Annotated in this window: 55 protein-coding genes and 1 tRNA gene (1 of these 56 running past the window's edge); 9 read left to right on the forward strand and 47 right to left on the reverse strand. The window is 42.2% G+C overall.

What is annotated here, in order from left to right:
- Positions 1 to 326: 326 nt before the first annotated feature.
- From ACYQ3Q_RS17645 to ACYQ3Q_RS17685, 9 genes are all read right to left on the reverse strand, one after another.
- Positions 327 to 4,559, reverse strand: coding sequence for an NACHT domain-containing protein (locus ACYQ3Q_RS17645; RefSeq protein ID WP_459929840.1), 4,233 nt, complete (start codon positions 4,557 to 4,559; stop codon positions 327 to 329).
- Positions 4,560 to 4,779: 220 nt separating this feature from the next.
- On the reverse strand, positions 4,780 to 5,430 hold the full coding sequence (locus ACYQ3Q_RS17650; protein ID WP_459929841.1) for a DUF2971 domain-containing protein: 651 nt from the start codon (positions 5,428 to 5,430) through the stop codon (positions 4,780 to 4,782).
- A 945-nt stretch (positions 5,431 to 6,375) separates the two neighbouring features.
- Positions 6,376 to 6,606: a DNA-directed RNA polymerase subunit alpha C-terminal domain-containing protein gene (locus ACYQ3Q_RS17655; RefSeq protein WP_459929842.1), complete on the reverse strand. Its 231-nt coding sequence runs from the start codon at positions 6,604 to 6,606 to the stop codon at positions 6,376 to 6,378.
- 1,251 nt (positions 6,607 to 7,857) lie between these two features.
- Complete coding sequence (locus ACYQ3Q_RS17660) at positions 7,858 to 8,085, reverse strand: hypothetical protein (protein WP_459929843.1); 228 nt, start codon at positions 8,083 to 8,085, stop codon at positions 7,858 to 7,860.
- A 778-nt stretch (positions 8,086 to 8,863) separates the two neighbouring features.
- Complete coding sequence (locus ACYQ3Q_RS17665; RefSeq protein ID WP_459929844.1) at positions 8,864 to 8,998, reverse strand: hypothetical protein; 135 nt, start codon at positions 8,996 to 8,998, stop codon at positions 8,864 to 8,866.
- Positions 8,999 to 9,017: 19 nt separating this feature from the next.
- Positions 9,018 to 9,758: a hypothetical protein gene (locus ACYQ3Q_RS17670; RefSeq protein ID WP_459929845.1), complete on the reverse strand. Its 741-nt coding sequence runs from the start codon at positions 9,756 to 9,758 to the stop codon at positions 9,018 to 9,020.
- A gap of 18 nt (positions 9,759 to 9,776) precedes the next feature.
- Positions 9,777 to 10,589 (reverse strand): hypothetical protein, encoded by an 813-nt coding sequence (locus tag ACYQ3Q_RS17675; RefSeq protein ID WP_459929846.1) that lies wholly within the window; start codon positions 10,587 to 10,589, stop codon positions 9,777 to 9,779.
- Positions 10,590 to 11,102: 513 nt separating this feature from the next.
- Positions 11,103 to 11,285: a hypothetical protein gene (locus ACYQ3Q_RS17680; protein WP_459929847.1), complete on the reverse strand. Its 183-nt coding sequence runs from the start codon at positions 11,283 to 11,285 to the stop codon at positions 11,103 to 11,105.
- An 87-nt stretch (positions 11,286 to 11,372) separates the two neighbouring features.
- Positions 11,373 to 11,561 (reverse strand): hypothetical protein, encoded by a 189-nt coding sequence (locus tag ACYQ3Q_RS17685; RefSeq protein WP_459929848.1) that lies wholly within the window; start codon positions 11,559 to 11,561, stop codon positions 11,373 to 11,375.
- Between the two features lie 458 nt (positions 11,562 to 12,019).
- On the opposite strand from ACYQ3Q_RS17685, the gene ACYQ3Q_RS17690 reads away from it, so the two are divergent.
- Positions 12,020 to 12,397 carry a hypothetical protein gene (locus tag ACYQ3Q_RS17690; protein ID WP_459929849.1) on the forward strand — a complete coding sequence of 126 codons (378 nt, stop codon included), beginning with the start codon at positions 12,020 to 12,022 and terminating at the stop codon, positions 12,395 to 12,397.
- A gap of 604 nt (positions 12,398 to 13,001) precedes the next feature.
- Here the strand turns inward: ACYQ3Q_RS17690 and ACYQ3Q_RS17695 are convergent.
- The 4 genes from ACYQ3Q_RS17695 to ACYQ3Q_RS17710 all read right to left on the reverse strand — a co-directional run bounded on the left by ACYQ3Q_RS17695 (position 13,002) and on the right by ACYQ3Q_RS17710 (position 14,620).
- Positions 13,002 to 13,670 (reverse strand): N-acetylmuramoyl-L-alanine amidase family protein, encoded by a 669-nt coding sequence (locus ACYQ3Q_RS17695; RefSeq protein WP_459929850.1) that lies wholly within the window; start codon positions 13,668 to 13,670, stop codon positions 13,002 to 13,004.
- Between the two features lie 118 nt (positions 13,671 to 13,788).
- A complete protein-coding gene (locus tag ACYQ3Q_RS17700) occupies positions 13,789 to 13,935 on the reverse strand; it encodes a YvrJ family protein (protein ID WP_459929851.1) in 147 nt (48 codons plus the stop codon).
- Between the two features lie 172 nt (positions 13,936 to 14,107).
- Positions 14,108 to 14,353 (reverse strand): DUF2922 domain-containing protein, encoded by a 246-nt coding sequence (locus ACYQ3Q_RS17705; RefSeq protein ID WP_459929852.1) that lies wholly within the window; start codon positions 14,351 to 14,353, stop codon positions 14,108 to 14,110.
- A gap of 48 nt (positions 14,354 to 14,401) precedes the next feature.
- Entirely contained in the window at positions 14,402 to 14,620 is a 219-nt protein-coding gene (locus ACYQ3Q_RS17710) for a DUF1659 domain-containing protein (RefSeq protein WP_459929853.1), read from the reverse strand.
- A gap of 663 nt (positions 14,621 to 15,283) precedes the next feature.
- Here ACYQ3Q_RS17710 and ACYQ3Q_RS17715 point away from each other — a divergent pair.
- Complete coding sequence (locus ACYQ3Q_RS17715) at positions 15,284 to 16,120, forward strand: ATP-dependent DNA ligase (RefSeq protein WP_459929854.1); 837 nt, start codon at positions 15,284 to 15,286, stop codon at positions 16,118 to 16,120.
- Between the two features lie 144 nt (positions 16,121 to 16,264).
- Here the strand turns inward: ACYQ3Q_RS17715 and lexA are convergent, their stop codons facing one another.
- Together lexA and ACYQ3Q_RS17725 are read right to left on the reverse strand one after the other, a co-directional pair.
- Positions 16,265 to 16,882: a transcriptional repressor LexA gene (lexA, locus tag ACYQ3Q_RS17720; protein WP_459929855.1), complete on the reverse strand. Its 618-nt coding sequence runs from the start codon at positions 16,880 to 16,882 to the stop codon at positions 16,265 to 16,267.
- 435 nt (positions 16,883 to 17,317) lie between these two features.
- Complete coding sequence (locus tag ACYQ3Q_RS17725; RefSeq protein ID WP_459929856.1) at positions 17,318 to 17,566, reverse strand: hypothetical protein; 249 nt, start codon at positions 17,564 to 17,566, stop codon at positions 17,318 to 17,320.
- 48 nt (positions 17,567 to 17,614) lie between these two features.
- Between ACYQ3Q_RS17725 and tnpA (ACYQ3Q_RS17730) the strand changes: the two genes are divergently transcribed.
- From tnpA (ACYQ3Q_RS17730) to ACYQ3Q_RS17745, 4 genes are all read left to right on the forward strand, one after another.
- Positions 17,615 to 17,950 carry an IS66 family insertion sequence element accessory protein TnpA gene (gene tnpA / locus ACYQ3Q_RS17730; protein ID WP_459929857.1) on the forward strand — a complete coding sequence of 112 codons (336 nt, stop codon included), beginning with the start codon at positions 17,615 to 17,617 and terminating at the stop codon, positions 17,948 to 17,950.
- Positions 17,947 to 18,318: an IS66 family insertion sequence element accessory protein TnpB gene (gene tnpB, locus ACYQ3Q_RS17735; protein WP_459929858.1), complete on the forward strand. Its 372-nt coding sequence runs from the start codon at positions 17,947 to 17,949 to the stop codon at positions 18,316 to 18,318. The genes tnpA (ACYQ3Q_RS17730) and tnpB (ACYQ3Q_RS17735) overlap by 4 nt, the downstream gene beginning before the upstream one ends.
- 77 nt (positions 18,319 to 18,395) lie before the next feature.
- Positions 18,396 to 20,018 (forward strand): IS66 family transposase, encoded by a 1,623-nt coding sequence (gene tnpC / locus ACYQ3Q_RS17740; protein WP_459929859.1) that lies wholly within the window; start codon positions 18,396 to 18,398, stop codon positions 20,016 to 20,018.
- A complete protein-coding gene (locus ACYQ3Q_RS17745) occupies positions 20,005 to 20,283 on the forward strand; it encodes a hypothetical protein (protein ID WP_459929860.1) in 279 nt (92 codons plus the stop codon). The genes tnpC (ACYQ3Q_RS17740) and ACYQ3Q_RS17745 overlap by 14 nt, the downstream gene beginning before the upstream one ends.
- 1,393 nt (positions 20,284 to 21,676) lie before the next feature.
- Here ACYQ3Q_RS17745 and ACYQ3Q_RS17750 read toward each other — a convergent pair.
- The 6 genes from ACYQ3Q_RS17750 to ACYQ3Q_RS17775 form a co-directional block, all read right to left on the reverse strand.
- Entirely contained in the window at positions 21,677 to 22,084 is a 408-nt protein-coding gene (locus tag ACYQ3Q_RS17750; protein ID WP_459929861.1) for a hypothetical protein, read from the reverse strand.
- Between the two features lie 246 nt (positions 22,085 to 22,330).
- Complete coding sequence (locus ACYQ3Q_RS17755) at positions 22,331 to 26,098, reverse strand: hypothetical protein (RefSeq protein ID WP_459929862.1); 3,768 nt, start codon at positions 26,096 to 26,098, stop codon at positions 22,331 to 22,333.
- 74 nt (positions 26,099 to 26,172) lie between these two features.
- Complete coding sequence (locus tag ACYQ3Q_RS17760) at positions 26,173 to 26,433, reverse strand: hypothetical protein (RefSeq protein ID WP_459929863.1); 261 nt, start codon at positions 26,431 to 26,433, stop codon at positions 26,173 to 26,175.
- A gap of 99 nt (positions 26,434 to 26,532) precedes the next feature.
- The gene (locus ACYQ3Q_RS17765) at positions 26,533 to 28,020 is read right to left on the reverse strand and encodes a hypothetical protein (protein WP_459929864.1); all 1,488 of its coding nucleotides are present in this window, start codon (positions 28,018 to 28,020) and stop codon (positions 26,533 to 26,535) included.
- Positions 28,021 to 28,923: 903 nt separating this feature from the next.
- Positions 28,924 to 29,811, reverse strand: coding sequence for an IS3 family transposase (locus ACYQ3Q_RS17770; RefSeq protein WP_459927319.1), 888 nt, complete (start codon positions 29,809 to 29,811; stop codon positions 28,924 to 28,926).
- Positions 29,765 to 30,103: a transposase gene (locus ACYQ3Q_RS17775; RefSeq protein WP_459927575.1), complete on the reverse strand. Its 339-nt coding sequence runs from the start codon at positions 30,101 to 30,103 to the stop codon at positions 29,765 to 29,767. Before ACYQ3Q_RS17775 ends, ACYQ3Q_RS17770 begins: the two co-directional genes overlap by 47 nt.
- Positions 30,104 to 30,359: 256 nt before the next feature.
- Here ACYQ3Q_RS17775 and ACYQ3Q_RS17780 point away from each other — a divergent pair, with 256 nt between their 5' ends.
- Positions 30,360 to 30,674 carry a hypothetical protein gene (locus tag ACYQ3Q_RS17780; RefSeq protein ID WP_459929865.1) on the forward strand — a complete coding sequence of 105 codons (315 nt, stop codon included), beginning with the start codon at positions 30,360 to 30,362 and terminating at the stop codon, positions 30,672 to 30,674.
- 193 nt (positions 30,675 to 30,867) lie between these two features.
- Here ACYQ3Q_RS17780 and ACYQ3Q_RS17785 read toward each other — a convergent pair whose 3' ends face one another.
- The 18 genes from ACYQ3Q_RS17785 to ACYQ3Q_RS17870 form a co-directional block, all read right to left on the reverse strand.
- A complete protein-coding gene (locus tag ACYQ3Q_RS17785) occupies positions 30,868 to 31,809 on the reverse strand; it encodes a Kiwa anti-phage protein KwaB-like domain-containing protein (protein WP_459929866.1) in 942 nt (313 codons plus the stop codon).
- Between the two features lie 12 nt (positions 31,810 to 31,821).
- The gene (locus ACYQ3Q_RS17790) at positions 31,822 to 32,445 is read right to left on the reverse strand and encodes a hypothetical protein (protein WP_459929867.1); all 624 of its coding nucleotides are present in this window, start codon (positions 32,443 to 32,445) and stop codon (positions 31,822 to 31,824) included.
- A gap of 263 nt (positions 32,446 to 32,708) precedes the next feature.
- The gene (locus ACYQ3Q_RS17795; RefSeq protein ID WP_459929868.1) at positions 32,709 to 33,449 is read right to left on the reverse strand and encodes a hypothetical protein; all 741 of its coding nucleotides are present in this window, start codon (positions 33,447 to 33,449) and stop codon (positions 32,709 to 32,711) included.
- Between the two features lie 137 nt (positions 33,450 to 33,586).
- Positions 33,587 to 35,227: an IS66 family transposase gene (gene tnpC, locus ACYQ3Q_RS17800; RefSeq protein ID WP_459929447.1), complete on the reverse strand. Its 1,641-nt coding sequence runs from the start codon at positions 35,225 to 35,227 to the stop codon at positions 33,587 to 33,589.
- A 116-nt stretch (positions 35,228 to 35,343) separates the two neighbouring features.
- Positions 35,344 to 35,700, reverse strand: coding sequence for an IS66 family insertion sequence element accessory protein TnpB (gene tnpB / locus ACYQ3Q_RS17805; protein ID WP_459929448.1), 357 nt, complete (start codon positions 35,698 to 35,700; stop codon positions 35,344 to 35,346).
- Complete coding sequence (tnpA, locus tag ACYQ3Q_RS17810) at positions 35,693 to 36,082, reverse strand: IS66 family insertion sequence element accessory protein TnpA (protein WP_459929449.1); 390 nt, start codon at positions 36,080 to 36,082, stop codon at positions 35,693 to 35,695. The genes tnpB (ACYQ3Q_RS17805) and tnpA (ACYQ3Q_RS17810) overlap by 8 nt, the downstream gene beginning before the upstream one ends.
- Before the next feature lie 119 nt (positions 36,083 to 36,201).
- Positions 36,202 to 42,474: a P-loop NTPase family protein gene (locus ACYQ3Q_RS17815; protein ID WP_459929869.1), complete on the reverse strand. Its 6,273-nt coding sequence runs from the start codon at positions 42,472 to 42,474 to the stop codon at positions 36,202 to 36,204.
- Between the two features lie 509 nt (positions 42,475 to 42,983).
- The gene (locus ACYQ3Q_RS17820) at positions 42,984 to 44,153 is read right to left on the reverse strand and encodes a hypothetical protein (RefSeq protein ID WP_459929870.1); all 1,170 of its coding nucleotides are present in this window, start codon (positions 44,151 to 44,153) and stop codon (positions 42,984 to 42,986) included.
- A 486-nt stretch (positions 44,154 to 44,639) separates the two neighbouring features.
- Positions 44,640 to 45,350 (reverse strand): hypothetical protein, encoded by a 711-nt coding sequence (locus tag ACYQ3Q_RS17825; protein WP_459929871.1) that lies wholly within the window; start codon positions 45,348 to 45,350, stop codon positions 44,640 to 44,642.
- Between the two features lie 96 nt (positions 45,351 to 45,446).
- A complete protein-coding gene (locus tag ACYQ3Q_RS17830) occupies positions 45,447 to 45,755 on the reverse strand; it encodes a BRO-N domain-containing protein (protein ID WP_459929872.1) in 309 nt (102 codons plus the stop codon).
- Positions 45,756 to 45,776: 21 nt separating this feature from the next.
- A complete protein-coding gene (locus ACYQ3Q_RS17835; protein ID WP_459929873.1) occupies positions 45,777 to 46,601 on the reverse strand; it encodes a DUF4373 domain-containing protein in 825 nt (274 codons plus the stop codon).
- A complete protein-coding gene (locus ACYQ3Q_RS17840; protein WP_459929874.1) occupies positions 46,602 to 46,775 on the reverse strand; it encodes a helix-turn-helix transcriptional regulator in 174 nt (57 codons plus the stop codon). It abuts the gene before it with no gap.
- Between the two features lie 240 nt (positions 46,776 to 47,015).
- The gene (locus ACYQ3Q_RS17845) at positions 47,016 to 47,756 is read right to left on the reverse strand and encodes a PD-(D/E)XK nuclease-like domain-containing protein (protein ID WP_459929875.1); all 741 of its coding nucleotides are present in this window, start codon (positions 47,754 to 47,756) and stop codon (positions 47,016 to 47,018) included.
- A 53-nt stretch (positions 47,757 to 47,809) separates the two neighbouring features.
- A complete protein-coding gene (locus ACYQ3Q_RS17850; protein WP_459929876.1) occupies positions 47,810 to 49,459 on the reverse strand; it encodes an AAA family ATPase in 1,650 nt (549 codons plus the stop codon).
- An 84-nt stretch (positions 49,460 to 49,543) separates the two neighbouring features.
- A complete protein-coding gene (locus tag ACYQ3Q_RS17855) occupies positions 49,544 to 49,873 on the reverse strand; it encodes a hypothetical protein (protein WP_459929877.1) in 330 nt (109 codons plus the stop codon).
- Positions 49,874 to 49,919: 46 nt separating this feature from the next.
- Positions 49,920 to 50,126, reverse strand: a complete 207-nt coding sequence (locus ACYQ3Q_RS17860) for a hypothetical protein (RefSeq protein WP_459929878.1) — start codon at positions 50,124 to 50,126, stop codon at positions 49,920 to 49,922.
- A 17-nt stretch (positions 50,127 to 50,143) separates the two neighbouring features.
- Entirely contained in the window at positions 50,144 to 50,296 is a 153-nt protein-coding gene (locus tag ACYQ3Q_RS17865) for a hypothetical protein (RefSeq protein WP_459929879.1), read from the reverse strand.
- A 3-nt stretch (positions 50,297 to 50,299) separates the two neighbouring features.
- On the reverse strand, positions 50,300 to 50,440 hold the full coding sequence (locus ACYQ3Q_RS17870; protein WP_459929880.1) for a hypothetical protein: 141 nt from the start codon (positions 50,438 to 50,440) through the stop codon (positions 50,300 to 50,302).
- Positions 50,441 to 50,484: 44 nt separating this feature from the next.
- Here ACYQ3Q_RS17870 and ACYQ3Q_RS17875 point away from each other — a divergent pair, with 44 nt between their 5' ends.
- Positions 50,485 to 50,601, forward strand: a complete 117-nt coding sequence (locus tag ACYQ3Q_RS17875) for a hypothetical protein (RefSeq protein ID WP_459929881.1) — start codon at positions 50,485 to 50,487, stop codon at positions 50,599 to 50,601.
- A 2-nt stretch (positions 50,602 to 50,603) separates the two neighbouring features.
- Entirely contained in the window at positions 50,604 to 51,743 is a 1,140-nt protein-coding gene (locus ACYQ3Q_RS17880) for a site-specific integrase (RefSeq protein WP_459929882.1), read from the forward strand.
- Positions 51,744 to 51,836: 93 nt separating this feature from the next.
- Here the strand turns inward: ACYQ3Q_RS17880 and ACYQ3Q_RS17885 are convergent.
- The 8 genes from ACYQ3Q_RS17885 to ACYQ3Q_RS17920 all read right to left on the reverse strand — a co-directional run.
- Positions 51,837 to 51,913: transfer RNA gene (locus tag ACYQ3Q_RS17885), tRNA-Pro, on the reverse strand.
- A 60-nt stretch (positions 51,914 to 51,973) separates the two neighbouring features.
- Positions 51,974 to 52,420 carry an ACT domain-containing protein gene (locus ACYQ3Q_RS17890; RefSeq protein WP_459929883.1) on the reverse strand — a complete coding sequence of 149 codons (447 nt, stop codon included), beginning with the start codon at positions 52,418 to 52,420 and terminating at the stop codon, positions 51,974 to 51,976.
- A 550-nt stretch (positions 52,421 to 52,970) separates the two neighbouring features.
- Positions 52,971 to 53,183, reverse strand: coding sequence for a biotin/lipoyl-containing protein (locus tag ACYQ3Q_RS17895; protein ID WP_459929884.1), 213 nt, complete (start codon positions 53,181 to 53,183; stop codon positions 52,971 to 52,973).
- A gap of 184 nt (positions 53,184 to 53,367) precedes the next feature.
- Positions 53,368 to 54,186 (reverse strand): biotin--[acetyl-CoA-carboxylase] ligase, encoded by an 819-nt coding sequence (locus tag ACYQ3Q_RS17900; RefSeq protein ID WP_459929885.1) that lies wholly within the window; start codon positions 54,184 to 54,186, stop codon positions 53,368 to 53,370.
- 228 nt (positions 54,187 to 54,414) lie between these two features.
- Positions 54,415 to 54,879 (reverse strand): hypothetical protein, encoded by a 465-nt coding sequence (locus ACYQ3Q_RS17905; protein ID WP_459929886.1) that lies wholly within the window; start codon positions 54,877 to 54,879, stop codon positions 54,415 to 54,417.
- Positions 54,880 to 55,105: 226 nt separating this feature from the next.
- On the reverse strand, positions 55,106 to 55,318 hold the full coding sequence (locus ACYQ3Q_RS17910; protein WP_459929887.1) for an acyl-CoA carboxylase biotin carboxyl carrier protein subunit: 213 nt from the start codon (positions 55,316 to 55,318) through the stop codon (positions 55,106 to 55,108).
- Between the two features lie 184 nt (positions 55,319 to 55,502).
- Positions 55,503 to 56,615 carry a sodium ion-translocating decarboxylase subunit beta gene (locus ACYQ3Q_RS17915; RefSeq protein ID WP_459929888.1) on the reverse strand — a complete coding sequence of 371 codons (1,113 nt, stop codon included), beginning with the start codon at positions 56,613 to 56,615 and terminating at the stop codon, positions 55,503 to 55,505.
- Positions 56,616 to 56,852: 237 nt separating this feature from the next.
- On the reverse strand, positions 56,853 to 57,671 hold the 3' end of the coding sequence (locus ACYQ3Q_RS17920) for a sigma 54-interacting transcriptional regulator (protein ID WP_459929889.1). It continues 1,278 nt past the right edge of the window; 819 of the gene's 2,097 nt are visible here — the last part of the coding sequence; the start codon falls outside the window, past its right edge — the gene reads right to left on this strand; its stop codon occupies positions 56,853 to 56,855.

The raw sequence follows: 57,671 nt of genomic DNA on the forward strand, positions 1-57,671 counted from the left end.
ATCTCCTTGCTAGTAGTGAATCTGGCTCGCTAATTATTGCCATGAGCACTGTATGATAGACATAACCGCTCTTACTTCCTAATCTTTACTTTTATATTTATCCACCACGTCGAGACGATATTCTACTCTGCGGAAACGTCTTGGGATGTCCGTTTTTTTGAGAAATCTATTTTCCAGGCTGCTCATGTGTCTTTTCTGCATATATCAAAGCCATTCCTTTCGTGATCTAGCAAATTCTATTCTTAAGGTATTTCTACAATTATTAAACTTATCCTTCATTTGTCCGGCCGAATCTCTGATTTGTATTCGATTGTTAAAAAGGAAGATTAAGTTCCTTTAACATCCTGGATAAAGGAATTCGTTTCTCCATATATCTTACCATTACTTAAAATATACACCCCTGAAAGTTCCAACCATTTTAGATATCGTTGTCTGCTAAAAGAAGTTCCATTAATTGTTTTCTCCCCTAAGCGCGTCCAAAATATTATAAGACCATTTTCTGTTAAAAACTTCTGCAATATGTCTTTTCTAATTAATAAACAAGAAGATTTCCCTGTTTTTATTGAATCATCAAAACAGCAAGCATGGCCCTTTTCATCGAGCCATTCACCAATATTTTTCGAATATTGAAGTTTCATGCCAGTATACATATACTCTCGCGGGGCAAGATATGACGGTTGATCTTCATAATCTGTTCCGGACTCCCACCTATGTCCCTCTGTTGTAGGTAAAACATGCGCGATTATTTTCTTTTTTTCTCTATCATGCACTTCTTCCCAACTATGTCCTCCATAGATGGGGTTATTAAAAAAGCGGTAGGCTGGTGACCAGTAGAACTCTCGACTGAACACTTGATATTGATCACGCCCCTCAGGAAACCATCTTCCCATAAAATTTTGATCTTTTAACCAATCTATTAGATAATCTGCTGCTTCTTCTTTTACTAGGTAGCTTCTTATTTGATACCAGAGACGTTTACGTGGGTACTCATGTTTATCCTGCCCAATAGGTACAGGTTCTTCCCATGAAAGGTGGTCTTCTAATACTAACCACTCGTCATTACAAGAATCGGTGACAGCTATAAGACATTCTGGAAGATTTTCATCTTTAACTAACCAAGCTTCATTTGCATCATCCCAATCAGAATAATCGACATGGCTAATCAATTTCTCCTGTTGGAATTGTATCTTTGATTGGTCACGGACTACAGTCGGATCTATATTTCTAACAAATGGTTCCCATGGCCCTTGATAAAAGGCATATAGCACCTCTTTTCCCAAAGAAGATGACTCTTCAGGGATTTTATTATTATCAGAGAGGAGAGCTAACACTTCATATAACGCTATCCATTGATATTTTTTCCCAATTCTTTCTACTATATTTCTTGCTCTATCGCCTCTAGTAGCATTTCTATCAAATTTTCCATGCTTTTCTACATCATATCCATATTTTTCAAAAATCAACTTGCAGGCATAGTTACTCAAATCATTAGGGTCAAAATCTTCCCAATTCTGTATTGCATTTTGAAATGTATATCGGCCAAAATCACCATAGCTAGAAGTTCCTCTTCCATACTCAGTTACCATGGAACTCAGGATTGAATTTTGTCCCCAATAATAATCCTTGAAATCATCTGCGTCGTAATCAAATATATATACATCTATTTCTTCGTTAGTGGGAAATTCAGACGGAAAAGAACTTTTATATGGTGGCCGAACTAAGTCTAAATTCCCAAGATCGAATAGTCCTCTATATAGCGCATACTCCACAATATTCCTAGCATAGTCTCGCACCAATACATTTGGATAAACTTCTTCTTTATTGAATATTCTTTCGATAATATACTGAGATAGATGCTCTAACTCTTCCAGATTATCTGAGCGCAGAACAGCGCCATAGGCAGCCGCAAAGATTCGCTCATACACATAAGGATCGTTTATATCTTCAAATTCTATTAAAAGCTTCATTATTGTCGCTAAGTTATTTTCGAGCAAAACAACTAGTGCATCGGTTGCTGAATCTCTGAATAGAACATTAGTAGTTGTAAAAAGCCATGCGAGTGCCTTGGCTGCTAATATGCGGGATTCTTCTGATAGGTATGCTTTTTCATTATTTGCGTTCGCCCAAGTAATAAGCCTTGTCATAGCAGTCCCTTCATGGTCTTGGTCATGAAGATAGATGGTCCAAAATCCATCCCTCTCCGCTAGGGTGAATTTCATTAAATAGTCATGAAGACTATTCGCATTGTAAATATGATCAGGGTCAGTAGAAACGGAATAAACCATTTGGAAGAATAGATTAAATGAATGTTTATTTCTAAGAATATATTTTTGGACATATTCCTTTGTACATTCTTTGATGGTTTCTGGCTTTCTCCAAATTAAGCTATTGATAAATGATTCTTTAACTGTTGTAAAAGCTTTTTGTTGGTCATCAAGTAGTTGATAGAGTTCTATACCTGTTCTTTCAGGTATCTGAATAGATAACGATTCCAATACACCTTGTGTAACATGTGAATTGTCAATATAACGAGCCAACTTCCCACTGCTTTGGAAGACAGTTTCAGGATTGTCGCTATCAAGATGATTATCTAGCAGATAGGATGTTATTAGGTGATCTTCAAATCGCTCATAAGCTAAGTAAACAGCTTCTTCATATGCTCCCTCCCCAGACCGGAATATGTTTTTAGATAAAACCCCTTCAGAAATAAGTGCATCAATAAAACGACGTTTGTTGCTGAATTTGGATAATATACTATCGGCAATCTCAAAGGCAACCTCATAAGCGACAACGTTAAGATCATTTTTCAGCCTATATTCAATCAGCCCATCAATAACCTTCCTGACAACTTTCCGACCCGATGGATAATCGAAAAAAGAGGGCTTTGATAGTTTGTAATCAATGCTTTCTAAGAAAAAGTCGATGATACTACTAATGCCTCCATAACCTTTAGGTATTTTATTCAACCCTGAGCGATACAATCCCTCACAAAATAATTTAAGAAATAATGGATTACTAAATTCAGGATGAAGCAATGGAACACTCGGTTGTTCGATATCATACTGCGAAAAGAAAAAATTCGACGCAGAATACTCAATGTTCTCGAAACCCGAATGATTAAGTTTAATAACCTTGTTGTCCGAAACAAAATTATCAGGTATTAGCAAGCACTCATATGATGAGCGAATACTGAGTACTAACCCAATCCAAGGATATTTTTTGAAATCATTAACGAAGCCGTTTATGTGTTCAGGCCAAAAATACTTACCTCTTCCTTCATTGATCGCATCAATAATGAATAAAAGTCTTTCCCCTTGTGCTTCTGCTTTTGCATTCAAAACTCCTAAAAATTCACTTTCACTACATTGAACCCTGAGTAAATTACGTAGAATTTGTGTCCACGGGGATTCCTCAGAAGTGAAATGTTGCCCTAAAAGTAAAATGCAGGACTTATTCTCTTTTAATTTAGTTGAGGCTATGTCAGCTAACAAATGTGATTTCCCTATGCCAGCAGGGCCACAAAGTAAAGCATTTGGACAATTTGCTAATTTTAGTGAAGAACTCTGGATGAAATTAGAGAAGTTATACAATGCATTCCATAGCTTGTTTATTTCTTGATCAGAATAATCGTTTATATCTTTACTTTCTTTACTTTCTTTACTTTCTTTCTTGTACTTGTCTATTTTTGTCACGCATTTCGAGAGGGCGCCCTTAATTGACCACATGCTTTTTTCTAATAATGTTACGTCAATCTGAAGTATTTCCTTTTTTTGAGACAATGAGAATTGAAAAACAATATCGTCTTTTGCGGTGCGTATCTCACTAACTTCATCATGGATTGGTAATCCAGACAATCCAGACAATCTACTCAATACCTTATTAAGTCTTAGCAAAAATTCGTGAAATTCTTCTTTTATATATTGGCGGAAAGAATCATTCTTACTAATTGAGTCAAATTCCTTTTCAATTCCTAATTTAACATGAACCTCAGGGGTATACCGTTTACCCAGATTTTCAATACTGGTTTCAACGTGAGATTTAAACCATACATCTAAAAATTCTTCTTGTGAGAACCAGAACAGTGTCCTGCCTGCATGCTTTTCTTGGGATAGCCTGTGGATCAACTCAGAACTCCCCCAGTATTCAAAGCTAATCTCCCTTCCTTGTGCTTGAGCAAATTCGGTCCATTGTTCTACTTTCTTATTCCATCGATCCATAAACCACATTTGTTCCCCATGTCTTGGATCTTGCCTATCTAATGGTATACAAATAAAATATTTTTTAAGATTTGGATGTGTTCTTAATGCGGTCTCAAAAGATTCTTTAATTTGATTCCATTGAGTAGTCCCCATGGAAGAAAAATATTTTGCTTGCCAACCATATTCATCTCCATTATTTAAAACACAATAAGCCTCTACTCCACCATCAGGAGCTGCAATTCGGTAAAACTCAGTTTTATTAACAATCTGTTCTTCTCTTGCAAGTTGGCAAACCAATTCTTCAAAGGCATTATTTTGAGAATTATTAAATGTTCTTAAGTTATCCCAATGAATAGCCATAGTATCTCCTTTAGCTTTTTTGAATTACCTTTAAATTCCGACGCGGGTGGGATTTTGCGTATTCCAACTGCCCCTCATGTCTTATAATTGCTTCGATTCGCAGATAACCCTTTTATAGCCGAAATCCTCCTCGCCGGATTCGTCTAAAGATATTATTTGTGTCGTTTGACAGAAGGTCTATGTACATTTGCAGAACGACAAGGTCGAGAGTAATGTATGCTTACATTAATATTCCTTTAAGCATAGTAATTCCGTGAATAGCGTTAACAATATCATCTGAACAATTCTTTCGAAAGTAGTCTAGACATGCCTTATCGTACAAGACGACATGGGTTAAATCATACCTAAAATTAAAATCTCCTGGCAAACGCCATTCCCTTTCGTGGGTCCAATCAACAATTTTAGAAACTCCAACATGAAGCTCTAAATTTACAATTCTCCAGTACTGATTTTCTGGTAATATTTGTTTTGCCCGCTCTGTTTCTTCATAAATAACTGGTCGACCACAGTTTTCAAATACATTGAATTTATTAAAGCTAAGTCCAACTCCACAATACCTAATCTTACTTGATCCTTTTGACCGCCTTTCCTTTTCAAACTCTACATTCTGGACCAAACCGAAAAAAGGGACTTCTTGAAAACATACCGCTGGGATATCTCCATTAATAAATCCTTTTTCCTTATTACTGCCCTGAATCTTCTTTTCTTTGAGAATTTTAATAAGAGTATCAACTGCACGTAAATTAATTTCGCTCTCATCCATTGATGTTAAACTACCTTCACTGGGTTTCGTCAAATGAGTTACCATTCCGGTAATGTCAATCCTCTTTGAAATCCTATCTTGCCAATCACCGTAATCAAAAGCCTTCACGACCTAACCTCCTTTTTACAATGTTATCTGGAAAAGTCCTTATAAAAAGTTTCTTTTTGTTGAGTACCCAGATCAGTTTCCCCAGATGGAACTGTTGTCTCTTTTCGGAAATAACTCTATTGCCATCAATGGTAACAACATCAATAACTGAACCTGGGCTGATTACGACTTTGCTGCTACATAAAGCCATTTAGCATGCAATATCTAAGTATTCTAGAAGTCCTTTAATCTTCTTTGCTACTTTCATCAACATATCTATTTCTCTGGCAGAAGCATTCATCCTTAATCCACCTCTTTAATATCTGGTCACGCTAGTGCTTCCGCAAGCCGCACCAAATCCTGACACAGGGGAGTTAATATGTTAATTTTGTGTCGAGCTGATTCAGCTACAATTAATAATCTTTTACCTACCATGATATTACTTTTTTTAAAGAGTTTCACTTAATTTTAACAAATGCGTTGGACATAAAAATGTACATCTTGGCTCGAAATCCCCATTATGTTTTCGCGCGTTATCTTAACATTTGCGAACAACTTTCATCATCCATCTTTCTGAAAACGTCGTATTATTGGTCCCCCTCAAGTTTGTCAGCCAGATACGTTGTTTTTCAACCAACAGTGAAAGGAATTCTCATTAGTTACGTCGAGACGGTTTTTATGCTCAAGGTAGTCAGTACCAGAATACTTTCCACAATTTTCATTTAATTCCTCCCAAGATAACAGAAATAATCCAATATAATACATAAATTCCGTCTAAAACAGGATCACTGCTAATATACTTGTAATTGAGTTTGCTCACCTACAGCCATTAATTCTTGCATTAGATTTGATAGAATCATATTAATTATAACGACCCGCTTCAACAAAACACCGCAAGCAGTGATCCTGTTTGCGGTGTTTTATATAGGCAATTATTCTGAGCATTCCCTCTATGATTAATACGAATCATTTTTTAGCTTGATACTCTACTAATTTGTCTCTAATCTCACGTAGGGTCACACGCCCTAATCCATTAAGTTCCGATAGTTCTTTTTCAGAGTGTTGTTCCAGTTCGCTGATCGTCTCACCATAATACAGTGCATTGTAAAGTTTATTAATTCCAGTCGAATCGGCGTGACGATGACATTTTTCCTCCACCTCTCTGCAGTTTCCAGTTCTATGTATTGTCTCTGGCAATACTCACAAGTAAATTAAGTTCAGGCCCGCTCGGGATTGCGCTGCAGGCTGCCGAGGACTAGGCTGCTAATAAACTGCTGCTACTATGAGCGGCATCCTTGTCCTCTCGGTAAACGCTGCTAGCTGCTAAGGAACCCTGTTGTATTTGCTCTATCTCGGGTTATATAATACTGCAGCAAAAACAACAGCGATTTAAAGGGACAGAGCTGCCTGTCATACTGCTTGAATGATGAACGGCAGCACAGCCCTCTTGGGCCTGCGCTGTTGGTCTTGACTCCTCGGGCTTGCGTCACCGGCTGCCGAGAACATGCCTGCTAATAATACTGCCTGAACCATGAGCGGCAGTCTGATCCTTTTGGGCGCTCGATGCAGGCTGCTAAGGTACGCTGTTTTACTTGCTCGATCTCTGGCCGCGTAAAACTTCAGCAACAAAAACTGCGATCTAAAAGGACAGAGCTGCTAGTCATCCTGCGTGAACTATAAGTCGGCAGCACAGTCCTCTCGTGTATGCGTTTCGGGTCCTAGCCGGCTGCCGCTCAGTGGATCTCCCCTCTTAACTTCGGGAAGCTAACTGAGCTCAGCGCGCGGTCATCCTGCACTTGGGAGCTAGGCCCGCGGTTTCGGGTCCTGGCCCTGCCGCTTCGTAGTCACCCCTCGTAGCCTCGGGCTGCCTCCGTAGCTTGGCTCGCCGGCTTGGGTCCAGGCTTATCTCCGAATAAGAGTCACCCCTCGTAGCCTCGGGTTGCCTCTCATCCTTGGCGCGTGGTTTGTGGTCTTACCCCGTTCCCAGCGGTGCGTTCCCTCCTAGAAGGCCCTCCCCCCTACGTCGAGTCCGTGCCTTACTGCGTCGAGAACGCCCCGCTCGGACGAAGCTGCATGAAGGCCTGCGCGCGGCCTACATGCCGATGCTCAGACTCGGTCCCGTGTGTTTGTGTTTGGCCCTCCGCTCATTGTTATGCTCCGTGCTGACCTGATCGGACTTAGTCTCTTATACTGTGCACTTTCTCACACTGCTTGGTATGCTTACTCGACATCAAGGGCATAGTTCTTGACCTGCTCGGGTATCTCCTTGCCCTACATACTCTTGTCATCGGCGTCCTTCCCCTCCGCTTAGCATCCCTGGTAATTCCGCTCAGGATTTCATTATCACCGTCTGCTGCAGCCTTGGCTGTCAGTTAACTGTTATTCATCATTTTTTTCATCTGCTCGGTCTTCAGCTTTTTATCACTTTTGCGAGAACTGAACCTCTATTTATATTACATAGAATCCGTCATGAACCCTATACCCAATGCAGCTCGTCACACTCTCATACTGCCTTTTGACACTTCTTTGAGTCACTGGACGGACCATGCCGCACGCACAGGAAAGTGCGGCCTGCCAGTGGGCTCGGCCTGCTGGCCGTCCGTCCCCGAATTCCCGCTTACGCTGGTCATGCGCGGCCGGGGCCGGGATCCGCGAATTCCCTCCTGTGTCAGTCATGCGCGGTCGAGAGCTGGAACCGTTCAGGCGAAGTTCCCTCCTGCGTCGGTCCGCCGCCTGGGTTACGACGTGGTTGGACGTTGACGAGGTTTTTCGGGGTGGGGGACCCGCCCTTCATGTATGTCTTGGACCGACAGGAATAAGATCGGCACGGTTGTCTCAGAGGAAGACACCCGTGCCGACGAAGAATCAGAGCGCGGTAACGGGTCCAGGCCCGTCGCTGGACGTACCATGCCGCACGCACAGGAAAGCGCGGCCTGCCAGCGAGCTCGGCCTGATGGCCGTCCGTCCCCGATTCCCACTCACGCTGGTCATACGCGGCCGGGGCCGAGGACCGCGAATTCCCTCCTACATCGCTCATGCGCGGACAGGTGGAGACCGGGTCGCTCGGCGCTAGCCAGCAGAACATTCTATGCTGTGGCGAGAATGTCCTGCGGACACCAGCTTTTTGGTTTTGTCATCGTGTCCATGTGGCAGCAACGAGCATATCCTCGAACTTTACACTCCTGCGGTATTCTTCGGACTGCACGGACACTTCCCGTAATTGCAACAAAAACACGAACTGTGATTATACTTACTCGAATTTAAAGCCATCACAACGCTCTGTGTGATCCCATGATAAGAGAAATAATTTTATGCGTTCGAGTGCAACGACATCCTTGGTTGTCCTATTTGATCGCTGCTTTTTTTGCTGAAGTATTGTGCTGTCAGAAATCGAGCAAATAGAACAGGTTACCTTAGCAGCAGACAAAGCATGACCGAGAAGGTCAGGCTACCTTTACCGATCATAACCATCCTGAGGTTTATCCGCTGCAAAACCACATTGTAAAATGAATCGTTTTAGATAATTGATGCTCAAGTCGGCAATGATTTGTTCTCTTGTTCTAATCTTTCTCGAAGCCTTCTCCATCACTGTCTAATCCCTCATTCTATTATTCTTCAGTAATAAATTGCTTAGCAAAATCAAATATCGGCAAAATTAGTCTCAAAAACTCTCCTTCTGGGAACATTTTGTAACTGAATACTGTCCCATCTTTAGTCAGAAGAAGTCTAAAAGGTTCTAGGTCAGGATCGTCATTAGGATAATCAACTCTCATTGCTGATATAAGTCCGTTTGTTTCATAACGATCCCAATCTTCACTTGTAGATACGTCGCTACCACCTATATAAGCGACATTTACATTTAATAGCTGTATACGACTAAACCAGCCGCCTTTTATTTGCGGGCCCTCTGCTTGCTGGTCATATGTAGCCTTCATTCTAAGCAGGTCAATGCCTACAGGCCTTGCTCGTAGTTGACTCTCATTGGCATCTGTCGGCATCCATGCACGTAATCGTTTGAATGCCGAATTGAAAACTTGTTTAGAAGAATATGCACTAATTAGCCATTGCCTCTCATTATCTATAAAAGCTGGAAATAAATTTTCGCTTGCAATATGGATCAGGTCATCAATCCTACCTCGTTCTTCTGAATAGCCAATTCCCTCAAAGTCGCGCCCTGAATCATGTGTGATTTGTAATTTTGCTAAATCCCCATATTCACTCTGTCCTAGTAATTCCACTTTTGTCCTCAAAGGAATATCAGTCTGCGCGTTAGATGTAACAGGCATAGTCTCAATTGGCAAATTGGCTGGATATCGTTCAATGTGAAACAATTTTGCTGATATTGGCAAATTATTACCTTCTTCCCCTTAAATTGACAACTTAAACAGAAGGTTCTTCACACTCATTACTAAATCCTGCCTGTTTAGTGAATAAACATATATTCTCTTTTCACTTGCGTGTATGTTGCACCGTCCAGGCCTTTTTTGTAAATTAAATTGATCAACTTCTCGACTTTCTATCCCTTTGATAAAAAGTTTTTTAAAATAATCGTGATCAAGCTCTCCTGATTTTATCTCAAGTGCAAAATTTCTGTATTGGATATCCTTAAGAGATTCTTCCAAGCTAGCGAAAATACTTGTAATAAACTCGTCTAGTACATCTTTAGTTTTTCTATACCTCACAAGTGTTTTACCATTAACAGTAAGATGCATCGCATTATTATTTTCAAGATCCTCTATACTGTCCCCATATGATTTCACAAACACGATATTCACACCTAAAGGATCATAACTTATGATGCTTTCCATACCTTTTTTACGTGAAAAATACTGTATATCTTGCGTATCTGCTTTGAGGTTCTTATTCTGGCTGATTGCCTTTCCAACTAAATTCCTTAAAAACTGTTCATTAATAATTTTCAGAGAATCCGCTGGCACTATAAAATCGGCAGTATAATTCCAAGAAAATTGGATGTTTGTAAACCAAAAATGTATATATAATAATAATCTTTTTATTGGCTCAGAATTTTGTATTAGTGTCTGAATAATTGCTAGAAAGATGGTTACAGTTGGTAGGTCGAGACCACTAACAGTAACAACAGTAACTAGTCTGTACACAAAAATTATAAGATATAAAAACAACAACGAAGTCCACCAATATTTTTTCATTTGCTTTAACACCAGCCCTGTCACCTCCCCCTGATTTATAAGTTATTTCTTGTATATTCTCCGATTCTAAAAAATTACCTGCTGTTAATCGCTGAAAGAAGAAATTATAATGCAAGTACTAATAAAGCTGACATATAAGTTCTTAATTTGTATTATTGCATTTAACATAGACATTTCTTTGTAAATGCCAGAACCTTCTACACTACTTCTTTGAAGTATCTCTGTATTTCCCTTCGACCAAGGCCCGCTCTGACCTGGCTTGCTGTGAAGCAGAATTAATTTAGTTCCCACTGATCATCAGATAATTAATCCCAACTGTAGAAGCTAAAATCCTTACTACCATAATTGCCTTTAAACTTCTCTGCCCCCTCAATACTGAGACTAGGAGCTATTTCCTCTATATGGAATTCGCGGGTCCCGGCCCCGAACACACATGACCGGCGTGAGCGGGAATTCGTGAGCGGACGGTCCGCTGGACGAACCCGCTAGCAGGCCGCGCTTTTTCGTCCGCGCGGCATGGTCCGTCTAGCGACCCAACGTATGCCTAACCGACATCGAACTTGCCATCGACGACTTCTCCATCGTCAAACCTGCTAACAGCAAACCTGTACATAAATCCTCAACAATCCTATACGACAAGGCCTCTTGACCTCTTCGTCGTTCCTCGTTGGTACGGGTGCCGCCCTCGCGGCAACCGTACCGATCCAACCATCATCGTTCCAAGACATGCATGACGAGGGCGGGACTTCCCCTCCCGTAACTCGTATTCGTTCCAACCTATGTCAGACCCACGATTCATGCCCCCTGCTTCAACTGTGGGATACATGACTGTTCGTCAAGCAAACAAGCCCGAGCGGACAAGACCCTGCGCAGGCACGAGAGGACTGTGCTGCCACTCGTAATTCCGCCAGGATGACTAGCAGCTCTGTCCCATTTGATCGCTGCTTTTTTTGCTGCAGCATTATGCGGCCAGAGATCGAGCAAATAAAGCAGGGCACCTTAGCCGCTTGCAACGAACTCCCGAGAGGACCAGGCTGCCGCTCATAGTTCATGCAGTATTAATTGCAGCCTAGTCCTCGGCAACTGGTTATGCATACCCGAGCGGTCCTCGACCACAAATTGCCCATAAGCTCCCCTAGCTTGGGTGGCGCACCGACGCAGGAGGTAGTGCCAACCGAGCGGCAGCGGACCATGGACTTATAAACGCCATCCCTAACCGGTCCAAGACATGCATGAAAAGGGGTGGGTCCCCCCACCGTTTCCTATAACCAACGCAGACCCGAACGTCCCCCTGGGCTGCAGCTTATCATTCACCAGGATTACCAGCAGCTATTCAGCCAGGATGACTAGCAGCCCAGTCGGTCTCATTCTCCGTCCGCTCCAACCAACAGTTCCCGAAAGGCCACTCAGAAACATACCCCACCATCTCCGCATGGTGGGGTATGCGGTCTCATTCCACGTCCGCACCAACTAACGGTTCCCGAAAAGCCGCTCAGAAACATACCCCACCATCTCCGCATGGTGGGGTATGTGGTCTCATCCCCCGTCCGCGCATGACCGACGCAGGAGGGAATTCGTGGTTCCCGGCCCCGATCGCGCATGACCGGCGTGAGCGGGAATTCGTGAGCGGACGGCCCGTAGGCCGAACCCACTGGCAGGCCGCACTTTTTCGTCCGTGCGGCATGGTCCGTCCAGTGACCCAGAAAGGTGCCAAAATGCAGTATGAGTGTATGACAACCTGCACTATGCCTAGTTTTTATCGTGGATTATTAGATGATTCGTTCTTACCTTCCCCACCGCCACTCACTCCGCAGTATTAATAATCTGAAGATAGAACTTTTGAACGATGGGCTGCATAACAACAAAAACTTGTATTAGTTTGCAGCAGTAGTATTCAACCGGTAATTAACCAAATAATGCAGGGTAGACTCATTTCGGCGCGCATGATCGACACAGGAGGGAATTCCCACGTGGACGACCCACAGTCAGAACCTATGCAGTAGGGAGGGCTGCCGCTTGGATCAATGTAGCTCAGTAAGCGTGGCCGACGCAGGAAAGCGTGCTTGCTGGGCGGTCTAACTAGATCGGCAAGCGCACCGACGCAGGAGGTAGTGGCGGCCGGGCGGTGGGATTGAACGATGTTGCAACACAGGCCCGAGCGGTCAGAACCGATAACGCATACCCGAGAGGACTGTGCTGCCGCTCATCATTCAAGTAGGATGACTAGCAGCTCTGTCCCTTTTATTCGCTGTTTTTTTTGCTGCAATAGTAAGCGGCCAGAGATCAAGCAAATAAAACAGGGTACCTTAGCGTGGCCCATCAGTAGCTGAGAAGAGTGCCAAACAAAGATACAAAAAAACGAGCGCGGTAACTGTGTCACCCTACACGTGCAATAGACTTGGATCCGATACAATTCAATTCAATTCAAGCTAACGGCAACACTTTGCAGGCATACCCCATAGCCTGTATCTGCTTGACTAATCCTTCTGATTTTGACTGCAGAACTCGTACGCTCAGGTATATATCGCTATCATCTACAGGCACAACTACAGGTACCACACCGGCCAATGCACGGTAATCATACCCATAATAATCACAAATTCCAAGGTAAAGTGCCCCTGCTATAACGGATGGACTCTGTATCATCCACTCTGAATCCAAAGCATTGTCATGAAAGCCTACTTCAATCAAGGCCGAGGTAGCGTGGACACTGTTCCCTACCTCCAGCAGCGCGGGGTTGTACTTTACCCCCCGATCAACACCCGGGGAAAGTGGTGCGACCTGCTTGTAAAGCGCTTGCGCTAATTGCTCACTCTTCGTTGCGGGACCAAAGGCGTAGACCTCGGTACCCTCACCACCACCCGCGTTACTATGAATAGCAACATGGATGTCCGCCTTAAACTGATTAGAATCCTCAGCCATTTCACATACATCCATACTTGGGGTATTTCGTCTAACTTCAAAGCGGCCATCCGTTACCAGCAAGGGCATAAGGGCATCGGCAATCTTGTTCATTACTGCTTCTTCTGTCCCAAAGTGCCCTATGCCTAGGTTATGCTCCTGACTACTTGGGCTAATGTAGATCCTCTTCAATTAGATCCCCCCTCGTCTTGATTTTGACTACTAAACAAAAGAGCCCATTATCCGGCGGATACCGGCAGGGCTCGCTGAGTTAGATTTTGAATATTAAAGATTGAGCCCACCACACAACTTATGACTTCATCACGGCAATTGCCTTAGCCAGTTCCGTGATACTTTGAGTGAGTTCTCCTAGCTTCCCTTCGATCCGCACCAACAAATAAGCACTCACGACGATTGGGAAGCCAAAATTAGCGACAAGTTTTAACATCTCATCCATACGTTTCTTCCTCCCTTCCGGCGACATTTCTATTGGTGACCACGGTGCCGGGTCATACAAGTGATTATAGCGAGAAGTGGAGAGGCGAAATCCCCTCGCCACTTCTCGTGCACTCCTCTCTATAGAAGAATTCAAGCGAACGCCACCCCTGCCCAGGGTATCGAACAAACTTCTATACAATAGGCGGATCAAACAAATCCTGAGTCGTTGTATCGACGATTGCTATATCCTTAATAGCCACTAGATCACCACCGGTGGAAGTGAAAAGATTCTTCGCAATCGCCAGATTCATAAAGGTTTGGACCGTCGCCGCAGACAAATCTGCCACAGGATTGACGACGGAGTAACTTACCCCAGCCCCTAAGGCATTTGTAAAGGTCATACGGAGAACTTTTTTAGATACAGTTCCAACTGGCATGGTTATTTCCTCCTTTCCTTCGGCTTAATAGCCTTAATGTTAGGCCTATTACTCGGCCAGATCAAAATGATCTTCACGCACGACAGAGATTAAAGGGTACTCAGAAAGTGCTTGCATAGCGGTTGCCACATCAAATAAGTCTTGGTCCGTAGTTGCAGCTTTAACATTAATACTGCGGCTCGACAAGATGGGACCTCCCGCTGGGGTTGTGCCAGTTTGAACTTCTAGTACCATAACGGATTCTGTCTGAGAACTAATAACAGCCATTCATGTCACCTCCCTCCGGTCTTAGTCTCTTTTAGGAAAACGGTTCACGGAACATATATTCTGACCAAGAACATATGTTCCAACTTTGTTCTAATTATACATGACCTTTAGATTTTTTTCAATACATATTATTTCAATATTGTATTTATTTCGACAATTATTTTGAACAAGTGTACACGGTTGATCGCAATGAAATTATCAAAGCAAGCAACCACTACCACTCGAAACACCGACACTTCGTCAAACAAAGCAGGTCCGAGTGGACTATTCTGCAGCCCAAAATTCATCCAAGAAAACAGCATCTCTATCCTTTCAATCCTTGTCTTGGTCCTACTCCTCCGCTCGCGGGAATCTTTTGTTCGCTTCGTAGCTTCAAATACCCCCTCACTAAGCGTGCTTTTTCCGCCTTGTTTGGGTCAACCGGCCAGAAGTTCCCTTCCATTGGTCGGGAACACCTAACCGGGTTTGCTTAGCCTGCTTAGAGCGAGCCCGTGCTTGGGGTTAATGATACTCCAGCGCAAGGATCATTCCTCGTGCCTCGGTCTGCTGCCCGTGCTAGGAGCGCGGTTATACCTAGGTCATTCCCAGCAGTTCCCACCTGACTGTAAGCTTTTCCCATGTTAGACTTGACTGTAGAGGTGTAAAAATGTTTATTAGTCCAAAATGCTTCTCCACAAAGTGGATAGTCCTTTTGATGACTCAGATTGGCTTAGTGAGCTCAAATTAGATGGGATTCGTTTTAGATATTCGACTATGAATGGATTTAATTTTTATACTCGACATGAGAACAACGTAACAGAACGTTTCCCAGAACTTATGACGGAGCAGATTCCTAAGGGCACAATCCTCGACGGCGAACTAATTATCGCAGATAAATTTGGCAAACCTGATTTTGAGGAATTGATGAGTCGGTTTCGAATCAGTAATTCCAGGCGAATACCTAGTATGTCTAGAATCAAACCAGTAACGTTTTGCGCCTTCGATGTGGTTTATAATAAGGGCAGAAAAGTAAGCCACCTGCCCCTGTCCGATCGAAAGGAACTTCTTGCTGAGATACTGCCCATGGATTTACCGTTGATTACTAAAGTACCTTCTATCATCGGTCATGGTAACGCACTGTTCGATTTAGTTAAACAACAAAACCTTGAGGGGATTGTCCTTAAGAAGAAAAACTCCAAATATGAGCTTGGAAAACGATCTCATAACTGGTTAAAAGTTATTAATTATCAGTATGCAACGGTAGAAATTGCTGGTTTTAGAAAATCTAAGTTCGGTTGGTTGCTACGGTTCCCTGACAGTAAACCAGCAGGCATCATGGAACTCGGGGTTCCCACTGAGGCTCGCAAGGTAGTTTACAAGTTATCTACAATGGTGGGGTCTAACGAAGCAAATGATTTTGTTATCTTTTCAAAGGGTTTACCAAAATGCAAGGTCAAGTATCGTGAGTTAACCAAGGCGGGGTATTTAAGGTTACCTTCGTTTGTTGAGTTTGCCAGTTAAGATAGTTGACGACAAACATAAAAGAGATGGTCCTGGCGTTAAGCCAAGGCCATCTCTGTTATGTTTATTTAACGCAGTACGTTCACCTATGAAAATCCGTCATAGCCTAAAGAAGTGCTTATAAGAGCCCTTTAAGGACTAATTTTATAAGATGGTGCGGAAAACCCCGACAACTCTCCCTAAAATTGTGACATCTTGAGAATAAATTGGTTCCATATATGCGTTCTCAGGCTGAAGTCGAAAAAGAGTTCTTTCCTTATAAACTCGTTGAACCGTCGTTTCATCACCGATTAATGCAACAACAATTTCGCCGTTTCGAGCCTCATTCTGTTGATGTGCAATAACAAAGTCCCCATCTAAGATTCCCGCATCGATCATACTTTCCCCTTGAACTTTCAACATAAAATTATTTTCTTGTCGGAGGAGATTCGCTGGTAATGGGAAGGTACTTTCAAGGTTTTCTGCGGCGAAGACAGGCCGCCCAGCACTAATACGAGCAACAATCGGTATGTGGACAACATCACTTACATTAAGTAAGTCGCTTGAATTATCTATCACCTCGATCGCACGAGGCTTTGAAGGGTCCCGTCGAATATATCCCTTCTCTTCTAACGTTAAAAGATGACCATGCACCGTAGAGCTAGACTGTAGCCCTACAGCTCGACCTATTTCCCGCACGGTAGGAGGATATCCACTTTTACGAAGTTCTTGTTTTATAAATTCTAAGATAGCGGTCTGTCTTCTTGATAAGTCTGGATACATAAATACCCACCTTCCATATATTCATTATTCTACCATTTTCCTAAGTAAAATACAAACAAGTGTTCGTATTTAACTTAGGAACTGAATATAGCAGTGATCAAAAACACATAGGGCAATACTTCTCTTTTTTCATTAAGCTGAGCCGGACTCTTCATCTTGATCATACTAGCCGCCTACTACAGCGGTTGAAGAGCTTGAATTATTTACCTATTTAGGGATAATCGATAATCAGCTAGGAGTATTACGCTACTTTAAGTGTATTCCTAGTACAATTGAATGTCTCATGCTTATGGCTATCTACTAACTTCGGTGCCCGCTCCTTGCAGGAATGGGAGCGGGCTCTCACGCCCTCACCCATCCTGTCGCTCGGGTCCTGCCCGGGCCGGCTCATCCTGTCCGCTCCCGCTCGCGTAGTCTCCCCTAAACGACACGCCCTCACCCATGCTGTCGCTCGGGTCCCTGCCCGGGCCGGCTCATCCTGTCCGCTCCCGCTCGCGTAGTCTCCCCTATACGGGGAGCCTCCCCTCGCTGAGAATTCCTTTGCGGTCCTGGTCTATCCGCTGCGGGTGATCTGGCCTCATCGGCCAGCTTCCCTTCGCTAAGCGCGCGGTTATCCGGCCCGCAGTCACACATTCCCTCATAATTTTCGGTAAGCGGTGGAACAATCACCGTCGTGTAGATCAACCTCCCCTCTGATACACTAAAAAAAGTGATCAGAGGGGAGGTTTTAATGTGACATCCACAGCTGAAGATCTGCAAATTTGGGAGCAGCGGATAAGAGAAAGAGTCCAAAATGGCATGACAATCGGGGAATGGTGTGAAAAAAATGGCGTGAGCAAGCATCGGTACAAATATTGGAATCAACGTGTGCGCAAACGTCAAAAACCAGGCGAAGAAACGACCTTTGCAGATATTACCCCCATCATTTCATCTGTTGATACAGTAAGCCAAAATCCAGCAGTAACTTCTGACTTTCAGATCTTCTTCAAGAGCTTTCATGTGAGCGTTCCTTGTAATTTTAGCCCAAATTCGCTGGCAGGACTGATGAAGGTCCTGCGAGAATTATGATGCAACACATAGCCGATGGGGCGGACCATATCTACCTAGCACTGGGTGCCACGGATTTTCGCAAACAGCAAAATAGTCTGGCTGCGTTGGTAGCGTTAAATTTTAAACTGAATCCCCATGCCGGAGCAAATGTATTCTTATTCTGCAATAAACGACACAATGCCTTGCGGGCCTTACGGTGGGACGGGAATGGATTTATTCTGGTTACCAAAACACTTTCCGATGAGATGAAATTCCAGTGGCCGAAGGACCAGGGTGAAGTGAGGGACATCACAAGACGCCAGATGGTTTGGCTCCTGGAAGGGTTGCAGGTTGAGCAGAAAAAAGCGCACCCAGACATAGTTGACACGACTGGCATTATTTACTGAAAATGCTCTAAAATGCTGAAAAAATGGCCCTTTTTTGGTATAATTGAAGTAAGAAATTCATTGGGGAGAAAGCGGCCATGCATGACGAAAAAGATCTGCGTATAGAACAACTTAAAATGAAAAACCAAAAACTGCAAGAGAAAATTGACAGATTAGAACACAATGTCGAAGCTCTCACGCAGGCCGTTTTGCATGCAGCAAAGCAGCGTTTTGGAGCATCCAGTGAGAAAACGCCGTCAACAGTAGGACAAGCATCCCTGTTCGGTGATGAAGACGCAGATAATATTCCTTTACCTTATGCGCCCGTTATTCAAATCAAGGAACACAAAAGACCTGTACGAAAAAAAGGCGATCGTGAGAAACTCACGTTAGGGCTGGACAGAGAAACCGTGGAATGTGTTCTAAATCCTGATGAATCTGCATGTGGGATCTGTGGCAGTGAACTGCAAGTCATCGGGAAGAAAAAAGTACGTTCTGAGATGGAATATATCCCAGCAAAGCTGGTGATGAAAGACTATGTCCAATTTGTTTATAAATGTGTGGAATGCGGGAAGAACGACGCGAATCCCTACGATGCGATATACAGCGCGCCGGTGCCGGCGCCTGTACTGACGCACTCCATAGCCTCCCCATCCAGCGTGGCTTGGATCCTGTACCAAAAATATGTGCTTTCGGTACCTTTATACCGACAGGAACGGGATTTTCGAAGGATGGGTGCAGCCCTGAAAAGAGATACCATGGCCAACTGGGCTATACGATGCGCCGAAGATTGGCTGAAACCGCTGTATGACCGAATGCACGAACAATTGCTGAAATGCGGCATCATCATGAGCGATGAGACGACTTGGCAGGTCAACCACGAGCCAGGGAAAAAGGCTTCAAGCAAATCGTATATCTGGATCCACCGGAGTGGCAGTTGCGAGGGTCCGCCCATTATTCTCTACGAATACACACGAACCCGCTCGGGAGACCATGCCAAGGAATTTCTCGCAGGATTTAGCGGATTTCACGTCAGCGACGCGTACGCAGGCTATGAAAAGGTGGAAGACATCACACGGTGCCTCTGCTATAGTCACTTGCGGCGATATTACCTGGAAGCCATCCCCTTAGATTCCGGAAGAAAAGAGATCCCTGGTTCCGGCGGGGCGATCGGACGGGCTTACTGTGATAAACTTTTCCGATTGGAACGCAAGTGGAAGGAACTACCCCCGGCAGAGAGGAAAAAGAACCGGCTTATTTATAGCGTCCCTGTGTTGGAGGCCTTTTTCGCCTGGGCAGAAACGACAAGAACCAGGCAGGAGAATCTGAGAAAAGCCTTAAATTATACCTTGAACCACAAGAAATACTTCGCCAACTTCTTGCTGGACGGGAGAATTCCCCTGTCCAATAATTTATCCGAAGTTGCCGTCAAACCCGTAGCTATCACGAGGAAGAACTCCCTGTTTTCAGATTCAGTGGCAGGGGCCAAAGCTTCCGCAATCATCTTTAGCATCGCAGGGACAGCAAATGCCAACAACCTGGATCCCTACAAATATTTGGAGTATATTTTCCGCCGGTTGCCAAATCTGGAGTTTACATCGGATGATCCGATATTGGATGACTATCTGCCATGGTCCGAGAAGGTGCAGCTTGAATGTCGGATGCAAAATGCCAAAACGGAATTTAAAGAGAAGGATGACCTAAGAGATGAAACTGCCTAATATTGATTTCTTAATGAACATGACCAAGGAATATCTAGACGGCAAAATCGACAGCATGACCTACACCCTGGATTTTCCCCATGAGCTTGATCAGCGATACAAAAAAGCACATCGTGAGGATGATGATTACTGTGAACTGATTTATGAGTGTCTTTATGAAGAAGGAATAGGCAGGTATAATGAGCTATCCGATGGAGAATTTAAAAAGCTGATACGGAAACAGTATAACTACATCAAAAAGATTGCCCGAGAAGGATTTTATTGAAAACAGCTCCACTTCAAACAGTGGAGCTGTTTTTATTCCTATTTTATACGGTAGGTGTTCCACCGCTTACTAATTTTCGGGAATCCATGGCCGCGGGTGATACGCCGCGCCTTCCCTCCTCATAGTCGGGAACAAGCGGACGGGAACGACAGCCACGGCATACCACGCCTGTTACCCAACTATGCTAAATCATGCTGGGGTAAAGCGGCGGGTATGCCGTGGCTTTTAGCAGGATCGCGGTTATCCTGCGTTTGGCCGGCTTACCTTTGCTGCTGGGGTTTCACCCCACCAGGCAAAGTCTTGCCGACCGGTTTCGTCCGATCAGAAATTCTCCCCTAGTCGGGGAGCCTTTCCTCACTAGGCTATATTTTGCGGTTCCTGGCTTATCTCGCTTCGGGTGATCTGGCCTAACCGGCCAGCTTCCCTCACTTGGCCCGCGAGAGCGGGTCCACCGACCGCGCATACTACGTATCAGCGGCCGAGTTGCGGGTTAGGACTATCTTCGCTACGTGAGCGACATAGCTATTTATTAAGTCTAATCTTGCCGCTCACCAAGCTAGGTACGCGGTTGCAGGGGGGCTCCCCGGCAACATAATGCGGCACAGCGCGGGTATTACTCCGAGGCCACGAGGAGGAATTTTGCGCGGCAAAGACCATAAACAACGATCTAAGCGCGGTTAGCTCCCCGAGAAATCGAGGGGAGCTAACCGCTCGTGCGCAAGCTCGGACAAAAAATGCCGCCTAGCCGGCAGCGGCCCGAGGAAGCGAGGGACGAAGTCGGCGGGTAAGCCAGGATAAGCAATCAAAGCGAGCGGGTACCGCGACGAAGTACGAGGAGCGGTTCCCGCGAGCGCACGCAGACAGGATGAGCCGGCCCGCAGCCGTGGACCTCGTCTTCTTGGCAGGATAACCGCAGGCATAGCTTGGTTAGCGGGTTAAGCAAATCCAGGGAGAATGACATCGGCCCGCTAACATAGCGGACATAAGTTTGACCTGCACCCCGCCTTCGAGCGCTTTTTTCTGGCGTAGGCTTTGTCCGGTCCGAGGTACGAGGGCCGGCAAACCAAGACAGAAAACAAGTGCTTGGAAGCGGATGTGGACAGGATAAAGCTATTTACGGAGTAGGCTGGCTCGTGAGCGCAACGAGGTACGAGTGAGCATCTTGATCCAGCCGCCCGGAGTAAATGACCTAAGCAAAGACCGGCAACCGCGCGCTAAGCGAGGGCCGGCTTCCCGAGGCTAAGAGGGGAGACTGCCCGAGCGCGGGCTGCCAGGACCACAAATGCCGGCTCAGCGAGCGGGGCAGCGGCAGGATGAGAATGTCCGAGCGGAGCGGGTACCGCGAAGGAGTGAGCGGTTCCCGCGGAGCGGGGCCCAGCTACAATTTTACGTTCTACTGTTTTGCTAATTTATCCAAAAAATTCTTTAGTTCTTTTTGAGTAGTCCAATACACGATATTCCTCCCGTGTTCATCCCAGCGTGAAATATCAAATCTTTTAGCATGGCGACTTATCAAAATCTCCTTGCCATTCATTTGTTTTATAATAATTACGGACTGTGGCGGCTCCCCTGGAACACTATTGTTTTCGCGTACTCCTGAGGCTGAATTAAACCAAGTCACTAAGTTCTTAATTTCCTCCTCGGTTGCCAAATCTTTTCCAGATGCCTCACTCCATAACATAATTTCCGAAACATTTTCGAGCTTTATGTGGCGGTGCAAACTTAAAGGCTTGACTAGATAATCCCAAATAAGCAGAGCTAGAAGTAATAAACAAATAATAAAGATAGCCTTCTTAAACATCTTCTCTCCTCATGGCCTTAATTTTTTTGTCACCCATTACCTTTATCAATATTGACAGTTTAACTAGTCTCTTGTACTAAGTTCAATGACGAATATCTTTACAGCACATAATCTTACATATACGTCATATGAGAAGTTAAAATGAGCTATTGAAAACTCTCTTCGGTACGACATTAAGTGGTATTCAAAAGGTACTTAGAACGGCTGAAGATTGGTACAATCTCAATTGCATCTTTATCAAAATAATCAATAGCGTCCCTTTAATTCATGAGCACGTTCTCTTTCGGATTCATACTGGTAGGAATCACCGATACGGTTAATAATCGTTGCTGTACGAGGATATAAGAGTTGAAGTTTAGTTGCATAACCATAGTATCTCTCAGCAATTTGCGATTCTTCAGTACCACCTGTTACAGAGTGTACTCCCCTTTGGTTTCGCAGACCAGTAATAAAATAATTGACCAATTTATCTGAGTGATTTCTCTCCAAAAAGTCACGAATACATTCGGTTGGCCAAACGCCATCTTCACCAATAGGTGCATAAGACAGTATTGTGCCAAAACAAATTGAGTGTGCCAAAGAGTAATGTCTATTCTCTGCAAGAAGGCTCGCATCCTCCACCCATTTAAAGAAAACTTGCTTATCAGGCTGCTCTGATTGATGACTACTGCCGGGAATCCGTCGTATTCGATCTAAAGCGTCATCGGCGTGACGCGCCATCTTTTGGCGATCATTATCCCATGAATCAGACATATCATCAGATTCATATGCAGCGCTAAGCAGCTCCATATATAATGACGGTTGTGCCAAAACTTGATCCACTAGACATTTAGGCTCAAATTCTATATCGAATGCTAAAAGATAAGCAATTTCAAGTTTTGCAATCTCCGAGGAGTATTTATCTGCCTCAGTATAGAGTTTTTTGAAAATCTCCTCAATGTCATAAGAGGGAACGCTACTTAAAGCTTTCCCATTTGGTTCATCGTTAGGATTCAGCTCAAGGGCTTTTTGCAGAATCGTAATAAGTGTAGGAATATCAGGGTATGAACTATATGCCAGACAATCTATTAAAGTGTATGGGCGATTGAATTCTATCATTTTCAAAATGTACTGCTGGGAAAACGGGAAATTATCTAAGTCTAACCGCCAGGGATTCATTGTCTCCCAATAAATTCTCTGCGTATCATTTGTCAAAGATTTTACTAAGTCAAATAGCTCCTCTGTTAAAGGCAGGCATACTAATAGCCAACCAGCATCTTTAGCTGGAAGCTCTGGCACTGTTGAAATAAATTCCCCAAGTCCATAATGAAAATATACTTTTGAAACTATCGCAGATGCAACATTTCGATTTATTTTCTGAACTTGTTGTATATAATCCCATACAAAGTGATTGCTCAACACTTCTTCCGTCACGATTTCTGCAAAAGTAGAAGTGTTTTCAATTTTAGGCAGCATAATAAATATTGATTCCGCGCCATACTGAGACAGAGCTTCTCGAATTTTCTCTAATTGAAATTGCTTTAATTGTTCACGTTCAGTAGCAAGGCTGTATTCTTTTTCCTTATAGACAAGCGGATGCAATCCATTAAAATGATAATCAAAATAATGAATGTATTTCAATGGTGTTTCAGGCAGGATACTATAATAAAGTTCTTCTATTTTACTTATCGCTTCCTCTGATATGCTCCAATCTGAATGAACAAACTTTCTATGTTTTCCAATGAACTTTGCCAGTTCAGAACATAGTTTAAGCAAATCGTCTGCGCCCATGTCAACAGCTTGTTCTTTGCATTTTTTAATGACTACATCCGTTTGGCTCAAAAATGCATTGAAAGAGCTAAAGACAATACCCCAATCCGCAAAACAGGGGTTAATATTGTTAAGGAATAGTTGGGCTAGAAATGCACAGGCATCTCTATATTCGCCTCTTGTAACCCTTGTTTCTGGTATATCAACATTTCTCCAACTAAATTTTGATATGTCGGTTGTAGTGTGGCGGCCCTGCGGTAATAACGCTTTTACAAGACTACGTGACGTTTCAGGATACTCCTTCAAGATTTTCTCTAACAAAAGATTCCTTTCCGCCTGAGTAAATATGCCTTGAGGATGCCAAAAACAAAAAATATCAGTCAGTGTATTAATAGGCGTATTGGAAAGTTTATATTCATACCCTTTATCCGCAAAACACATTAGTAGTTTGACCGCACGTCCGGCATATCGCGGGAGCCAAACTAGTTTTTCAAGAGCCCACAACAAATGAGTATAAAATGTTCTACCAAACATAACATCTTCCGGATTCTTAAACATCTTCCAGAACTCGCTATCAGGAATATCTGCTTCTTTTTCCATAACAGAAAGGACGGCATTTGGTGTTGCCTCGACAAAAAAAGGTATATAAGGAGCTATAGTATACCAGTCCTGCCACGTTTTTACCTGATTAAATGTTTGAGAGACGAGAGACTCACATTCAGCAGTAATAGATGAAATTCCGAAGCTATTACCTGTGCCATCATCTCGTTCTACAATCATAATCAATGAGATGATTATGCCTTGCAGTAGTTGTTTTGAGTAATCGGATTTCTTACCCAAAACTCCTGCCATATACCATTGTCTCTCAGGGAGTTCATACGCAGGATCCGCAACATCATATACGGATAAAACACAAGATTTGAATCTTTGAAACATATCTGAAGAGAATTGATTCCAAAGGACATCCCACATCTCTGATATCGATATACACATATACGAACCATCTACAACAAACAATGGAGTATCATCACAGGCAATAAAAGGATGCAGCAATCGGACGTATTCGTTATATTCCAATCCAGACAGAGACTTAAGAACTTCCTGGTCGCCTGAACAATTTTCTTCCCAAGCCCCAATTAAGAGCGCCGGTATTAATACCAATACATTAGCTATTTCTGACCATCTCGGGACCTTCAAGTAAGGTATAGTTGTAATTTTACGGAATAATGCAGGAAAGCTTCGTTTTAAATCAGAAGCAATGCTATAAACGGTCTTAGCATCATAGCCGAGCTTTTCAAGCGCTATACGAAATGTATGGGTGCTGTGTGCGTCAATGGCAACACGGTTGCTGGTTTTATTGATTAAGTTAATTGAAGAATATTTGTTGGTTGGCAATATGTAACTACTCCGCCCATGAGAAATCACAGCTTGGGGGCAGAACGTAGGAATAATTACAGCATCTTTAAACTGAGTGCAAACAACATCCCACATCAACGGAGATTGAACGATAATACACCTAGATAATAATTCCATGTATACAGGATCTGCGGAAGAAACTAATTCTGCGGCAAAGACTAAAATCGCTTCTATTTCCGATTCTGCACTCAGGACAATCTGTTTACTTCCGGCATTAAAGAAATTAATAATTTGTGGCACAATGGGCTTCCTGCTGCATGTAAAAAATTCGATATTTAATTTAGGGTCAGTGTGTTCAGTTATGTTTATCCAGTAGTCTTCCAAAGAAAGCAATCCATTCATATCACGACCCATTATCCCCGATAACCAAGCAGACACCGCCGGGCATGCTTCGAGCCACATTACGAGACTAATTGCATCAATTATACGAACATCTTTCCAAATACCTTCTGCTCCTTTTTGAGCAGTTATCTCCACAATCCCTGTTTGATGATTCCATATTCGAGAACTTACAAAACAAAATGTTGTAGAAGATTGCTCTATACCATTAGGGTTCTCGGAACGTTTTTTGTAATCACCATTGAATTTAGATAAGATATTTTGATCTGAGCCAAATTCCCAAACAGATTTTCCGCGAGGAAAAAATACTGACTGGGTATCCGTATCCAAATATCCGTCGTATCCACTATATTGGACTGCCTTAGAATGCGGGAAATGGTGCTCCATCATATTAACGCATGAGGCTAACAAAAGACGCCAAACTAATTCAGGCAAAAGTTCCTGAGCACGTCGAGGTTCTCGACTTGTCCATGCTTCTATTTCACTGGCTGTTATCCAATTAATACCCATAATACGGCACCTCCGATTAAATATTTAAATTCCCTTATTACCCTAATCGGTTTTGGATAACGGAAATTCTTTTTCTACTTCCATTGGACACCCTTAAAATTCTCCGATAATTTGTATTGACCGTTTCCGAGGGAAACAAAGTACTTTATATACGTATGACTATGTTTAGTAGCCGCACTATTTGCTAAACAAACGACGACATATGTTTCCGGAACTTGCCACGACTTTTGTGCAACGAACTCCTTAATATCAGCTACCGAGAAAGGTTCAGGCAAATTGCCCTGGTTAACTCCACCAACAATTTCTCTGTTCAAACCTCGACCGTATTTTGGCACGTTTAATACCCCCATGTTCTTATAGCTTAAACATAGCCTAATTTGTGTAACCATCTGCGAATGTTGATACAGCAAGTTTCAACACAATACCTTAGAGCTTCAGTCAATTGGTCCCTGCATTGGTTCATTTATATGCCTTCTAGGCCATCCTCCTGTTGACCTATCTATATAATCACCATCGAACCCTAATATCTTTAGAAGTATTCGGTGGAAAAGTGTTTGAAAAGCGCGTGTCAAACGAACCATTTTTTCAATTTCTTGGTCACTCATTATGTCACCGTGAGCCATCGAATTTCGTCCCTTAATAGCCTTTCCTTCTATCTCCCCTATAGGTAAAGCGATCTCAGAAAAGAAAAAATCCAACCGTTCGTTCGCACCCATGTTGTACGCATTTTTTATTTTATTTAACATCCTTTGCTGGTAAACGTTTTCTCTGAGTTTGTCCTCTATTAAATTGAATTCAGAAGCCAATAGTTCAACATACTCTTTCTTTGCTAAATAGACCCCTTTGGTTTTTGATTTACTTGTTTTGAACCAACTCTTGGCAATTGTTTCAACGCCAGCCGACAAAATCGGTAGATTCACTCCTAATGGCAAGTCAAGCGACACCCAATAATTCAAAAGAGCTTGCTTTAGATTCAAATCATTACGTAATAACAGGTATTGGGGAATAAGTTGGGTAAGTACCTTTTCTACCAAGCCCCATGTCTGATAATTATCTATATCAACCGGAAACAATGCAGCATCTTGACATTTAGAAACAACATTATCACCCCATGGATTCTTAGCAACTTCTTCTATCGGATAGCCCATACCTGTAAACTTTGTGTATCCAACATTCAATAAGTGTTTGCCGAAAATGAAACCAACTATTTCACTTATCGCTTCTCTTTCTTCCTCGTCAGGAATGCCTCCCCATTCTTCGCGATATTCTATTCCAATGCAATTAGACCACTTAGGTCCAAAATATTTGGGAACTGCTTGAATAATAAAACTTCTATTTTCCAATTCTACAAAAGCAAAATCTCTAGTGTTTTCTTCATTATGCGTGCCAGGATATAATTTTTCCTCATTATCAAACCTTTTTCTAATATAGTCTTCTTTTAACTGTCTTTTAGTAGAACGTGGAAATATAAAGCTTCCACTTGGGCCATTCAGATACCATTCAATCAACAAATCAGATTTCATGTCAGTCAGTTGTTTCTTCTCAACATGGTAAAGCATTAGGTTAGCGACAAAATTGGTCTTTGGGTTGGAGTCTAAGCGTGTTACCTGATTAGAAATACCTCCAATGTAACAATGACTCAATTTGTATGATATAGAACCGTAATGATCGGTACCCTCAATCTCGATACTAGGCATAGTTGTACCGGCAATGCCTTTTTCTTTGTCCATGTTGCCTATACCATGGCCGTCATATTCCCCAAGTATTCTCCCGTTCAGCTTGTAATCATCATCTCGCCAAATTTCGATTGTCTCTGCACCTTTTGGGATTGATTCCGATTCTATTATTTTAATTATTTTAATTTTACTTGTAAAACCTTCCCATTCTATACGTGAAAGTGCCGCTTCTTTATCTTCACTCATTAAATCACCACTTTTATCCGTTATTTACATCCGCATATCACAAAAATAAGTTATGACATTCAGCTAAAGCCAAACGCCTTTTATTAAAAGCCGTAGATTCGGCCTCTCATCGATTAGCAATCGATGCCTTAAAAACTAAACGTAATGGTCCTCCGCTATATCTACTAGCTTCGGTGCCCGCTCCTTGCAGGAATGGGAGCGGGCTCACACGTCCTCACTCTACTGTCGCTTGGGTCCTCCCGCTCGTCAAGTCTCCCCTATACGAGGATCGTCCGCTCGCTGAGATTTCCCTTTTGGTCTTGGTATCCGCTGCGGGTGATCATGCCTCATTCGGCCAGCTTCCCTTCGCTAAGCGCGCGGTTATCCGGCCCTCAGCCACACCGGCCGCGCATACTACGTATCAGCGGCCGAGTTGCGGGTTAGGGCTTATCTCCGCTAAGTGAGCGGCTTAGCTATTTCTTAAGTCTAATCTTGCCGCTCACCAAGCTAGGCACGCGGTTGCAGGGGGGCTCCCTGGGCAGCATAATGCTGCCCAGCGCGGGTATTACTCCGAGGCTACGAGGAGGAATTTCCGCGCTGCAAAGACCTAAACAACGATCTGAGCGCGGTTAGCTCCCCGAGAAATCGAGGGGAGATCCACCGCGCGCGGGCAAGCTCGGACAAAAGATGCAGCCTAGCCGTCAGCGGCCCGAGGAAGCGAGGGACGGTATCGCGGGTAAGCCAGGATAATCGATCAAAGCGAGCGGGTACGGCGACGATGTACGAGGAGCGGTATAGTGGCTCGGATGTAAAGACAAAAATAATCAAAAAGATAATGTACCAGATATTGTATAGTAGTAGTCTTCATTTTGTTAGAGCGCATCATTGAATTTTGTGCTATGTAGTGGCCTACCGAGTGTAGGACTACGCACTCATTTGTAGTAAAGCAGGGTAATATATATCTGCCGGAGTTTCGTAATTCAATGCTGAGTGCAATTTCACAAAGTTATATTTGTGAATAAATCCTCCAATTTGTTTCCTAGCATCCTTGATATGTTCATAATCCTTAAGGTAGACTTCATCATATTTAAGTGTCCTAAACCATCGCTCTATGGGTATGTTGTCAGCCCATCTACCCTTACCATCCATGCTGATTTTACTCTTGTTATTGATAACAAATTCAATATATTCATGGCTTGTAAATTGGCTGCCCTGATCGGAATTTAATATCTCTGGTGTGGCAACAGCATAGGCCATCTTTAGGGCATGGATCACCATTCGTGTGGATAGAGTGTCATCCAGCTCCCAGCCAACGATGCACTTGCTGTGCCAATCAATGATGGCAGTTAAGTAAATGAATCCACGTCTTAACTTGATGTAGGTAATGTCGATTGACCAGGCCTGATTTGCTCGGGTGATGACGGCATTACGTAGTAGATATGGGTAGATCTTATGTCCCTTTGTAGGCTTGGATAGGTTGGGTTTCGGATAAATTGCAGAAATGCTCATCTCTTGCATAAACTTCCTTGTTTTGAGCCTACCAATTTCAATGCCTTGTTTTTGTAATGTTTTGGATATTTGCCTTGAGCCCCAAGATGGGCTTTCGGTATGGATTGCATCAATTTTATGCTTAACCATTATTTCAAAGTCGGAAGGCTCTTTTGGTGCGTAGTACACGCTTGTTCGGTTGACGTCTAAAAGCCCTGCAACAGTGGACAAGGGTAGCGGTTTATCGCCATTTTCACTGTTCTTATGATCCTTGATTTCAGCCTTTTGGGCGTGGAGTAAACCGACTCTCCCAGTCAGGTCCAAGAATTTCTTCAGATTTTTTTTTGAGCCAATCGACTTGTGTAGTCAATTGACCGACCTTTTTATATAAGCTATCGTTTTCCCGCTCCTGATCCTTAACTTTCTCCTGTAACACCTTGTCCTTTTTGTTATCAAATACATTGGCTGCATTAGCCAAAAATTCATTCTTCCAGTTCCGCAGCTGGTTAGGCGCTATCTCATGGGTGCTGGCGATTTCGTTTAGTTCTTTTTCGCCTCGCAAAACCTCCAAAACTCTCTCCGCCTTAAATTCTGCGCTAAATACTCTTTTCTTCATCAATAATAAACCTGCTTTCTTTAGTGGTTTTATTATATCAGGTTCATTATCTTTTCAGAAAATCTTGTCGAGTTTTCCTAGACCATTATACGGTTCCCGCTCGCGGCTTCGGACCTTGTCTCCTTGGCAGGATACCGCGAGCCTAGCTTTGTTAGCGGGTAAAGCAAATCCATTGAGAATTACATCGTCCCGCTAACATAGCGGACATAAACTTTGACCTGCACCCGCCTTCGAGCGCTTTTTTCTGGCGCAGGCTTTGTCTGGCTCGAGGTACGAGGGCCGGCAAACCAAGTCAGAAAACAAGTGCTGGGAAGCGGATGTGGACAGGATTAGCTATTTACGGAGTGGACTGGCTCGAGAGCGCAACGAGGTACGAGTGAGCATCTTGATCCAGCCGCCCGGAGTAAGTGACCAAAGCAAAGACCGGCAACCGTGCGCTAAGCGAGGGCCGGCTTCCCGAGGCTACGAGGGGAGACTGCCCGAGTGCGGACTACCAGGACCACAAATACTGACTCAGCGAGCGGGAGCTGCCCGGCTAGGGCAGATCACGCGAGCGGCAGCTGCAGGATGAGAATGTCCGAGCGGAGCGGGTACCGCGAAGAAGTGAGCAGTTCCCGCGGAGCGGGGCCCAGCTTGTAATAATTTCATAACGCTTAACTTCTAATTATTAGCCTAATGGGCGTATGGATAATTATAAATTCAATCACAATGAAACAATTTCACTTTGCAAAAGTAATAATTAAATACACAAGTAAAGCTATGTATTAGTGACTCAAAATATTATCATTTAGTATAGATGTAACTTCAATGAGATGATCGGTTTCCTTATCTTGGAATATTTTGTAGCATAGATATTTAATCAGCTGATTTGCCTGTTCTTGAGTATCAACAATAATCTCAGAGTCACCAGTAGTATTCAGTTGGAGCCTATTAGCTATTTCCTGCCGGCCTTCTTGCGTAGACAGTTTATCTACACGTATCTGCTTTAACGTCAAGAATGTTTTGGGTGATGTATAGCTTTTCATAAAGGAAGTGACTTTTTCTGTTTCACGGAATGCGTTGGTTGCCATAATGTTCTCAATGGCATTATCTTTCAAACGACGCATCGTTTTTTCCATGTCGAAAATTCCTTCAAAAGCATGGTTAAAGGCATACAAGGTGTCACTAATGACAAGAAAATCTGCTTTCAAATACAATCTGCAAAGGTCGTCGCTGAACTGGTCGAGTTCATCATTTTCAACGTGTTTAAACACCACCGACTTTTTATTTTCGAGATTGAAAAGAGGATTACCGATTTTGACAACTGTTATCGGTTTATCAGTTTCATCAGTAGGTTGTCCATCAAGAATGTAGCCTTGGTATTTTCCTTTAATTTCTTCCCTTGACGCGCTTGAAACAGAAGTAAAAAAATAATTCCATTGTTCAGAAAGTAATTCGTTATTTACTTTGATTTTATCGCATGAAGTTTTACTATTCATGCCATCATATTCCTGTACGTTTTCAAGTGGGCCTATCTGGTATGTAGACACAGCATCACATAAGACCAAAGCATATTCAGGTAAATAGCTCACGTTTTTGAACTTGATTTTATAGACATAATAAGGGTTTCCTTTTTTGCGATGACTGATTTTAAAAAAATACAAATTCCATGCATAGCCATGTTCTTTGGCTACATGTATAGCTGTGGACAACAACTCTTTGCTCAATTTTCTTCCTCCTTAAATCTCAATGTAAATATAATTATCAAAATCAAAGTAGTGTATTTCCTGCGGAATTGCTTGAGTCAGATTGTTCTTGCTTATGATCAAACTATCTATGTATGTTTGACTTCCGTTCATATTGGGGCATTCAATATCACATTCATACATCCGATAGCCCTTAAATTCTAGAAAAATATTTGTATATACATTATTGTTTCTTATGCACAGAAAAGTTAGGACAGCAAAGTATATCAAAAATAATAGGATGCTTTTTATTTCACTGAAATCAAATGCGATCATAGGAAGGATATACGCAAGTAGGAATTCAGCAGTAAGTTTATTTGCTCTCTTGGCTCTCTTTATTGTTCCATGTTCGGGATGCTCTGCTGACTGCTGCGTCTTTATTGTATCGTTTATCGCATAGATACTTACGACCGAACAAATAGACAGGAGCAATATCATTATCATTTCGATTGAGATTGAACATAAAACAGACTTAACTGAAACAGGTGCTTCTTCTGTAATGGTAGTAAGCAGGTTATGAATTTTGACGGTGATACTCCAAAGATCGCTAATTATGATTGAAACCCACAGCGGAAGAAATGAAGTGAAAAACATATTCCATTTAAACCAATTTCCCATCAAAGTCCTCCTTAAAATAATAAAATAGTAGAAATTAATAAGGACTTGGTACTTTTACTCTCTATACAATTATTATTGTTCCTTTATTATCCGCTCCACTTCAAGTTTTGCTTTAAAAAACGCATCTTAATTGAATTTCACGTTATTAGCCAAATTGGAAGTGCTATACTTCTCTGTCATATCAATAATAAATAGCAATAAATAGATTTAAACGCTATATATTGTAGAGTTATTATATTCTTACTCTTCTTATAAAACCCAAGCTAAGCTTTTTTTAGAATCTCATTTCGTAGTTCTTGGAGATTCATCATTGTTTCATCAATCAATTCTAGCGTTACTTCATCAAGGGTTACGCTCTTATCTCCTGCATCTTCCTTACTTTTTCTTGCACGTCCTTTAGTTTTCTTCTCATCTATCTCTAATAAACTTCCCCATTCTTGAAGTGATGTTAACACATGCTTTTCTACTTCATTAAGAGCATCAAAAACAGCAGGATCAACATCTACAAACCGATTCTCAGGTTCAATTTTCATTAACAATGTTGCAACAATAATCCTTGTATGTCTATCAAAAAGATTAGCGGCAAGCTGGTCTACATTCGTGCCGTCACGGTGCCACAATAAGCTGAATGGATTGCTGTCTGGTTTTAATAAGTCAAGCATCTTTAAAGTATCTTTGTATGACTCAAGAGGGTAAACTTTTCCTGGCATTGAAGATCGATGATCCCAAATGCTTAAAATAGTTTCTATTACACTTTTTTGTGCCCGTTCACGCTCATGTTCTGTAGTAGCATTCTCCGCTTTATTTAATAGTTCTGCTAAATGGTGCGACATCCACCGCCCAAGAGTATCAACGCCATCCTCGTAACTCAATTCATGTACAAGGTACTTTCCAAGTCCCAATACATCCTTCGGCATCTTCGATTGTTCCATCCCTTCTGAGGAGGATGACTTTGTCATACCGCGCTTCCTTTGTCTTTTCTTCGTCGTGTCTTGAGTAGTCATAACCTTTGTTCCTCCTTGTAATCTCAACCTCGACAATAAGATCTAGCTTAATTTTATTAAGAAAGGTGTAAAGAGGTAAACGGTAAATAGTGCGTCATAGAGTAAACAAAAACCGTCAAATGACGGTCCGTTGTGAATTATAGATTAGTCTGTTTTTTACATTCCTCCGGTAGCTTACCTGACCAAGGCAACAAATCTTCAAGAAAAGATAAGTTTGTATCATCTTCATGCTTTGGGATCTCACTCAGTAGATGTTTGAAGTACTGATACGGCTTAAGATTATTGGCCTTAGCAGTCTCAGCAATGCTGTAAGCGATGGCACTCGCTTTAGCACCATTGATCGTGTCAATTAAGTGCCAGTTATGTTTTCCAATGCAAAAGCCTCTTATCACCGATTCCGTAGCATTGTTATCAAGTGGTACATCCCCATGATCAAGAAATACTTTTAAATAGCGCTCTTGATTAAGGCAGTATAAAAGACCTTTGCCCGTTTCAGATTTTTCAGGGACTTCATTAACCTGTGATTTTGTCCATGCAAAGAAGGCCTCCACCTGAGGCTTCACGATGAGATGCCTTTGCCGTACGCGCTCCTCATTTGAGCACTCTGAAAGGTCATTGTCAAGTTTATAGATGGCAGCTATCTGCTTTAAAGCCTCATAGGCTAGGGTGCCTTTGGCTTTTTCTTCGCCTTGGGCTTTCACAACTTCTGCAAAGCGCCTTCGAGCATGACTCCAGCAACCTGCAACCGTCAGATTTTCACGTTCACTTTCCAGCGTGTGATAAACCTGATATCCGTCTGTCACGAGCACCCCAGAGTAATCCTTTAAGAACGTTCGGGGATGGTCTGCCTTTCTGGTTCGCTGGTATTCATACAAGATGATTGGTTGTTTATCGTACATTTTGCCTGTGCGATAGACCCACATATAACTTTTACTTCCTGCAGCTCTGCCATCTTTACTCACTTTCACGGGCGTTTCATCCGCTTGTAGAACAGGACTCTCAAGTAATTCCTGATGCATTCTGTCATAAAGTAAAGAAAGGTATCGCTCACTGCACTGGATCGTCCAGTTTGCCATGTTCTGCCTAGAAATGTTCACATCATGTCGCTTGAATTCTTGCTCCAATCGATAAAGCGGTAGTGCATTGATATACTTGCTGTTAAAGATCGCCGCCTGTAGCGACGGCGTCACGATGCTGTTTCTAAGAAGATCTTTATCGCGTTTCGCACGCACAATGGTCTGATTATCTGCGCCACAATAAACAGCGACGTGGTGTTCTTCCACTTCAAAAGTCGCTGGATGAAAAGCAAGTCTTTTATAAACTTCGTCTGGTAGCCTACGCCATTTGTCACCAAAGATCTCTTTTAGTTCAAGTTCACTCATTTCATGATGGAGGACCTTGATAGGTAAGTCTTTAAGATCTGCTTCGCGTTTTCCCTTTTGCTTTTTGCGCTTAGTCGGTTTTGAATAAACCTCGTCTAGCTCAGGCTCAGTGATCGATTCGTTAGCGTCAACAATGGCTTCAGCTTCGTTGAAGTAAAGCTCCATTTGACCATCTAAAACGATCTTCTCACTCGATCTGCCAAAACGTCGTTGATTGGCCAGGGCGACTTGTTCCAGTAACAAATCGATCTTTTTGTTAAGGACATTCATCTGCTCCTGCTGCATGTCACTGGTTTTCTTTAAGGATTCTGTGATTTCCTGAAGTGCCATGTACATGGTTACGATGGTTTCCTTACTATAGTCAGTTAGTTGTTTTTCGGTCAATTTTTTCTCCATGATTTCACTTTATCACACGGAAGATGCAGTGTACAGAAGGAATGAGCTTGCTTTTAAAATTGTGGAAAAGTTTAAAATTTAACATTTTTAAATCGTTTTATCCACAGGTATTTTGGCTAAATTGCGCGTTTTGGAGAAGATTGATGAACCTTTTTCTTGGGGTCAAGTGTGAGACCTTCTGTCAACCAACGAAATTGTTGTAAGGTAATGTTTCGAGCAGCTTCTTCAGTACGTGGCCACTGGAATTGTCCGTTCTCAAGACGTTTATAGAGCATTAGAAAACCGTCATTTTCCCATACCAGTCCCTTGATTCGATCGGTTCTTCTTCCGCAAAACAGAAAAAGTACATTTTGGAAGGGATTAAGCTGAAACTTCTGCTGAATAAGGGCGCTTAGCCCATCTATTCCACTTCTCAAATCGGTGTAACCACAGACGATATAGATTTGATCAAATCCAGAGGCACTATTAAACATTTCTAAGGCCCCTGAGCACATTTAAGATTAGCTCTTGCGATGTTTGATTTCCAAACTCGATGGTAATTTCACCGAGTTTGATAATAACTTCTGGTTGACCTGTTGAGTTAGCTTTAACATTTTTAACATGACTTAATTCGTTTGTTTTCGGTTGTGATAGCATTGGAACAAAAGAGACCTCACCATTTCTATCATCTTGATCAATGGATTCGACGATAGAGTGACGGATTTTCTTAAGCCAATAATAATAAGATGTTTCTTTTACGTTATTCTGCCGGCACCAATCTCTGATGCCTAATCCACTGGCATTGTGTTCTGAAATGATAGCAACCCACTTATCATAACGATACTGAGCAGTTAATGATTTCACTTTACTGTCCATACGCACAGCTCCTTGATTATAGTTTTTCTAGTACTTGAAAAACTGTTAGAAGTTCTCAAGTTTTTAGAGATTCATATATTCAAGGTTAACATGACAAGTAATTTTAAGACAGGTACTCATTATTTACCGTTTACGTAAAGAGCTTGTCTATCAACTTTTAGACGCCACCCGCTTGACCGTACTGTTCTATCATAACGATACCTATCACCACTGTCGTCATCAGAATTGTCACCCCACGCTTCATAAGTGAAAATAATGTTACCATCATTGGTATTTACCCATCTAGCCTGACCATCATAAGTGAATGTCAAGTTTAAAGCAGTTGCAGTCTTTTTTGAAGGGATACATTCTATTTCTCGGACTCCATACCGCAGCATATCACCTTCATCAATTCCTGATGTATGTTCTGGATCATCAAGCCACCCTACAAGTTTGTATGGTGGACAATCAATTTCAAGTTCATCTCCAGCTGGTGGAATTCTGTAATCCCACGAATTATCAACAGTTTGTAGTGCTCGCACCAGAGAACTCGCAGTTTCTGGAGAAACAAGTGCAGTATTAACCCTTGCTGACGAATAAAAATCACATGACCGAGTATCATGATGACTATCAACGACAATTTTGTCCATAGGTTTAGTCAAACCTAACTCATTCAGAAATTCTCCTATCCCAACATCATCAACCCAAAGATCAAGATTCTTCTCAGGTGTAAACCACAATTGAGACTCTAGTGGTTTCGGACTCCGAAAATCCGCCAGCCATAATGGAGGAGCGCTAAGACATTCATGACGCAATCTGGACTCAAAACTATCGTATTCATCGTCTTTGTAATTTGCTAAAGCACGCGTTTGCATCAATTCGCCTATAGCACACCACATTGCATGCCATTCAAGGTGAGTACTGAAACGCTCTAGTACTGGTCGTGATCCATGCCTGTGATCCATTAAGGAATATGAACGTCCTGAGAAACGGTCTTTTCTTGGTTCTTCAATCCATCCCTCTTTGTCACCTTGTACACCCCAGTAATCGACAATCCACTTCTCAGCTACATCTAAGAACTCTTCATTGTTAACATCTGCAAAAGTACTAATAGCTCTGGAGTACCAATATGGCAGTGTATCCATGCTATCAAAGTGAAAGCGTCGGTCTTTCTTACCACTTTTACTTCGATTACGAAGGCTATGTCCATATGATTCTTTATATTTCTTCCTACGAATAGGGCTTATGTTTGCTTGTTCCAACAAATCAACCTGGGTTTTATCCAGTACAAATTCTCTACTTTTTTTAAGCTTATTAACAGCTGCTTTAGCAAATGAGCGTATAATGATATGGGGAAATTTCTCATCACATGCGATCTCAAAAAGTCTGAGACCATAAGGGTTAACTACTGCCGGTGTTTCACTGCAAATCCTATCAAATGAAACCATAAGCCAAAGACGAGCTGCAATCCAATAAAATGGAGCGTTATGGTCTCGGTAGCTCACTTCTGAAGTCCGGTCGTATAATTCAATTATCTTGCCTAGAATAACACTCTCTCCCATAGAGACTAAATTTCTAAGTGCATGCGCAGCACGCCACCTTGTTCTAACGTCAATATCCCCCATCATCGCATAAAGAAACCGTGCTAGACTTTCCTCTACTTTAATTGGAATGTCCTTTAAATCCCATATTTCCTGATCTTGAATAGGAATACGTTGAACTAATCGCTTAGAATAACGCTTAATGACCTGTGTAGCTTCACTCGGAGTACAATACTGCCCAACTATTCCAACAAGCGCGTACACAGACGAGGCACTTAATGTGTCAACGTGACGTTCTATCGCATCTAATAATACTGCACAAATATCATGATCATTTGCATCCGATTTTTCAATAAAGTATAACAGTTGAGAACGTCTTGAGTCATACCATCCAAACATCCCAGGAAGAAAGTCAATAATAACTTGGAGTAAACGTTCATGACACCACCTTTTTACAGAAGGAGATTCATTCCATTCATCTATTCTCGTTTTGAGCGTTTCAATGACTTCATAATCAGAAACATTTTGGCTTTTCAGTCTTGTCAAGGCCTCAAGATGTTTTACTCTTTTATTAAGTTTAACTTTTTTACTAATTTGGATTAGAATATTCGAAACTGAAACGAAGCCATCCGATTTTTTTGCTGTACTGTGAATTTGATTAATAATATTTGTTATTTCATCAGGATCAACAAAATCATATAAACTCAGATCAATTCCATAAAATAAGGCTTCATCTCCTACACTTGAGGAAGAACGAGAAAACGAAAAATTCTCCTTTGAAGTTGAATTAAAATATGCAGTATTGAATGCTGTTGCTTGCTTTAATTGTTCAAGCCAGAAGCTAGTTTTTTTACCCTTTAATAGTAAGCTAAGTTTCTCGCATACTTTTTCACGGCAACCTTTACCAAATCTCAATAATTCTTCTTTTGAAAGATGGTCGGCAAGTTTCTGTAGATCTACATTACCATTAACTCTTTCAGCTTCATCAACAATCCGGGAAATCAGTTCTTCATCAAGTTGATCGAATAGAAAAGATAGAGATGCCACTTGAATAGGGCTTACTTCTTGTATTTCTAGAGCTGTCTGTATAATAGATGGAAGAATCCTATCTTTGTCAATGATATTCATGTCATCCCACTTTGCTGCTGTAGCCAAAGCAAGACTCACATCAATTATAGCAAGTGCCTCTGCAGACTCATCCCATGGAAAATGGTCGTTACCATCTAAACGTACTCCTGCATCACTTGTAATAGTTGCTAAATCACAAGCTAACAATCTTCTTTCATCCAAACTCATACTTTTAACTGCATTTTGTGAAATTGGTTTAAAAAGTGAAATTTCAAAAATAGTATCTTCATTGACTTCTCCAGCTACCTCTATTGCCTCATTAAAAAAGCTTTCTGCATCACTCTCACTTATTGGTAAAAGAAGACGTGTAAATCTAACATACGCTTCAATTTTCTCTTCTGCTGATGTTCTCGTGAGCTTTACTCCTTCAGCGAGAGCTGTAATACTACTAAGAATCTTATTATGCAAAGATTGGTCAAGTGCAAACCTCTCAAGAACTTTTACTTTTGCAGGGTGAAATGGGCTTGAATTTGATTTTATAATTGAATTTGCACATTCCAATAAAAAATTCCGGTCATAATTCTGAATAACCATAAGACGAGTTATTGACAAAGCAACTTTTAATCTCATCTCTGAAGCATAGTATTCTCTATTAATTCTGTATTCCTGGTGGTGATACTGATTAATAGCATTATGCAGCTTTGGTGCAATTTCATTTATAGGAACCACTCCTATCAATGCTTGAGCTCGTACATCATAAATCTCAATCAAAGGCCCAATAAATGACTGTAGTTCCTCATTTTTATTGGTGTCTATCCTTTTTTGATTATTTTTTCCGTTCTCTAATTCACCCGATACCAACGGAGGATCGATCAAATATGTTTGTAAAGTAGTTTCATGTCCGGATAAGCGTTCAAGCAACGCATGTGCACGTAAGCTAAGATCAATTATCGAGACTTGAGAAGTGTATATTTGGTCGCGTTGCCTCACACTTTTGTCAGCAATTCTCTCTAGCACTGGAACAACGTTTTGTATTTCGCCACCTCTGGCAATAATTATCTCAACTGCTGTGAGGATTATCTCCAAAAACTCAACATCACTATTATCACTTTTCGTATTATTCCTTAATCCTTCGATCCGAATTAAACGTCGACGAAGAAGACTCTTAAGACCAGCTTCAAGCTCTGACAAATCAACAACCTCTCCAGCAAGTGCAAGAGGAGTAAGTAAAAACAAATTCCATGGTCTATGAATCTTAACCTCTGTTATACATCGCTTAATAAGGTCTATTTCTCCTGACGAAATTAGTCTATGAGAAATAATAGAAGCGACCCGTATTGCTATTGACTTTGGGTTCCATCGAAGAAGCATGTCCAAAGCCTTTTGGGGCCCAGATACACGCAATATGGCTTCAATTTCTGCAGCTATGTCATAATCTTCAATAGACCAACCCTGTGGCCTAATACCTGGGTTATTTTTTCTATGATCCTCATAATGTTTACTTCGGCGTTGCAACCAAGCACTAAGTTGTCTGTGGCCTTCACGGACTAAAATGCTATTTCCTTGCCGAGCATCAACTGCCATAAGTTGAAATAATAACGGACCGTGATTCTCTATTCTAATTGGATTACAAAGAATTGATCTATTTGCAGTTTCACGTGCAAAATTTGCAGAAAGGTCTGGGTTATCAATGAGCAATCGATGAATAACCGTATTAGTTTTTAATGCTTCAGCACCAATAAGTACAGTCATTATAGCATCAATAGTATCACCTGATTCTCTGCAAACCTTCATTGCAATACGAAGTCGCTGTAAATGGGTTTCCCTTCTTAAGATTGGATCGGTAATAGCTTTCGGCTCACTCTCTGTACTTATTAACTCAATTATCTCTTTCCCACGTCCTGCTATAAACAATGCTTCAGCAAGATGAGTTGCAGCATAGGCATCCTGTTTATGCCGACTCATGAAATGAATAGCAATTCTTTCGCGGACTGAACTTAACTGATCCTTTGCCTCGTCACGTATAAATTGTTCAAAATCTTCATCTGCAAAGCCAATTGTCCCATTTATTAATCTGATTCCGGGAGCAAGATCTGCACAGAGGTCACATATATGTGACTCACTCATTCCAGAAATTCTAGAAAGGTCAGTAATTGGTACAGGCCTTGGTAAGGCAATAATACCCGAACAGAAAACTTTAATATCATTTTCGTTTCCTGCCTTTTGAAGGGCATATTCTAGCTGGCTTTGAAAAACTTGATCGAGACCTTTCCCGTTTGGACGAAGATACTGCAACGCAAGAGAGGTGTTTCCTCCTGTGTAGTCCAATGAATATCTCTGCACTCGTGGATTACCACGTGAAAGATAATGAAAGTCTTCAATCCAACTATCAGGTACATCATTCCATATCGCTCGCACATTAATAGCAGTTTCATCCCATGTGAACACACTAATCTCCATTTCAGAAAAACTGCGATGAAGATTGAGTGAAGGTAGACGGCCAGTACGTGCTGTGATTATAAAACGGACGTTTTCAGGCAGATCACCCAAAGACATGAATTCATGCATAAAGCTTCTTTCTGGAGGTGACTGCATCCCTGCAGCTGTAACAGAATTATCGGCAGCGTCAATTGCAATCACTAGCAGTGCATCAGGGTTCGTAGATGCAACCACTTGTGAAGCTCTTTCTAAACGCTTTTTGAATGCTTTTGGGTAGTCTAAATTTTGTGATTTATTCATTAGCAATGGAAGCTGAAGCTGGCGAGATAAATCATTTGAAATTTGGAGAAAAGCTTCTGGTGACCTATGGCGGTACGCATCGGAATCAAGATATCGACCATCACCGTAACAGTCGAAAATTATGACAACAGAGTCAGATGGTAATAACTTTTCTATCTCTTGCAATGTAGTAGTCTTTCCACATCCTCCCTCTCCATGGAGGCAAATACGTTGGTTGCCACTTAATATTTGTTCAGTTATTTTTCGAGAGGCATCTCTTACAATGAGCTGATCAACCCTTTTCATAATTGTTGGGCACGGAAACAGTGCACGAGAATCTGAGAATCCCAAACATACTAGTATAGATTGTCGAGTTAAGACCTCACCCTTTGATTCCGGCATCATAGCACGTCGTATAAAGCGTAAGAGCTCGTTTACTATCACCCGCGCATCATCATCTGTCCAATCGGAAATAGTAGTTAGAACACGCTCTTCAATTGCAAACCGTGATTCTCCACCACATTCTGAGAAATTAATACTTTTTATGAAAGAATCGAAATCCTTAGTATCCAATCCACTCGCTTCTCTAAGTGCATCATGAACTGCTTTACTATTCGCATTTTGCTTTTCAAGAGACTCAAGTACAGCCGAATCGACTTGCTGATTACTTACAAGACGTATCATTAAATTCCTATTTTCAATTAGGTCAGGGCGCTTTGTCTTCACTCCTATGAAGGCTTTAGCTAGTCTTCCTATGACTGAATTATCATGTTTTTTGTTTGTACTATGGGTTAAGCGAGCTAGCGTCCACGTCTGTTCAGGATTAGCAGACGAGTATTTCAACTGGTCAATCACTATCCGTTCAGCTGAAGCAATTTGATCCCCGCTGTAATAAAAGGTACAATCCACGCCATCCCATGTATCAAGGGGTAATCCATTTTCATCTTCTACCCTTACACCTTCTACTGTTACTGCAGAAAGCTTTGTATCTTGATCAAGAAGAGCTAATGCTTGGCGAAGAGCCCATAATTCATGAAAATCATCTCCCGCGTTTGAACCACGAGCACCACGGAAATCATATTTCATTTTTATTCACCTTCTATACCCTATTTACTATACAAAATGATAATTATAACATCCAAAACAAATTTAATTGGACTTCCCATTATAGACAAAATGACCAATTCATTCCGAAATCATCCTCGCTTAGAGCACCATTTGTATACGCTTAAGGGGGATTAATTCTAGATCACCTAATCATCATCGCATAACTTCTTTGCAAAGTAAGGGGAATCCTGTCTTGAAAATAATAAATAGATGAATATCATCGAAATTAGATATATAACACAAAGAAGGCCCAGTTTCATGCTGGGCTAACGTTAATACCATTTTAGAGGAGTCTACGGTCATCTTGAAAAGGCAGCACCTTTAAGAATTCTCTCTTTTAACCAGACGGGTATGCCGTGGCTTTTGGCATGACCGCGGTTATCCTGCTTTTGGCCGGCTTGCCTTTGCTGCTGGGGTTTAACCCCACCAGGCAAAGTCTTTCCGGCCAGTTTCGTCCGCTCAGAAAAACCTACGTTCGTGGGAACATATCAGCGTTCTGACAGACTGAAATATATGTTTTCTCGATCAAAAAGAAGCTCCATTGGTTGATTATACAACTTATTAACAGCGTTGATATTTTCTACGAATGGACGAACATAGCTACTTTTGTTGTTCACAAATTGCGCCATAGTCTGTTCTGTCTTTCTTGAACTGAATCTTCCCAGTCGGTTACTTGTTTCAGTCAAGGTTTCGTCAATCTGAGATTTACTGACAATGGGGACCTTTGCTACAACATCTCCGGCAACCCTATTAATACTTGCTAACCCACTTAACAAATGAGAATGTATAGAAGACTTAGAATATCCTTCAATCTGGTCATAGCACTTTGTATAGAATTCACGATATTGATACGAATAATCCTCTATTTTGTGAGCAACACTATCAAGGTATGCCGATTCAAAGTTTTCCAGTAACATCACTTCAAGGAAGGACGAGAACGCGTATAAATACAACGCAAGTTGATAGTCTTTGAACTCGGACTGTATTTCTTTCGACTTGTTCTTTACGTCTTGGTCGCTATGAAGGAAAGATTGTTTATTGATTTTTTTATCTATTTGTTTCCGGTAAAAAATTATGCTTTGTTCCGCATCCCGTTTGATTTCCTGTACTTGGATATGCTTGTTGGTTTTGTATTTTTCATTATTCCAATTGTATTTATAGTTATTATGAACATCCGCCAGAACATTGAGGTTACCTCTAAGTTTTGATTTTTCCTTTTGTTCCAAAAATTCAATGATTTCTTGCTGAATTTCTTGGATGCTATCAAGTTTTTTATTTATGTTCATGAACATAACTGCCATAAACAACATCGTTGGATTACAAACGAGAGGATTCAGCCTTGCATTTCCGACGAGTCCAGTTTCGTTCACAACAGTTGCCGTGAATCCACTTCCATCATGAAATTTTGCCAAATGTCCACTTACTCCTTCAGGGATAGTTACTCTGTACAATCCGCTCCCTGCACTCTCGCCACCGGTATGAATGATATTTTGAAACACTGATACTAAAGGTTCAAAAGCAATCCCCAATGCAGAGACTTCTGCTAATGGTAATTTCGTGTATTTTTCTATACTGATTTCATCTTCTCGGGCAGAAGGATAATATTCTACATCCGTCATTGCTTTTACTATCTGATTCTTCTTATAGTTCTCTTCCATGATCAGTTCCCTCTTTCTAGTCACAGGTAATTCACCTCTAAAATACTTTCAACATTTTTCTTCTATTTCCTGCCAAGATAACATAAATAATCCAATATAATATAAAAAGCCAGGCCGTTCAATAAACGACTTGGCAGCTAATATACATGTTTTCTTTTCTCTTTTGCCCGAACGTTGGGACTGTGCTACGGTTTATTATTGATTCAGTATTAATGGTAGCCTAGTTGTTGTTTTTTGCTACATTATTATTTAACCCGCAATAGAGCATATAAAACAAGGTTCCTTTTTTGACAGACGTTTCCCTGAGTATACTCCAGATAATCTAAAAAATTCCCACCAGCTTTCCCAAGACTTAAAACTTATCAAAGTTCTTAACCGATAAATTCTTTGCTTTTAAACAGATCGCTGTCATTTCAATGAGTGGAAAACCCGTCCCATCTTGAACCCTCTAAGCTAGCAAGTAAAGGCTGTTGATGTTTTATCCTCCTACAAATGAAACTCTTCCGCCCTCTCGGCGCTCATCTTTGTGTTCTGCCTAGACTCCGGCGTTTGCTTCCGCCTATTTTTGACAACTCTCGCTAACAACTCCCTGATCTGGTCCGAGTTAGCGTCTATGTCCACGATCCCTTCAAGTTCCTCGTCGTTCTTCCTACGACCATCAAGGTTCCTTGTCTTTGGCTTAGGAAGTTCCAGAACTGGACTATTCCCCATTCCCGCCATGAGTTCCTTAAGCTTTTGCGGGGTATTGGCGTCCATCATCTCTCGTTTTGCTAGGGTTTCATAGGCCATGCGGAACTGTGCTCTATTAATATCATTCTCCTCATTGAGACAGAAGGCCTTGAACCCTCCCAGGGCATTCAGGGTTGCCCTATTGATCGGAGTGAGTGAATCGAGGGCTTGTTCGACTCGATGCACGCCGAAGTTTCTTATGGCCCTTAAGACTTGATCATAGGCTTCCGGCCAGGGTAGGGTTTCTCTCCCTGTTACCTCCAGGGCTGCCTTTCGAAAGACGGCCGGCATCGGCAAGAAGGGATTCTCTAAGGTGGCTAGGATTCGTTTCCCGCCCACCATCGCCACTTCAAACTCTAAGTCGTTTAACAAATCCCAGTAGACTTGCGTTCTCTCCGGTGAAGGGTTTGTATCTGTTGTCACGCTGGAAATGTATCGGAAGAACTTTTGAAATTCTGCCTTGGTCATTTCGTCCATCCCCTCTCCTCTGTTATTTGCGTGTTCGTCGATGGTATAGAACCACGAAGGCTCGTGCGACACTTGCCATTTTATTGAATCGCTTTTTTATTGAATTCCCGGTGACCAACACAGGATAAACTCAAAGGCCTTTGCTTCGAACTTACGAGAGCCAAGGACTAATGAGTACAGTCCGTATTCATTGACCGTCCACATGCTTTGCCGTCCACCAAGGGTATCCATAGTTCTTAGACCCTTTTCATCGTCATCGAGCCTGCCAACGACCACCGTTGGATTAATAAGCCCTAAAATTCTGCAAACATCCTCGACAGAGAACCACGGCTCTCCCCCCTCAATCAGGACTCTGACTTCTTGTTTACCATAGTTAAACAGCTGTGGTATCACGCATTTTTCCATAAGCTAACGTCTCCTCCTTTCTTACGTTTGTCCTTCCTCCATCCCCTCTGTCATGGCGGCCCACTGATCGATGGCATCAAAGGATCTCGGTCGGTTGATTTGTTTCCCTGGGCTTCCCCTTAGTCTTTGCTTATCTTCGTTGAATCGCTTCAGCACCCAGCCCACTCCGACCATCGTGTGATAATCAGATGTGTTCGGCTTGTTCCCTTTGGTGAGATACCAGTTATCAAGGATGGCGATCATCTGCTGCGTATCTGCTTCTCCATGGTGAGCGATTAACTTTCCGTATTCCGATTCCAGTAAGTGCACCTTTTCGCCATAGACATTTTTAACGACTTTCAGCTTAGTGCTCTTCTCTTCTTCTTTACTCTCCTTTAATCTCTCCTCTTCTTTACTTTCCTTTAATCTTTCCTTTCCTTTCCTTTGTGGCGTTTCTGCCTTAATTTCTGGGGTAGTTTCTGCGTCAGAAACCTTTTTGTATTTAGACCGCATGGATTCACGCTTTTCTTGCACAACTGACGCTCTTTTCTTAATGCCTGAGCTGGTTAAAACCCCTCGTTGCTCATAGGCTTCTCGATCAAAGCACTTTCGCTTCAAGGCAGTTTCCAGCATTCTGTCGAATTGCTCCTGCGTTACTGCTACCTTCCTGCAGAGTATCTGGATCGTTTCTGCGTCAGAAATGTCGAGCTCAAACTCTGCCGTTCTATAGATCCTTTCTAAGAGGATAAAATAGAAAGCATAGCCATCGTTGCCATATAAAACTCTGAGTGCTTCAATCTTCTCGTCGTTCACCGCATCACTGTCGTGTGGGAAGTAATCCATACCATCCTTCTGCGGCCTTGCCATCTAATCACCTTCTACTAGAGTGAAAATATTATCAAAGGGAACACCAAATATCTCCGCTAGTTTCTTAGCCAACGCCGGAGTTACTCCCGCTTTCCTTGCTAAGTCAGTTCCCTGCATTCCCTGATTGATTCTTAGCTCAGATAACTTGAAGCAATCCGTTTTTATCTTTACCATCTAACCACCTCCATTCTCTTAACTAACTTACCTAGGAAAGAAGATACATAAAGGACCAGGAGCCAAGTTAATCAGTCCCTTTTTTTATTCCCATACAACTTACCTGCGCACTTCGTACAAATCCACGTTCCCCCGAATTTGATCACCTTATGATCCTTACAAAAGGCACAAAAATTGGTTTTTCTCTTCATCGGTTTCCTCCTTATCCTTCATGGCCTTGCTTCGATCTGGCCGAATCTCCTATAATTCCAAATAATGAACGGCAGCAGTTAAGACTTTAGTCGACCGACAGTAATCGCACCTCTCGCATCGAATCGGCTCTTCCAGTCCCGCCTTCACCCGGATAATACGGGGCATAGCCAGTTCAACATGAGCCAACTCGACTTCTAACCGAGCAACGTCCGTCAGGTTGATAATCGCCTTGTCGGGAGATTTCTCCTTGGACACCGCGACGATCAGAAACTCCGACCAGTCTCGCGGGTCGCGACCCATTGCCAGACGCTCGATCTCGCTATATATAGCCATTTTCAAGGGATACTTATAAGCCTCGACGAACGAGAGCTTCTTCCTAGCCACATCGTCCCATACCTTCTCCGTAATGCTCCTAGTAGTTGTTAAGTCCATGATTTGGCGACGCTCACTGCTCAGGACGTTCATACTAATCTTCCAGGGTGCGCCATATAGTTCCGCTGTCATGATCGTTTCCTTTTCCCCGTCCAGATAAGACATCACGAACGGATCTTCCTGGAGACAGTCAATCATTGTATTCGCGAGTAGATATTCGGACCTCAAAGTTTTGGCTTTTGTAAACATGCTGGGGTGATTCACCCTAAACTCATCTTGCGTGCCGGCATTCCAGCTATGCACATATTGGCCCACCTCCTGAGCAGTGGTGGGCACGTCCACCCAGACATCGGATAACTTCGCCATTTCTCTTGCCTCGCACTCATAGACAAAACCCGTGTACTGGCTACGCGACATATACTCGAGATTGGCTGCGAGGCTATGGTAATTACCCTGCGTTAATTCAAGCATTAAACGTCCCCATTGACGGTTCCATCCGATACGTTCATGGCCAAGTCTCCGTCCTCTGTCGATACCACGACATATTGAAACTCATCCTCGCTGATTTCCTTCTCAATCCACGTCCGCTCCGTCGGATTAATCTTGTTCCAGCCATCCAGACATATTAATTTCAGCTGACCGGCTTGAGCTTTGGCGACTCTGAAGGCTAATTCCAACTGCTCACCCTCGCTCAGCCCATCAATGAGCGTCTTCCCGATTCGTATTTTCCCCTCACCATCCACAGATAGTCCTGGGATCGGCAGTGCTGCCGTTTTGAGTAGCTCCGTAGGCATCTCGCGACCTTTCTCTATTCGAGCAGTCAGGACACTAGCGAGTTCTTCGCGCGGTGCTAACTTCTCACGAATCAGCGACGCCATCAAATCGTAATCGCGCAAAAAGCTCTGCATGTGCGCCACTTGATCAGCTGCTTGCTTTAGTGGCTCGACTTCGACCGGTACGGTCTGTGCCAAGAGTTTCCGTGAGCTCTCGATCTTGGCTTCTTCGGTCTTGATCCGCTCGTCCGCTTTTTCACTAATGCTGAGCAGTGCGTTCTCTTCGTTACCTACGAGAGTCGTGAGTTCCAAGTCATTCCCATAGATCGTTTTTTCACAGTTCGCAACCTGTTGTTCGAGGTCCTTAACTCCGGCGTGGATCTCCTGCCTTGCCCGCTCCTTCTTAAGAGTGTATTCATCCCTGAGCTGCAAATATTTGCGTTCAAGTTCGAGGTCAAAGGCATCATCCGACTGCTTCATCGTTGGGTCCTTCTGGGCAATAGTGTTTTTCAGGGTCTCGATCTTGTGTACATTCTCTTGCCGATATTCCTCGATCTCATGGCGCGTTTGGTTCATCTCGTTGCGCTTGGTTTGCTTTTCGGTCTCAGCTTCCGCTCTAATCGTTGCCTTACGCCCTTCTAATCCCTCAATCATGGCTGCGGCATTTTCTCTCTGCTGATTGAGTTGCTCGGCGTCAGAAACCGCTTTGTAATACTCAGAAACTTTTTTCAGTCTCCATTCTTCCCCGTCATAATTTTTGGGAAGTTCATTTTTATAGCCTGTCACTTGAGCCTTGATGACCACGATTTCACGATTGACCACTTCGCGCTGACTAAAGTAATTTTTAACGATCTGGCCAAGCACTTGCAAGATATGCTCGTCATAGTCAATGTCGGTCGGTATCTCGCCGAACCAGTTGGAGATGTCGTCCATGGTCCAGGAAATCTCCAGTAGGTTCAGAATAATCTTGGCCTGTTCGGTTGGAGATTTTGTGCAAAATTCCAAGGGCTTGAAAAGTTCACCCTTGAGAAATTGCTTGAGAAATTTCTCTGTGCTCGGGACGGCTTGGCCTGCCTTTCGAACTTTCAAATAATCCGCTTTATTGGTCCGGAGTTTACGATCGATCTCGAGTCCATCATCTGTCTTGATAAAGATCGTCGCATCGTCTTCACCATGGCGGATGACTTCAACTCGTTGGCTTTTATTGCTGAAGCCCTTTTCAATGGCTTCGATGATACTGGTTTTACCAGACCCCATCCGACCAGTTAGGATATTTATTTTACCCAGATCAAACTTAAATTCCGATATCCCCACGAAGTTGTTGATCTCTAGTCTCGATATCTTCAATCTAAATCATCCTCCCAATCGTCTTCATCCTCGTAGAATTCTTCAAAGGTTAGTTTCAAGCACCATCTATCCTCCACAATCCTTTCACCCCTTCAGGATTGATCGTAACGACTTGCTCGAACCATGGTATACTCTAAGTGACTTTTTTTCTTGAGGCTCTCCGTTGGCGCGGAGGGCTTTTTCATGTCTATAGCCATCTAAAATGGAATCATCGCTCCACACTTTCTTCAGATCGGACAGCGTTCCGCGGATTTCTTGCAACGTTTCCTCCGCGGTGTGGTAGGGATCGTCGACAATCGCGGTAATGACCCCAACGGCAAAGGCGTGCATGAAGATGATTCCGTGGAGTTCCTTGACATCACCGAACCACGGGACGCGATCAGTTGCTTTGTACTCTCCAAAATTATTATCCATTGAATTCTCCCGTCTCCCCCAAATTGTTATAATCCATCTCCCTTTTTCACCCTGCCTTTCGCCGATTAGCTGCCTTCCCTCTCTGACGAGCCCTAAAACATATCCCTGCAATCTCAACCACTTCGGAGAGGCTTGTCCTCTTGCCGAAATCAACGCGATTGGTTTTGATGTCCGAGGTTGCGAGATCAAGAACTTCACGGAACTCGGAGTCAGTCATTGGACCCAGGTCTAATTCGAGAATGTTTCTGAGCATGGTACCACCTCCCGCAATTATTTAGCTTCGGCTTGGTAAGGTATCTCCGCTCCACAATACGGACAGATCCAAATGTTAGCGGGATCAGATGAATAGGCTGAGTTATTGCATACTGGGCATATGCGTTTTTCGATGACGTTCACCTCACTTTCATTAACCCGTTTTCTCACAAACTAAGCATCTTTTGATGAGTTTCGCAACATTGGGCTAAAAAAATATTTATCTAATTCCTTAGGCGGTATCTCTAGAAACAAGGCAATGGCTTCGGCTTCGGGAATACTCATAGCATAAAATCCATTAATCTTATCGGACAACGAATCAAGACGCAACATTAAAGCGATTCTACAACATTAACGGGATGGTTATTCTAAGGTCTGAGAACCCAAACTATCCCGAAATGATATATACCAAAAAAGACATGAAGGAGGTTAGTATTTTAGGTAAAGCAGTACGTTATATTTCGGAGGTGAGGTAAAAGTGGCCAGCATTAAAAAACGCCCCAACGGGACATATCAAGCCACCATATTCGTCGGCAGAGACTCAGATGGCAAGCAGCTATTTCAGTATGTAACTAAGCCTGGACTGAGGGAATGCAAGGCTGCAGCCAGGGAAATTGAACAGGAGATAGAAGATAAGACTTTTGTCAACGTTGCTAACGTAAAACTTACAGTGTGGATTGAAAAATGGTTAGAACTAAACAAAGAGAGATTATCTCCCAGCACCAATGCCCTGTATAAAACGTATCTAAAAAACCATTACGAGCCTTTCTTTGGTGTCTTGAAACTTGGTAAGATTAACGAGATTAAAATCAAGGAGTTCATTAACCTCAAGCTAAAAACATTATCACAGTCAAGCGTTCGAAGGATGACGTCAGCCTTAAAGGTTATGCTCCACGATGCCATGAAGGGGAAAAGCCCTGCGCGGGACGTTAAATTGCCACTGGAAGAAAAGTATACCCCTCGGGTCCTGACAGAAAAGGAAATGCAACAAATCCATGACGTAGTGAAAGGGACAAGGGATGAACCAATCATTCTGATAGCCGCGTGGTGCGGACTTAGACGTGGGGAAGTGTTCGCCCTCAAGTGGAATGACCTAGATTGGGAAAAAGGTACCCTAAGAGTCGATGAGAGTTATTGCATCAATGATGATAATCTGTACGAGGACAAGCGCCCGAAGTCAGAAAACGGAATTAGGGTTGTCGCCGTTCCTGAGTATCTCATGAATCTATTGGAGCAACTTAGAAAGTCTAAGTTTGGTAAAATTGAGCCCATCAAAAAAGTAAAGGTTGTCGAGCCAGACCAACCAAAAAACGAAGGTGATCACAGAATATTTAACATTCGCCCTGATAATTATTCTAGTTATTTCGCTGAGTTTATTCGTGACAATAACCTCCCAGTGATCAGGTTTCATGACCTCAGACATTATCACGCGTCTTGGTTATATGCTCGTGGCATTCCAGATCAGTACGCAGCCCAAAGATTAGGACATGACATAGCAATTCTTAAATCTATTTACCAGCATCTTGGACTAGATAAGCAAATCGAGATAGATGACAGCATTAGGCAAATGCACAAAGAAAAAGACACAAAAAAAGAGACCCGCCTAACTTCCGATTAGACGAGTCACTATGTTTAAAAAGGTTTGTTGGGCATTTGTTGGGCATTTCGTTTTTTCATGCCTAACTCAAAACCCTAGGACCATTGAATTTACTGGTCGGAGCGACACGATTTGAACGTGCGACCTCTACCACCCCAAGGTAGCGCTCTACCAAGCTGAGCCACGCCCCGATTCAATGCCCTCATTTGACGGCTTTTAAAGGATACCATATTTGCATAAAAATCGCAACCCTAAGTTTGAGCGATCACTTCAATCTTTCTAACCCCAGTGATTTCTCCAAGCCCAGCCAAAAAATTCTCGGGAGTATCGGCCATTCCGGCAGTTTCAATAGAAATCGAAACATTGGCCACACCTTGCAAGGGAATCCCTTGATTAATCGTCAGGACGTTGCCTTTAACCGAGGCAATAAAGTTTAGGACGTGGGATAGTACTCCGGCTTTATTCTCTAGAATCAGGGAAATAGTAATAATTCGTTCCTTACTAGCCTCGTAAAAAGGAAATACTCCATCCTTGTATTTATAATAAGCACTTCGACTAAGCCCCACCCGTTCCACGGCATCGTTGATCGTAAATACTTCCCCTTTGACAAGGAGTTCTTTAGCCATTGCAGTCTTTAAAATGGCTTCCGGCAAAATATTTTTGCTGACGATCAAAAAATCATTTGTCTTGCCAGCCACCAAATCGCTCCTATCTCTTCATGCCGCACTTATGACTCTTCCCGAAGATATAATTCATACCAATATTAATATTATACTACAAGATATTACTTAATAGTCAATGATTCTCGATATGATATCTAAGCTACTAACCCATTTACAGAAGGATCTTCGTTTTGATTTACCAATAATTCTTCATATTATAGGCAAATGTCTATGAAACTCCCTAATATAGTACTCTTCTATAGAAGTGTACTCACCTTAAAAACCCCCTAAAATTAATTAGAGGGTTTTCTTATACATAGGTTTGTACCCCGGGTTTTAACTAACAAAATGATGTACTGGGCAGATGAAGACAAAGGTGTCAATTTGATCGTTGCCTCTTCTTGAAATAGAGAAAGCCTTAAACAAGAACCCCAGTTCATATCGTTAAATAAACAATTATAAGTCAAATCATTCAAAAAAATTGAAAGCAGCATTCACTACTATTGTTAGGCTAACATACTTTCACTGGGGCAAAGACAATCTAAAACTAAATGTACTCGGTAGCAGCGTAATGGGTAATGGGTATTTAGTCAATTACAACTAGTACTTGACCTCCATTAACCTTATCGCCTTCTTTGACTTCAATCTTAACGACTGTACCATCTTCCGAAGCATACACAGGGGTCTCCATTTTTAAAGCTTCAAGAATGACTACCTCATCGTCAATCTCCACTACATCTCCAACAGCCACATTAATCTTCCATACATTGGCATCTATCGGAGCAATTACGTTTTCCAAGTGATTTCACCTCCTCTCATAAGGGGTACAAACATGTCCATTTCAAGCTGCTAGGTTTACACCCTTCTTCTTGTGTGATAATTTTCGCTACCTTTATTTTATCACACTTGAATAAGTGTAATAGTAATTTTGGGGAAATTTACTAAACATTAGCGTCAATGAGTGTTCTCATGGATTTAGAAAATTAGTGGCTACCATAATGAGTTCTACCCAAACTCAAATCTTCAGCTAAAAATTCCTTTAATGTTCCATCAGATAAACTCACAATAAGCCCACCTCTTTCGCTAATATCTACTGCTAATCCATTGATAGGATTTATCTCTTTATTAATAGTAACATTTCGTCCTAAAGTTACGTTATTTTCAATCCACTTCGTACGGAGATATGGATGCCCACCTTTTAAAAAACCCTGAAAATGTTCATCCCAAGTAATAATAAACTGCTTGAGTGCCCTAACACGAGAAACATTTTGACCCAATTCTAACCTTAGCGAAGTACTGGTTTCCCTGCAATCAGGGGGGAGTTGATTTATAGTTTGATTAATATTGATCCCAACGCCCATAATTACGTACTCTGAACCACGTTTGGAAAAATTACTATGAGCGAGTATACCACATACCTTTTTGCCACTTATGACAATGTCATTAGGCCATTTTATTCCTGCCTCACATCCAGTCACTTTTTTAATGGTTTCGGCAACTACAACTGCGCATAATAGTGTTAGTTGAGGAACAAACTGGACCTTAATTTCAGGTCTCAAAACCAGAGACATTAAGATCCCTTTACCCGGTGGACACGCCCATTGACGTTTCAGCCTCCCCATCCCGGATGTCTGAGACATACTCATAACTATGGTTCCCTCCGGAGCTCCGGATAGTGCCATAAACTGAGCAACATTGTTGGTTGAAGATACTTTGCGATAGATGTATATATTCTTTCCGAGCAAGCTAACATGCTTATGTGGCAAGGAACTCTCTCCATCTAGGCTCTCTTTAATCTCCACGATATTACCTCAATCCTGCTTATACTTGAGATGGTTTATAAAAATCATTAAGCACAACTACTTGTATAAATGCCTATGTTAATTAAAATATCCTAGAAGCTACAAACATCCCACGCACGACTTCGACAGAGCCCCACCTACCTATTCAAGACTATCAAGCAGAAGAATTTCGAGGAGATTTGCCATTTTATATAAGAAAATCTAAATTTATATTATTGATATCGATTATCAGACATTGGCAGAATTAGTTTTGACATCTTCAAATGTCATTTTGACACAACCAAAACCGTTACTTTGCGTTCCACGATTGAGCGCAGAGGTGTTAGTGGGTATTTTCTTAAATCGTCTACTCATTTTGCCTTCTTCACCAACAAACGTGTTAAAGGGACCGAGCTGTTCATCTTTCTGAAACGGAAACCATCCTTGATTACAAGACAAGCAGATACATTCTGTTCTTTTGTAGCCTATAAAACCAAAGACAGGACCGAGTGGGCCGCAAACACAGGTGGCTAATAGCGCTCGAATAATCGCATACCCATATTTATGATAGACATAATTCTCCGTTTTACATTTGGGACATCTACTATAAATTCCTGGAGCTCCTACACCACAGTGTGGACAATGATAAGAATTCTCTAAGACAGTCTTACCACAGGCTCTACAATTTACTTCTTTGTTTGTGACTTGATACATCCTAAACAACTCCTTTTTGGCAGAAATCCCGTCTAAAACTATGAAGAGACAGTGGTCTAAATCAGCATAATTAATAAATTGTTATTCCTGCAATTGAAATTAAGATTTATAAATAAAGCGGGCTGATATTAACAGCTCGCTTATTTTTAAATACTAACCTTAATAGCAGCTTTGGAAGTTGAATCTTAATTAAACTTCCAAAGCTTTCTGCCATCAACTCCAAGAACTATTCTAGAACAACTAGAACATCATCTTCCGCAACTTGCTGACCTACAATGACTTTGATTTCTTTGACTATGCCACCTTCAGGTGCATAGATAGGATTTTCCATTTTCATGGCTTCGAGAATAATGACTTCATCGTCTTCAGCAATAGTGTCTCCAACCTGAACGAGAATTTTCCAAACTTTACCTGACATTGGACATTCAATGTTAGCCATTTAAATTTCCTCCTTTAAACTAAAATCTTTTCTTTTTATACTAAAGTTAAAGGATTAATCCTCTGAGCCAGTCTACTCTTTGCCCATATTTGCTACTGATCAGTTCGCAGTAACTTCGTCTAAGTTAAACAAATATTGGGTAATTTTTTGGATAATCACCTTAACTTCAGGAACAAACTATTAGTTACTTCAAAACGCTAATAAACATACCTGCTGCCACGGCAGTACCTATAACACCAGCTACGTTAGGTCCCATGGCGTGCATTAAGAGATAGTTCTTCTTATCTGCTTCCGAACCGACTTTATGAGCTACTCTAGCTGCCATAGGAACAGCGGAAACACCTGCAGCACCAATTAATGGATTGATCTTTTCTTTTAGGAACAGGTTCATTAAGTGTGCCAATCCTATACCAGTGGCTGTAGCAGCAGCAAACGCTATGGAACCCAGAGCAAATACACCAATAACCTTAGCACTTAAAAACACCTCTGCCGGCATAGTGGCACCTACTGAAATTCCTAAGAAAATGGTCACTATATTCATCAATTCGTTTTGAGCTGTAAGACTTAAACGATCTACCACCCCTGATTCTCTCAGTAGATTACCGAAACAGAACATACCCATCAAGGCTGCAGCATCTGGTACTACCAGAGTAATAATTATAACGGTAATAATGGGGAAGAATATTTTTTCTAGTTTGGATACCTTACGTAAGGATTTCATACGAATCTTTCTCTGAGCTTCAGTAGTGAGTAATTTCATTATCGGTGGTTGGATAACCGGTACCAGAGCCATGTAGGAGTAGGCAGCCACTGCGCAGACACCCATCATTTCCGGAGCTAGTTTAGAGGCCAGGAAAATAGTGGTCGGGCCGTCCGCACCTCCAATAATTCCGATGACAGCCGCTTGGTCAATATTAAAGCCCAAAGCCAGAGCTCCAAAGAAGGTAACATATACCCCGCCCTGTGCACCTGCACCCAAGAGCAGAGTCTTGGGATTAGCAATAACCGGACCAAAATCGGTCATGGCTCCAATGCCCAAGAAGATAAGGGGAGGAATTATGGCCCACTCTTCGCCATAGTGGTAGAAACGCCAGAGTAGCCCTTCCCCGGGCGTCATGATTTCTGAGGGAAGATTAACTAAGAGAATACCAAAGGCTATTGGTAATAAAAGTAGGGGTTCAAAACCTTTCTTAATAGCTAAGTAAATAAATGTTAACGCAATAGCCCACATGACGAAATTACCCCAGTAAAGGTTATCAAATGCCATGGAGGTCCACATGCCTTGAAATATTTCCATCGTTACGATACTCCTCCTTTATCATTAACTCTGTTTCTCAGTTTCCTTTTTTGACTCTAATGCAATTGCAAGTTTAGAACCCAATTTGACAAATATTAGCAAGGTCGTCATAACTATAAAAACTCCAGATATTCCTGTTATAAAAGTAATTAGTGGTAATGACATATAGCCCCTCCCTTTCCTACCAATTAAGGTATCATTTGGCCCTTTCGCTAGCCACTGGAATCCATACGCTGGTCAGTTACCCCCAATGACATCTTTCGATTTCTTCAACTTCCGCACTACTGTGGACTGATTAACCCCTAACGCCTGAGCAGCTTTAACTGTGGTTCCGTGCAGTTTCATAGCTAAGGTGACAAGTTGTAGTTCTAAATCATCGACGGCTTCCTTCATGGGAACCACTCCAGTCACTGTGACTGTCTTAAGAGGGCTCTGTTCCTTTTCATAAAGTACGACATCGACTTCTTTGGCAGAAATAACCTTTTGAGTTGCTGTCACTACCAGCCTCTCGAGTACGTTCACCATCTCCCGAACATTACCAAACCAAGGATAATCCAACAACAACTGAACAGCTTCCGGAGAAAGAGCCTTCTCAAACCCATGACGCTTATTGTTTTGCTCTAGGTAAAAAAGAACTAGGGGTATAATATCCTCTTTCCGTTCTCTGAGGGCCGGAACTTTAATCGGTACGACATTGAGGCTAAAGAAGAGGTCTGAGCGGAAGAGACCTTTCTCAACTAACTCTTTTAAAGGTCTATCTGTACCTGCCATAATCCTAGTATCGATGAAAATTGCTTCTTTTTCACTCGTTGCCTGGAGCTTTTTATCCTGAAGCACTCGTAGCAAGCGTCCTTGTAAGTTTAGGGACATCTTACCTATATCCTCTAGGTAAACACTCCCTTGATTAGCTAACTCTAAAACTCCCATTTTCCCTTTATTTCCGTTCCCTTTGGATATTTCTTGTCCAAATAGCTCAATTTCTAAAAGTTGAGCTGGAAGTGAAGCGCAATTTAGTTTATAAAAAGCCCCTTTACTTCGTTTACTCTGAGAATGAAT

The organism is Desulfosporosinus burensis (assembly GCF_054657535.1).

Coding starts and splice junctions, on each gene's coding strand:
- ACYQ3Q_RS17820 (WP_459929870.1), bottom strand. CDS start 44,153: ATGGAAGAGAACTATAAGAAGAATCAGATAGTAAAAGCAATGACGGAT.
- tnpC (WP_459929447.1), bottom strand. CDS start 35,227: ATGGAGAAAAAATTGACCGAAAAACAACTAACTGACTATAGTAAGGAA.
- ACYQ3Q_RS17845 (WP_459929875.1), bottom strand. CDS start 47,756: ATGTCGCGTAGCCAGTACACGGGTTTTGTCTATGAGTGCGAGGCAAGA.
- ACYQ3Q_RS17755 (WP_459929862.1), bottom strand. CDS start 26,098: ATGGGTATTAATTGGATAACAGCCAGTGAAATAGAAGCATGGACAAGT.
- ACYQ3Q_RS17875 (WP_459929881.1), top strand. CDS start 50,485: ATGGTTATTCTAAGGTCTGAGAACCCAAACTATCCCGAAATGATATAT.
- ACYQ3Q_RS17860 (WP_459929878.1), bottom strand. CDS start 50,126: ATGCTCAGAAACATTCTCGAATTAGACCTGGGTCCAATGACTGACTCC.
- ACYQ3Q_RS17835 (WP_459929873.1), bottom strand. CDS start 46,601: ATGGCAAGGCCGCAGAAGGATGGTATGGATTACTTCCCACACGACAGT.
- ACYQ3Q_RS17825 (WP_459929871.1), bottom strand. CDS start 45,350: ATGACCAAGGCAGAATTTCAAAAGTTCTTCCGATACATTTCCAGCGTG.
- tnpA (WP_459929449.1), bottom strand. CDS start 36,082: ATGGACAGTAAAGTGAAATCATTAACTGCTCAGTATCGTTATGATAAG.
- tnpB (WP_459929858.1), top strand. CDS start 17,947: ATGATGCAACACATAGCCGATGGGGCGGACCATATCTACCTAGCACTG.
- ACYQ3Q_RS17705 (WP_459929852.1), bottom strand. CDS start 14,353: ATGCCAGTTGGAACTGTATCTAAAAAAGTTCTCCGTATGACCTTTACA.
- ACYQ3Q_RS17855 (WP_459929877.1), bottom strand. CDS start 49,873: ATGGATAATAATTTTGGAGAGTACAAAGCAACTGATCGCGTCCCGTGG.
- ACYQ3Q_RS17710 (WP_459929853.1), bottom strand. CDS start 14,620: ATGGCTGTTATTAGTTCTCAGACAGAATCCGTTATGGTACTAGAAGTT.
- ACYQ3Q_RS17795 (WP_459929868.1), bottom strand. CDS start 33,449: ATGACTACTCAAGACACGACGAAGAAAAGACAAAGGAAGCGCGGTATG.
- ACYQ3Q_RS17645 (WP_459929840.1), bottom strand. CDS start 4,559: ATGGCTATTCATTGGGATAACTTAAGAACATTTAATAATTCTCAAAAT.
- ACYQ3Q_RS17750 (WP_459929861.1), bottom strand. CDS start 22,084: ATGTTTAAGAAGGCTATCTTTATTATTTGTTTATTACTTCTAGCTCTG.
- ACYQ3Q_RS17830 (WP_459929872.1), bottom strand. CDS start 45,755: ATGGAAAAATGCGTGATACCACAGCTGTTTAACTATGGTAAACAAGAA.
- ACYQ3Q_RS17905 (WP_459929886.1), bottom strand. CDS start 54,879: ATGTATCAAGTCACAAACAAAGAAGTAAATTGTAGAGCCTGTGGTAAG.
- ACYQ3Q_RS17690 (WP_459929849.1), top strand. CDS start 12,020: ATGCGGTCTCATTCCACGTCCGCACCAACTAACGGTTCCCGAAAAGCC.
- ACYQ3Q_RS17840 (WP_459929874.1), bottom strand. CDS start 46,775: ATGGTAAAGATAAAAACGGATTGCTTCAAGTTATCTGAGCTAAGAATC.
- ACYQ3Q_RS17700 (WP_459929851.1), bottom strand. CDS start 13,935: ATGGATGAGATGTTAAAACTTGTCGCTAATTTTGGCTTCCCAATCGTC.
- ACYQ3Q_RS17715 (WP_459929854.1), top strand. CDS start 15,284: ATGCTTCTCCACAAAGTGGATAGTCCTTTTGATGACTCAGATTGGCTT.
- ACYQ3Q_RS17790 (WP_459929867.1), bottom strand. CDS start 32,445: ATGGGAAATTGGTTTAAATGGAATATGTTTTTCACTTCATTTCTTCCG.
- tnpB (WP_459929448.1), bottom strand. CDS start 35,700: ATGTTTAATAGTGCCTCTGGATTTGATCAAATCTATATCGTCTGTGGT.
- ACYQ3Q_RS17915 (WP_459929888.1), bottom strand. CDS start 56,615: ATGGAAATATTTCAAGGCATGTGGACCTCCATGGCATTTGATAACCTT.
- ACYQ3Q_RS17745 (WP_459929860.1), top strand. CDS start 20,005: ATGAAACTGCCTAATATTGATTTCTTAATGAACATGACCAAGGAATAT.
- ACYQ3Q_RS17660 (WP_459929843.1), bottom strand. CDS start 8,085: ATGACTGACACAGGAGGGAATTCGCGGATCCCGGCCCCGGCCGCGCAT.
- lexA (WP_459929855.1), bottom strand. CDS start 16,882: ATGTATCCAGACTTATCAAGAAGACAGACCGCTATCTTAGAATTTATA.
- ACYQ3Q_RS17775 (WP_459927575.1), bottom strand. CDS start 30,103: ATGAAGAAAAGAGTATTTAGCGCAGAATTTAAGGCGGAGAGAGTTTTG.
- ACYQ3Q_RS17815 (WP_459929869.1), bottom strand. CDS start 42,474: ATGAAATATGATTTCCGTGGTGCTCGTGGTTCAAACGCGGGAGATGAT.
- tnpC (WP_459929859.1), top strand. CDS start 18,396: ATGCATGACGAAAAAGATCTGCGTATAGAACAACTTAAAATGAAAAAC.
- ACYQ3Q_RS17765 (WP_459929864.1), bottom strand. CDS start 28,020: ATGAGTGAAGATAAAGAAGCGGCACTTTCACGTATAGAATGGGAAGGT.
- ACYQ3Q_RS17910 (WP_459929887.1), bottom strand. CDS start 55,318: ATGGCTAACATTGAATGTCCAATGTCAGGTAAAGTTTGGAAAATTCTC.